The organism is Martinezella sp. CNPSo 3957 (genome assembly GCF_057784395.1).
In genome coordinates this window covers 1-56,709 of sequence record NZ_JBXSOU010000021.1, presented here as the reverse complement: position 1 = coordinate 56,709, position 56,709 = coordinate 1, and the positions used below count along the sequence as shown (strand labels likewise).

Genomic DNA, 56,709 nt, shown 5'->3' with positions numbered 1-56,709 from the left:
TTGCCGGCACGATCTTTCGTGGCATGCTGCGTCATGAATGGTCCAACTGGCCTCGTCCGACATAGCTCGATCACCTTTTGGGCTTCAACTAAGCTGCCATCGGCGCCCTCGCTTCGATTAGGTCCTTCACGCCGTCGAGAAGGAAGTTAAGGACGGCGTTATCAATAAGCTCGCCATCAACAATCTTTTGATGAGCGAATGGTATGACGGCTTGCGGCCGAAGAACAATCCTTGCTTCGATCGCGAGCAATGTTTCGTTCAGTTGTGCATGGGCTCGCGCTCCGCCGACACCACCATGAGACGAAGAGATCGTCAGGACCGGCTTGCCTTTAAGGGCAGACTTACCATGCGGTCTCGACAACCAGTCCAGAGCATTTTTCAAGACGCCAGACAGGCCGTGATTATACTCGGGCGTTGCAATTATTAGACCGTCCGACGAGGCAGCGACCTGGCGCAACTCACGAACGACGGAGGGAGCCTCGCCTGCATCCAAATCTTGGTTGTAGAGAGGCACATCACCCAGTGGATAGATTTCGATGTCAGCAAGTTCCGAGGCTGATTTCCGCAAGGTGGACAATATTATGGAATTGCTCGATTCGCGGCGCAGGCTGCCGGAGATCGCAATAAACTTTGCACGAGACATAGGTTTACCTCACTTGTCATTTCGTCGATTAGGCGGATTTGTCAATCGCGTCAGCAATCGGGCTCGTCAGCAACCCGATGCCTTCGATCTCGATGTCGCAGCGATCACCGGGTTTGAGGAATACGGGCGGCTTTCTAGCGTATCCGACGCCAGCCGGCGTACCGGTGGCGATGATATCGCCCGGCTCGAGGGTCATAGCTTCGGAGAGAATTGCAACGAGTGTCGGAACATCGAAAATCATGTCGGCCGTGTCGCCGTCCTGCATCAGATTGCCATTGACGAACGAACGCACAGAAAGGCCCCTCGCGCCTGCCGGAAGCTCGTCCGGTGTCACAAGCGCAGGTCCCAGGGCGCCCGTCTGATCAAAGTTCTTCCCGACGGTCCATTGAGTCGACTTACGCTGATAGTCGCGGATCGAGCCATCATTGAAGCAGGTGTATCCAGCAACACAATCAAGCGCTACGTCGGCCGATACCCTCGTTGCTCTGCGACCAATGACGACGGCTAGTTCCGCCTCGAAATCGAGGAGTGCGGAAGACGCCGGACGCAGCAATGGTTGTCCGGGAGCTGCAAGCGACGTTGTTGCCCGCAGGAAGACCGCGGGATAATCCGGAATGGGATTGCCGCCTTCTTCAGCATGTTTACGGTAGTTCAAGCCAATGCAGATGACTTTTCCGGGCTTCGGGATTGGAGGCAAAAGTGAAAGCGCAGCGAGATCTCGCACATCGCCGGGTTGATGATCATTTTGCTTTTCGAGAAGATCGAATGCGGAAGACACTGTCGGATAAACCGTCACCTGCTTGTTCTCAAGAAGGCCGTACCGGACCTGACCGTTTTCCTCGAAGCTGACTATTTTCACGTTACACCTCTTTCGATGGTTTCTTACTGATTTGCGGCAAAAGCGGTCGCCTCATCGAACCAGCTTTTTGGCGGAACCTGCCAACCACCGATGCGGAATTCCGGCATGCGCCATTCAAGCGGCTGATCTTCGATATCGATCGTCTGGTAATGGCTTGGGAAGAGCTCGACGCGGTGGCCATCCGGATCGCGGACATACAGGAAACGAGCAAGACCCGGACTAAAGTGCCGCGCCGGCCCAAACTCCACATTGTCACCGAAACCCGCCCGCACGAAGTTGTCGGCGGCGACCATGAGGTAGCTGGTCTCAGGGACCATGTAAGCGACGTGATGAACCCTGCAGTCAAAGGAATCGGCAAAGACGATGTCGTGCGGATTTCCTTTTCTTTGCAAAAACACCATCATCGGCTCGTCCTGATTAGGCTTGAGGACATATTCGGAGAGCCTGAAGCCAATGGCGCAGTAGAAGTCCAAAGCGCTGCGGAGGCTCGGGGTAAGCACCTGAACGTGATCGAGACGTTGAACGGCCGCACCCCGATATTCCTCGACGTGGTGGAAGAGACGTGGTCTGGTTTCCATTGTCGCGCAGAACTCAAGCAGCGTCCCGGCAGGGTCGACTGTGTGCAATGTCTTGCTCTGGTGTTCGACCGTGACCCACTTCGTCGGTAACCCGCTTCTGGCAAAATGTGCCTCGGCAAGCTCAAGATCTTCCTCCGTGAGGACGCGCATCCCGACGCGCTCGCAAGCTGGTTCACCAGCCCTCAGAACGAGACTATGGTGGCAGCTTTCTTCAAGACCACGCAACCAGACGGTCGTGCTATCCTGGTCGCTGACAGTCATGCCAAGAAGATCGACGTAGAAGGTGCGGCTCTTCTCGAGATCTCGCACCCGATGAACGATGTGGCTGCTTCGGGTTATGTTGAAGGCCGGCTTATAGACAGGTCGGGGCAAATCCATCGTTGTTCTCCTCAGGCATTCGGCATCGAAAACAAGGACGCGTGCGTTTGACGAAGCAGCGCCTTTTGGACTTTACCCATGGCGTTTCGCGGCAGGTCGTCGATCACAAGGATCCGTTTAGGTCGCTTGAACGCCGCGAGTTGCTCAGCGACAGTGATCGTCATGGCGGCCGGATCGAGCTGCTGGCCGGGCTCGGCAACAACCACGGCAACGACGCCTTCTCCAAAGTCAGGGTGAGGAACACCAAAAACAGCGCTTTCAGCGACGCCCTCGATTGCATCGAGGATCAACTCAACTTCCTTGGGGTAAACGTTAAAGCCACCGGATATGATGAGATCCTTGGCTCTGCCAACAATGCGGATGTAGCCATCGGCATCTTCAGTCGCCACGTCACCGCTGACGAAGTAGCCATCTACCGTATGTTCCTCCGCGGTTTTTTCAGGATTCCTCCAATATCCCGAAAAGAGGTTCGGACCCTTGATCTGCAAGATGCCCGTTTCACCCACCGCGACCTCTTGCCCGTCCTCGCCGCAGATCCTGATACGGACGCCCGGCAGCGCGAAGCCGACCGTCCCGGCTCTACGTTCGCCCCCGTAAGGATTGGAGGTGACCATGAGAGCTTCGGTCATGCCGTAGCGTTCAAGGATGGTAAACCCTGTTCGGGTCTCAAACTCGCGAAACGTTGTTTCCAAAAGCGGAGCTGAGCCGCTGATGAATAGACGCATTGCGCTGCAAGTCCTCTCATCGAATTCAGGTTGTTCCAAGAGGCGTGTATAGAAGGTTGGGACACCCATGAAGACTGTCGACTTCGGCAGATCTTCCATGACTTTCGCCGCCTCGAACTTCTCATGGAAGAGCACTGTCGAGCCATTCAACAGCGCACCGTGAAGGGCGACGAACAGTCCGTGAGCATGAAAGATCGGAAGTGTATGAAGCAGGACATCGCCATCCCTCCAACCCCAGGCTTCATGGAGAACGAGCGCATTCGACGATAGGTTTCGATGCGTTAGAACCGCACCTTTCGAGCGGCCAGTCGTCCCCGACGTGTAGAGGATTGCTGCCGGATCATTGGGCGAGACAGGGGCGATGGTTGGATCGGGTGACATCGTAACCCACGGCTTTTCTGCCGCACCGGTAAAGAGAAGCTGTCTAAGCCCTGCAAACGCTACGGTTGACGCTGATGTTCCAGGGCTGGCAACAATCAGAGAAGGCTCGGCGTCTTCGATAAAGTAGGACACTTCCGCGCCCTGGTAGGCCGTATTGAGGGGCACGAATACCATCCCGGCCCTGACGCAACCGAGATAGAAGGCGGCGGCGGCGACCGATTTGTGGACCTGGGCGATTACCCGATCGCCAGGCTGCAGACCAAGCTTGCGCAGCCATGCAGCCACTCGGGCGGTTTCTGTCAGGAAGGCTCCGAACGTAAGCATCTCGCCGGATTGGGACACTAAGAACGGCTTCTCAGTTAGATCGTGATTGGCATTGGTCAGAATTGAAAAGAGATTATCCGCGGCTGATCTGGCGGGCGTAGCTGACCCAGCGGCAAGGTTGGATGCCAAGGACTGTTCCTCCGGAGAAATCTGGATTGCAACTCGCTGCGCAACGAGTGGACGCACGTGGTCTGCAATGAAGGCATGATGCAGTGGATGGGCCTGATAGGCCTGCCATCCTTCCTCGTCAGCAAAATCGGCGACCAGGAAATAGTCGCCATTGCCCTCGCGCAATCGGATATCTGCGCCGTGCTTTAGCGACTTGATATCGCCGATTTGGTTCGTCAACGCATCGAGCGCGCGGCTTAGATTTTCAATTGCCTCACTGCTGACACCGGCTTTCCAAGTGAAAATAACTGCATGTCTGATCATGATCTTCCTTCCCTAGCCGCCGAGATAAACTTGACGAACGACGTCATTGCCACCCATCGCCGTCATGTCTTCGCCCGAAAGCACGATTTCGCCGTGGGCGATGACATAAGCGTGGTCAGCGACTTCGGTCGCTTGGTGGAAGCTTTGCTCGGCCATCAAGATCGTGAGATTTCTCTCAGTCTTCAGCTGGCTGATTTGTTGTATGGTTTGCTTGACGATCGCAGGCGACAGGCCGACGGATGGTTCGTCGACAAGAAGTAATTTCGGTTCGCACATGATTGCGCGTGCAATCGCCACCATTTGCTGTTGCCCGCCACTCATCGTACCGACCAATTGGTCGCGGCGCTCTGCCAGAACAGGAAATGTCTCAAGGACGTCTGAGAGGTTTTTCGCCATCCGCGCACGAGCGTAAGGGCGAAAGGCGCCGAGCATCAGGTTTTCTTGTACCGACAGATTTCCAAACAGACGCCGACCTTCTGGAATAACAGCGATACCGAGATCGACGATTCGTTCGGTTGCTAAGCTATGTAGGTCATGACGTTCTCCCTCGGTCTCGAAAACGATCGAGCCGCTCCGTGCCTTGACTAATCCCAAAATCGCTTTGATCAGCGTCGACTTGCCATTGCCGTTGGTTCCGAGCAAAGCGACCATTTGTCCATGGGGAACGGTCAGTGAAACTTCGTGAAGAACCTGTACGGCTCCGTAGCCGGCCACGAGGTTCGAGATTGTCAAACTACTCACCGATATACGCCTTCTGAACCTGTGGATCTTTGACAATCATCTCCGGTGGCCCTTCGGCCACGAGATTGCCAGCCATGATGCATATGACACGCTGCGAGAAATGCATGATCGCACGCATGATGTGCTCGATCATGATGACGGCGATCCCTCGCTCACCGAGCTCAAAAAGCACTTTCAGGATCTCATCGACCTCCGAACTTGAGAGCCCCGCCATCGCTTCGTCTGAAATGAGGAGCTTCGGCCTTCCTGCGAGTGCCCTGGCGAGTTCAAGTTTGCGAAGCTCGATCTGCGAAAGCGCGAGGCAATCGCTATCTGCCCTTGCTTCCATTCCAATATTGGAAAGTATCTCCAACGCTTGGATCCGAAGGTCAGAACGTGTACCAGAACGCTCGGAGGCACCGAAGCTGAGCGGAACCAGCAGATTTTCGAGAACCGTCATCCCTTTAAACGGTTGCGGTATCTGGAATGTTCGGGCAATCCCTCTTTGAGCGCGACGATAAGCTTCAAAAGCAGTCACATCGCTCCCGTCGAAATGGATGTCTCCCGCATCGGGCTTCAAGCGGCCGGATATGCAGTTGATAAAGGTCGTTTTCCCCGATCCGTTCGGACCAATAATGCCAAGCCTTTCGCCCGCGTTAAGTTCGAGTGAGACAGCATTGACCGCGGTGAAGGCTCCGAAACGCTTGGTGATATTTTCCGCCTTGAGGAGTGCTTGTTTCATGCTGGCCTCCACTTTCGCAGGAGCGGATAGGCTCCGTTCGGCATCAGCACGACACTGAAGACGAGGATGAGGCCGAGGGCCAGCAGGTTGATGTGAGATGACGTCATGACGGTCAGCGCTTGTTGAACCAGCGACAAGACCACAGCTCCAAGGACTGGGCCGATCCAGGTCGACGTTCCGCCAAGCAGTGGCATCGCGAGTGCTGCAAGGCTGTAGTTCATATTGAACGCGGACGTCGGCTCGACATAGGACGAATAGAGGGCATAGGGAGCGCCAGCGACCGACATCAGTCCACCAGAGATCGATATTGCGATGAGCTTTGTCTTCAACGTTGGAACACCACAAGCTTCAGCGGCGATTTCACTGTCGCGAATTGCTGAGAGACCCCTGCCGAGCCAGGACGTTTCGATGCCGCGGGCGACCGCGACGCTACCGACGGCAAGCATGGCCATCACAAAAAAGAGGAAAGCCGTGTAGTCGCTAAATCCTGCGGGCGCTGCCGGCCGGATCACAGAAAGGCCACGAGCTCCACCGACATAGGACCAATTCAAGACAAGCGCTTCGATGATGACCGCGAGCGCCATTGTTGCAATCGAATAGTAGACCCCGCGAAGTCTCACTGAGAGGTAGGCGACAAAAAGCCCGAGCGCAGCGCCGACTATCGCGGCTGCCAAGATCTGAATGATGATCGGAGCATTGAAGGCCTGGGATGTGGCAACTGCGACATACGCACCAAGCCCGAAGAATCCTGACGTCCCGAAGTTGACATATCCGGCATAGCCGCCTGCAATGTTCCAGGCTGTTGCGAGAACGACAAACTGCAGGATGATGTACCCCGCGAACAGGAAATATTGATTGGGTGCCATGACCGTTGCACCATAAGCTGCGACGACGAACAAAAGACATCCAATAGGAAACATACGACGTATCATTGTGCCCTCCCGAAAAGGCCAGAGGGACGGAAAGCGAGCATGACGAGGACCAGCGAGAACGAGACTGCGGTAGCCCACGACGCTCCAAGCATGGTGAGGACCAACGATTCAGCTAGTCCGAGCAACAAACCCGCAATGTAGGTGCCGGAAATCGAACCCATCCCGGCGAGAACGACAACGGCAAAAGCCCGGCCGATATAAATTCGATCAACCGAGGGGGCGACCGGCCCGACGATGATCAGGAGCGCGCCCACGACTGCGGCCGATGCCAGAGAAATTCCAAACACGAGCTGGCGAACCCTGACCGGATTGATCGACAGCATCCGCAGTGCATCCTGATCCACGCCTGCTGCGCGCATCGCGCGCCCGCTCATCGTCCGTGTCTGAAAGATGTGCAGGCACAAAAGAAGGATAGATCCTCCGGCAAATGCCACGAGCATGCGATAAGGCAACCTGACTGGTCCCAGCGATATGGCTTTGCCGATATAGGCTGCTTTCACGCTTTGAAGATCGACCCCATAGGTCAACAACAAGGCGACTTCGATTAGGAAGGCCAAACCGAAAAACAGCGAGAAACTGCGCAATGGATCGGGAGTGCCCTTGAGTTCAAAAAAGCGCCGGTAAAGGCTGTAGAATCCGAAGCCAGCGGCGAAGAAAGGCGGTGCAAGAAGGAGGCCGGCGATGATCGGATCAAGGCCGAACGAATAATTCAAGCTGTGTACAATCAGGGCGGCCGCAACAACCAGAGCTGGATGGGCGAGGTTTGGGATTTCAAGTATTCCGAAGACCAGCGCCAGACCGCTTGCAATAGCGGCGTAAAACGCTCCAAGAAGCAATCCTGATGTTACGGCTATGAGTAGAAGATTTATAGACATGGCGATCTCGATCCAAAGAGGCGGAAGGCGGCACGCTTGAAGGGCGTGCCGGCGTCTCAGTTCTGCGCGTCTGCAAACGGCGTGACCACTTCGCCTGTCTTGAATGCCGGCGGGGCGACAACGACGGCTTTGCCAGGGCTTCGAAATTGCTCGATGCCGGATCCATCAACGCCCCGGTACTGGACCATGAGCATTCGGCTCTCGGTCCACTCTCCATTTGCTCCGTAACGGATCGGTCCAAGTATGGTGTTGACCTCGTTGCTGTGGAGCCAGTCGGACATGGCCTTCGGATCAACTCCTCGCGTGGCTTCGACAGCTGCCTGGATGACCTGCCCTGCCACATACCAATAAGGGGGCGTATAATGTCCAAGGGGATCAGTCTTGGCATCCGACCAACGCTTGGCGTAGGCATCTAGAAAGGCCTTGGCTTCAGGACGCAAGAGCTTTGGCTCAATCGAGAAGATATCGAAATTGACGATCCCGTTGAGCTGGCTTTGCAGGTTCTCCAGGACGCTTGCATTCTGGATGCCGACGAGTCCGCCGCCAAAGAGTTGAACACTGGAGGGCAAACCGATCTCGCCGATCCCTTGAACAATCGCGACGGATTCAGCCGGATAGGAACACACATACACAGCATCCGGCTCAAACCCTCGAAGCGACTGCAACAGTCCGCTGAAATCGGTCGTATTCGCGGGGTATCGTTGATCGAAGACGACCTCGATTCCATATTCCTTGGCCAGCAGACGGCCGCCTTCTGCAGCCGTCTGCTGGAACTCCGCATCCGTTGCCAAGATCGCAAGTTTCTTCAGACCTTTTTCGTGCACAAGGTCAAAGAATGCCTTATGGACGAAATGAGGCTCTGGCCCCCATGGACCAATCGCGAAATAGCGATCGTATTTTGCCTTGACGTTCAGACCAGTTGACACCATGCCAAAGAGAATCCGGCCTCTTTCCTGCGCAATAGGTACCGCTGGCAAGGCGACGTTGGCTCCGTAGGGAGACAGAAGAATGTCCACCTTGTCGATATCGATCAACTTGGCGTAGAGCGAGGGCACCTGGGCTGCGTTCGACTGGTCGTCGTATCCAACCAGCTCAACCTTGCGTCCAAGAATGCCCCCCTTCTGGTTGACCTCGTCGCGCCATATCTGAAGTGCCACAAGGCCCGGCCGGCCGCCGGCTGCAAGACCACCGGACTGGGCAACGCTAAAGCCGATCCGCAATGGCGGCGTGTCGGCCTTTGCGAAGGGGATCGGCGACAAGGCTGTCGCTGCCAAACTGGCCAAAGCCGTGGTATTGAATTCGCGTCTTGTAATCATGTTCAATCCTCCCGTGATTGTTCTCACTAATCGAGCCCCGCCATGTGCGCGACAACCTTGCCGCAGGCGACGTAGTCCTCTTCCGCGTAGCCTGCGTTTTCCGCTGCGATCATGATTTGGTCGACAGCACCTGCAAGAAGCAGTGGCACACCTGTGTGGCGGGCATGTTCATTGATGATTTTGAGATCCTTGCGCGTCTGGCTGACGGTGAACGTAGGGGCAAACTGGCCGTCAACTAGGCAGTTTGCCTTGAAAGCCAGATGGGGCGAGCCGATTGCGCTTTCCGCAATCGCCCGAGCGGCGGTGGATGCGTCGATCCCGCTCTTTCGCGCGAGAGCAATTGCTTCCGAGAGACTAAGGATGAGTGTGTCCACCATCAGGTTGACGGCCATTTTCATCACCCGTGCTTGTTCAGCCTCGCCAACCGTAACGATCTTCGAGGCGTAACAACTGATGAACGGGCGCGCTCGCTGAAGCACATCGTTAGCGCCCGAAACAAATGAGGTGAGGCTGCCATTGCTGGCTGCAGCAACGGTCCCGGATACGGGACCTCGAACGTAAGCAAGCCCCCCTCGCTCGGCATCTGCAGCGATCCGTTCCGAGGCTGAAACCGAAATCGTGCTCGTTTCGACAAGCAGCGTGCCCGGTTTTGCGACCGCTGACGCGGAACTGAGCGCCGAGATGGCCGCTTCGTCGTTCGGAAGCGACGATATGACAACGTCACAAGGCCGCGGCCGGTCCGTGGTCTTGAGCCCATTGATGCGTGCTAGCTCTAGCCGCTCGTCGGAAGTCTCGAGAACGACGACATTATGGCCTGAAAATGCAACGCGATCGCACATTGGGGCGCCGAGCTTGCCGTATCCAATCCAGAGAACGTCCATTACACACCTGTTTAAGATAAGCGGAGTTCAAAGCACCACGACGGCGCCACCGGCGGCGGATGAGGCGACAATTGCTTCGAAGATGGCAATGTTCGCCACGAGTTCGTCGCGTGTGAAGCGATAGCTGGCCTTGCCCGCGACAGCATCGGCCCAGGCATCGAGATTGGCCCGTGCTGCGTTTGCGGGTTTGAAGCTCTCGGTCTTTTCCTGACCGTCTTCCGTCTTGTAGTGAACGGTTGTCGGCAATCCGCTATCGACGTTGCCGGCTTCGGTAACCTCTACCCAGCCCTTGTCGCCAAACACGGTGAAGCGACCATAGAACGGCGTTGACGATATGCCTGTGAGTGTTGCGAATGCACCGGATTGAAACTCGATCTGTGCGGTCATGAAATCTTGGGCGGGAGGAATAAAAGCAAGGCTCTCGGAGCGCGCGTGCACCTGTTTTGCGGGTCCGGCGATCGTCACGAAGAGATCGGTCATGTGGATGCCCGGGCCGGTCATCAGGCCAGCCGGTGCGTTCTTCTTGCTAAAGCGCCAGTTGTCTTCCTGCAGCTTTTTGAACTGATTGTGGCTGATATTTGCATCAAGAGAGATTATACGTCCAAGAGCTCCAGACTTCGCAAGCTCCTGCGCCTTTTCATAGGCGGCCTCGAAGCGCCTTTCATGGCCGACACCGAGGATCATTCCAGCGCTTTCACAGGCCTCGATCATCCGCTCGGCACTTGCTTTCGTCATTGCTAGCGGCTTTTCGCAATAGACCTGTTTACCAGCAGCAATCGCCTGAAGAACCTGAGCCTCGTGGAGTGAATGGGGAGTAACGATCGCAATTGCGTCGACGTCTGGCGCGTTGATGACGCTATCGATGCCAGAGGCGATCCGAATCCCGAACTGTGCTGCGAAATCTGCCGCGCCCGGATCCGGGTCAACTCCATGAGTCACCTTGATCCGCGTACTCGTCTGCATCTCCTTGACGAGTTCGCGTCCCCACCAACCCAATCCGACTATAGCCAATCTCAGCACGATTGCCTCCCATAAAATCGCTAATCCAACTATCCTTTCAAGAAAAACGATATTTTTATTCATGTCAATAAATAAAATTATGATATGCCTTCGAGAGACAAATATCGACAATGGAGAGCGTTGATGCGTGTGGGCTTTATCGGACTTGGAGTCATGGGTCGCGGAATGGCTGAGAACCTCTTGCGTGCCGGGCATTTGCTAACGGTATTCAACCGCTCTCGCGAAAAATCACTCGCTCTCGAAGCGCTCGGAGCGAAGGTGGCCGATGATCCGAGACAGTGCGGCGAAGGCGACGCCCTATTCACGATGTTGATCAATGATGAAGCGGAAGAGGATATCGCCTTCCGGCAGGACCTCATCAACAGTGTGCCGGCGTCGACAACGCATGTTTGCTGCAGCACAATTGGCCACCGGACGGCACAGCGTTTAGCTGAGGAGCACCGGAAGAGAAATCGACATTTCATCAGCGCCCCAGTCTCTGGCCGCGGCGATATGGCGGCCTCCGGTACGCTTAATGTCTTGCTGGCTGGCCCGAGAAACGAAATAAACCGACTGCAACCGCTTTTTGACGCGATTGGAAAGCAGACCTTTTACTTCGGCGAGGAGCCGGCATTGGCCAACATAGCGAAGCTCGCGACGAACGCCCTGTTGGCCGCTAGCATCAAAGCCCTGGGCGAGAGCTTCGAGCTGGCGCAAGCCCACGGTGTAAGTAGCAGCGCCTTACTCGATTTTTTGACGACTACGCTCTTTGCCGCGCCTGTGTTCGAAATCTACGGACGGGTCCTTCTCGAAGAGAATTTCCGACCAGCCAATACATCGATGGCAACTGGTCTGAAGGATATGGAGCTCATTCTGGCAGCCGGAAAGGATGCTGATCTTACCTTACCGGTCTCAGTGCTTATACGCGACACATTGATGGATGCAGTGAACCACGGGCATGGCGCGATCGACTGGGCGGCGATGACAAGGATCCCATCCGGTTAATGCGGCCGTTTTTTCGCTACTCGAACGCGCTCCGGCTGAGATTCATTGTCCGGCTGTAATGGGACGTCAGAAGTTCGACTGCCTTGTCAGACTCTCCTTTCAAGGCGGCATCCAGTATCTCCTTATGCTCCTCCTGACCATCACGCAAAGACACTGCGTGAGCGATCTGGCGATAGCGAAACGCGTGATCGGCAAGCTGAGAAGCAAATCCAATCAAGGAGCGCGAGCGACATCCGGCAATAAGAGCGACGTGAAACTTCCTGTGCAAATCCTCCCATTCGGGATTGCCACTGCCATTGTCGAGCGTGCGTTGCACTCTTGACATACGATGATGCGCAAGCAGCAAGGATTCTTCCCAGTCGGCGGTTCGATGCAATATGGATTCGCGAAGCGCTAGGGCCTCTATCCAACATCGCGTCCTCGTCAGTTCCTCCAAATCTTCAAGGCTGATTGGAGCGACGAAGAAACCACGTTGATCCATTCGCTCGAGCAGGCCTTCTGCGGCAAGCCTCGTCAGTGCCTCCCTCACTGGCGAAGCGCCTACTTTGTAGTGTTCACAGACCCACTCTATGCGAACTTTGCTTCCCGGCTTGATCACGCCATGAAGAAGGTCGTTCCGAAGATCGTCGTAGACTGAGCTCGAAAGTGTGTTGCGTGAGGTAGAGGGCATCAGAGAGCACCGCTTTAAATCGATTTTTACGAGTCTCTACCATGAAAATCGAGAGAAGCAAATTATTACATAATCCTCCTGCCATAATCCAAAAATATCGATATTATGATTGACAGCAGAGTAAATAGCGATAAAAAAGGGCAAGTTCAGGAGGACGGAATGTCAGAAATACTTTGGAAAAATGCGATCATTCTCAGCCTCGACGAACGTGTCGGCGCATTCCGATCGGGAGATATCCTCGTCAGAGGCGACCGCATCGAGGCTTTAGGTGCGAGCATTGAGCCATCTGCGACTGCGACTGTTATCGACGCGCGTGGCAAGATCATCATCCCTGGTCTTGTCAATTGTCATATGCATACGTGGCAGACTGGCCTGAGGGGCCTGACGTCGAATTGGACGCTATTCGAGTATTTCAAGTGGGTCCATCGCGGGCTTGCCACGGCGTTCGAACCTGATGACATATATATCGCTACCCTGGCCGGCGCACTCGGTCAGATCAATGCCGGCGCGACAACGCTTGGGGACTGGTGTCACAACAATCCAAGCCCGGATCACACGGATGCCGCGATCAGGGGCTTGGTTGAAAGCGGAATCAGAGCGGTTTTTCTTCACGGCTCGCCGAAGCCTGATCCGAAACCGGGTCAACCCCACTTCTCCGAGATCCCGCATCCTCGCTCCGAAATCGAAAGGCTGCTCAGGGGATCACTGTCCGATCGCGATGGCTTAGTGACGCTTGGCATGGCGATCCTTGGCCCGCATTACTCGACGCTCGATGTCTCAATAGCCGATTTCGAATTGGCACGTGAGCACGATCTTGTCATTTCCATGCATTCAGGCGGCGGCGAGCCAAAAGCTCCCGGCGGGTGGGAGATACTAGACGCCAAAGGGCTCATCGGACCGAAAACAAATGTCGTTCATGGCAACGACCTGACAGACGCGCAGATAGTGCGTTTTGTCAAAGCGGGAGTGACCTTCACCGTCGCCCCCGAAAACGAGATGACGCAAGGACATGGCTGGCCAATTACGGGCCGAGTGTTGACGGCCGGAGGTCTTCCCTCGTTCGGTGTCGACATAGAATCATTGGTGTCGTCCGACATGTTCACGGTCGCGCGTATGGCTATTGCATGCCAGCGCGCAATCGACAATGACGCGTACCGGCAAGAGACTGGCGGAATTCCGGAATTTGCTTCTGTAACGACAAAGCAGGCTCTGGAATGGATTACGATTGGGGGAGCCAAGGCACTCGGGCTTGACGATCAGATTGGCACTTTGACGCCTGGCAAGCGGGCTGACCTCGTCGTCATCGACACCGGCGACTGGAACATGCATCCGGTCCATGACCCCTACTCCAGCGTGATAATGCAGGCAAATCCCAGCAACGTAGAGGCGGTAGTTGTTGGCGGAGAATTCCGCAAGCGGGATGGTAAGATGCTTCGGAGCGATACCGACCGCGTGCGATCGCATCTTGCAGCATCTGGAAGCCGCATCGTCTCTAGTCTCGGCATCCCCACGCAGATTGGCGATCAAGGCTAGGCCGTTCACCCAGTTTCATTTTAGGCGAAGAGGTCCAGATGACTGAAAGCACCAAATCCCCATCCCTCGTTTCGACTGCGGTTTCCGCCCCGCCACCATCGCGTCCCGAACCGCGTCTTCCGGGCTTCGAACACCGCTTCGCCAATGTCGGCGGCATTCGCCTTCATTATGTCATCGGAGGACGTGCGGAAGGTCCGGTAGTGGTCTTCATCGCCGGGTTTCCGGAGAGCTGGTATGCGTGGCGGAAAATTATGCCGTCGCTAGCAGATCAATATAGATTGATTGCCCTCGACTTGCCTGGCCAAGGCGATTCCGATCGACCAGCCGATGGCTATGATACGCAAGAGATCGCCACCAAGGTCCATGACTTCCTGCATCTCCTCGGTATCGAATCGTATTTCCTGGTCGGGCACGATGTAGGAGCGTGGGTCGCCTTTCCGTATGCAGCGCTATTCGGCGATGAAGTGAAGCGCCTTGTTCTGATGGATGCGGGCATTCCCGGCATTACACTTCCTGATTTCGCTCCGACGGGCGCAGAGCGCGGCTGGAGAACTTGGCATTTTTCTTTCCATCTTATCCCGGATCTACCGGAGGCGCTGATTGGCGGCCGTGAAAAGACCTACCTCGACTGGTTCTTGCGCCGCAAAGCAGCCAATCCGGAGAGCTTTTCCGATGAGGATCTCGCGGAATACGTGCGAATTTTCGCCAAGGACGGTGGCTTGCGCTCGGGCTTGGCATTTTACCGTGCGGCAGCGAAGTCGGCGGTACAAAACAAAACTTTGATGGCTGGCCGCAAACTGGCGATGCCTACGCTTGCCATCAGTGCTGATCAGGGCTCTATTCCAGACATGGCGACCGCTTTGGAACCCTTTTTCGAGACAATCGAGGGGCGGCGGATCGAAAACTGCGGGCATTTCATTCCGGAAGAACAACCTTCGGCGACTATTGGCGAGCTGCTCCGGTTTTTCCAGACTGAGTAGGTGGCTTACCTCACCGGCCGGTTCAAAAATCCTCAAGAAAGAACATTGTGATGAACCTCGTTTTCCCGAGCGTCGTCTTTCTCGTCGCTGGCTCTCTCGGTGGCATGCTGTTAGGTCTTATCGGCGTTGGTACGGCACTGATCGCTGTGCCCTTGATGATCATTTTTTTACCTATGTTCAACATCGATCCCACATCTGCGCCGCTGACCGCACTCGCCACATCGATGGCGATCGTATCCGTGGGGTCAGTGTCTTCGATCATTTCCCACCATCGGATGGGGAATGTCGACTGGTCGACCGTCAAGACGACCGTTCCCTTCAGCATTGCAGGTGTCATTGCTGGAGGCCTGGTCGCCAGCAGATTGTCCGGCGACGTGCTGAGATGGATACTTTTTGCTTTCATGGTCTTCATAGCCGTTAGAATGCTTTGGCCATCAAAGCCACAGACCGACGGTCACAGTGTCAACAAGCTTCAGTTCAGGATTGCCGGGTTTCTGATCGGATGTGCGGGAAGCCTCATTGGTGCGGGAGGAGGCATTTTTATGGTTCCCTTCCTCAATCATCGAGGTTTCCTGATGAAGGTCGCGGTTGCAACGTCCACGACGATCGGCCTGCCTGTTACCGTCGTCGGAGCCCTTTTCTACGCTCTGCAATCACCACCCGAGGCGGGCGGCTATATGCTCGGCTATATTTTCCTTCCGGCATTCGTCGGCATCAGCCTTGGAACGATTTTAGGGGCACCATTAGGAGCACGACTTGCATCTCGTGTTCCGGCAACGGCCCTGAAACGCGTTTTCGGAGTGTTCCTGATTTTGCTGGCCGTAAAGCTGGTTTGGAATGGGTAGCGCAGATGGCAACTTACAAGTTGGATGATTGGTCGGCTCTGGCCGAGAAGGAACTGAAAGCCTCGTCAGACACGCTTCTTTGGCGCACGCCTGAAGGCATCGACGTCAAGCCGCTCTATACGACCGAGGATCTTTCCACCACTACGCATCTTGATAGCCTGCCGGGCTTTGCACCATTCACCCGCGGGCCACGGGCAACGATGTATGCCGGCCGCCCCTGGACGATCCGGCAATATGCCGGTTTTTCGACCGCCGAAGCCTCTAATGCCTTCTACCGCAAGGCGCTTGCTGCCGGTCAGCAGGGCGTCTCCGTCGCCTTCGATCTCGCCACCCATCGCGGCTACGATTCCGATCATCCGCGCGTCGAAGGTGATGTCGGCAAGGCGGGCGTGGCAATCGACAGTGTCGAGGACATGAAGATCCTGTTCGATGGCATTCCGCTCGAGAAGATCTCGGTGTCGATGACGATGAACGGTGCGGTGATCCCGATCCTTGCCTCCTTTATCGTCGCCGGGGAGGAGCAGGGCGTTTCGCGGGCGGCCCTGTCCGGGACCATCCAGAACGACGTCCTCAAGGAGTTCATGGTCCGCAACACCTATATCTATCCGCCTGAACCCTCGATGCGCATCGTTGCCGATATCATCGAATATACGTCAAAGGAGATGCCGAAATTCAATTCGATATCGATCTCCGGCTATCACATGCAGGAGGCCGGCGCGACGCTGGTGCAGGAGCTCGCCTTCACGCTGGCCGATGGCCGCGAATATGTGCGCGCCGCCCTCGCCAAGGGTCTCGATGTCGACGAATTCGCCGGGCGTCTGTCGTTCTTCTTTGCCATCGGCATGAACTTCTTCATGGAGGCGGCCAAGCTGCGCGCCGCCCGCCTGCTGTGGACGACGATCATGGAGGAATTCCAGCCGAAGAAGGCCTCGTCGCTGATGCTACGCACCCACTGCCAGACGTCAGGCGTGTCGTTGCAAGAGCAGGATCCTTATAACAACATCATCCGCACCGCCTTCGAGGCGATGTCGGCGGTGCTTGGCGGCACGCAGTCGCTGCACACCAATTCCTTCGACGAGGCGATCGCGTTGCCGACGGAATTCTCGGCGCGCATTGCCCGCAACACGCAGCTGATCCTGCAGCACGAGACGGGCGTCACCAAGGTCGTCGATCCCCTGGCGGGCTCCTATTACGTCGAGAGCCTCACCAAGGAGTTGGCCGACAAGGCCTGGGCGCTGATCGAGGAGGTCGAAGCGCTTGGCGGCATGACCAACGCCGTCAACGAAGGCCTGCCGAAGCGGCTGATCGAGCAGGCGGCAACGCGCCGTCAGGCGGCCGTCGATAAGGGCGACGAGGTGATCGTCGGCGTCAACAGGTACCGGCTGGAAACCGAGGAAGAGATCGACATCCTGGCGATCGACAATGCCGCCGTTCGTACCGCGCAGGTCAAACGCATCGAGGCTACGCGGCGGCGCCGCGACAGCGCCAGGGTGGCCGAGACGCTGAAATCCCTTGCAGACATCGCCCGCAGCGGAAAGGGAAACCTGCTTGCCGCCGCTGTCGAGGCAGCGCGGGCACGCGCCACCGTCGGTGAAATCTCCGATGCGATGCGCGCGTCCTTTGGCGATCATGCGGCGGTACCCGAGGTCATCAGGGACGTCTACGGCGAGGCGTACCGCGATCAGCCGGAGCTTGCCGTGCTGAAGGGTCGCATTGCGGATGTAACGCAGAGCCTCGGGCGCAAGCCGAAGATCATGGTTGCCAAGCTCGGCCAAGACGGCCACGACCGCGGTGCGAAAGTCATCTCTTCGGCCTTCGGCGATGTCGGCTTCGACGTGCTGGCCGGCCCGCTATTCCAGACGCCTGACGAGGCGGCCGGCATGGCGGTTGGCGAGAAGGTCAACGTTATCGGTGTCTCGTCGCTGGCGGCAGGTCACAAGACGCTGCTGCCGCAGCTGGTGGAGGCGCTGAAGGCAAAGGGCGGTGGCGACGTCATCGTCGTCTGCGGCGGGGTCATTCCGCGCCAGGACTACCAGTTCCTGACCGACCACGGTGTGGCCGCCGTCTTCGGCCCCGGGACCAACGTGCTGGATGCCGCCTCTGTCATCATCGACCTCCTGGAAGGAAAACGTCGTAACGCCGTGAACTGATCTCGATGACACGATGGGCGCAGCCGGAGGAGATCTCTCGCGCTCCGGTTTTTTGGCATCTGATGGGGCTGTGTTCATCACAGGTGCATGATTGCAGTCGACGCCAGATTGCCCCACGCTAACGTGATCGTCTGAAGAGCACGGTTCCTCCTAGAGGTGTTCTCGTCGCAAACAAGAAGAGGGGGCCTGAGTAGCAACGGAACAGAAAACCTACATGAAGTCGTGCTAGCACTTCGTCAGATAGGCCCTCGAATCAAGCTGTGTGCTGCCGTGGTGCCTCACCAAAGGTTCGACGAAAAGCGTGGCCAAACGCACTCTGAGATGTGTAGCCGACGCTCGCCGCCACCTCTCCGACGTTAGAATGACGTTCAGTCAACGCGACGCGCGCGCGTGTCATCCGCCATTTGCTCATATACGCGAATGGTGCTTGTCCCAAGCGGCGGGTAAAGGCGGAAGAGAAGGCCGCCCGTGACATGCCCGCCTCAGTGGCCAGATCGGCAACTGTCCAGGGCCGTGCGATATCGCTATGAAAGCATTGGATTGCCCGCCCGATACGTGGGTCCGCCAGCGCGCCAAGCCAGCCGCTGGTCGTGTCGAAAGCCGACGCGAAAGTCCGGATAGCATGGATCATAAGAACCTCCGCTAACCTGGCTGTCACAATCTCCCGTCCCATAGAATTCTGCTCTGCCTCCGCGTCCAACAAACCCAGAAGCGCTGTGATCGTTGCCGCTCCCGTCGACATGGCAGAGACGTGCATGAACGCCGGCAGCATATCGAGAAGGAAAGCAGCGCTGCCGGGCGCAAAGGATATTCCGCCGCCGAGCGTCACCGTGTCATCACCCCGCAAGCGAACAAGATCATTCCCTTCGGCGAACAAGGGCGAACCGTCGATCGGCGCCAGCGCGGGATTACTCGCGATCACGTAGGTCGTACGGCCGATCAAGCAGCAGTCGCCCGCTTCGATGCGCTGGGGAGCGGTATCGGGCAGCAGGAGCCAGCCTGCTCCACGCAGCACTGCGACGAATTTCAGGCGCTCGAGCGCTGGAAATGCCAACGCCCAATCACCCGAGCCTTCGAAGCGAGTCCTTCGCGTTGCTCGTGCATCGAGTACAGTGAGCACATCTGATAGAGGATCGAGAATTCCAGACGATTGCGATAAATTCATAGCGTATCAAGCATAGTACGTCTTGCCCTCTTTTTCTATAGTCACGTGGAAGGAGACCAAAATGACCATAGCAGGCAAAGTAATAGTGATCACAGGCGCCAGCAGCGGCATCGGCCGCGCGACCGCAGTTCTTCTGGCTGAGGCGGGCGCGAACGTGGTGCTTGGTGCGCGGCGCGAAGATGTCCTCGCGGAAGTTGCCCGTGACATCTCTGCTGTCGGCGGCAATGTCGCCTACAATGTGACCGACGTGCGCGTTCGTGCCGATCTCGAGGCGCTCGTGGCACTCGCGGTTAAGCGCTGGGGCAGGCTGGATGTCATCGTCAATAATGCCGGCATCAGCCCGCTTTCGCGTTTTGATGCCCTGCAGGTCGAAGACTGGGACGCGATGATCGACGTAAATCTGCGCGGTACGCTCTACGGTATCGCTGCTGCGCTGCCGGTCTTCACACGCCAGCGCAGCGGGCACGTCATCAATGTGGTATCAACAGCCGGCATCAAGATTGTGCCGACGATGGGCGTCTATGCCGCGACCAAGAATGCAGTACGAACGATCACCGAGACCCTACGGCAGGAAGCGGGACCGCATCTACGAGTGACCGAGGTGTCGCCAGGGATGATTGCGACCAATCTTACCGACTCGTTTACCGACACGGCCGTCAGAGACGCAGTCGCTGCTCGGATTGGCGAGATCGCCATCCCGCCTGCCGCGATCGCCCGCGGCATCGCCTACGCGATCGATCAGCCCGACGACGTGGACGTGGGTAGCATTGTCATCCGGCCTACGGCGCAGGATTGAGCTGCCCCGCCCTGGGACTCGCTTCCTATCTTTGAACTAAGGCTTCGGTGCGACGCTGGCAAGTCGAGCTTTCGCGCGGATCGTTCCAACAAACCCCGTTCCCTCAAGCTCGGCGTCGTCCAGGCCGCAGGCCTCACCCGGACCCTGCAGACCAATGACCGGCCAACCCGTCTCGCTCGCGCCCTGCAGGAACTCGGCCGCCTTATCAAGACGCTCTACCTCCTGCGCTTCATCGATGATGAAAGCTATAGACGCCGTATCCTCGTCCAGCTCAATCGCGGTGAAGATCGCCACCAGCTCGCCCGCGTCATTTTCCATGGAAAGCGCGGCGAACTACGCCAGCGCTATCGCGAGGGACAGGAAGATCAGCCTGGCGCACTCGGCCTGGTCGTCAATCTCGTCGTACTCTGGAATACGATCTACATGGATGCCGCCATCGACCAGCTTGTGGCTGAGGGCTATGAGATCAGGCCGGAGGATGTCGCGCGCCTGTCGCCTCTCAACTTCCGCCACATCAACATGCTTGGTCGGTATGGCTTCACCCTCCCTGAATTCGTGGCCCGCGGCGAGCTCAGGCCGCTCCGCTATCCGAAAACTGCCGATCCAGACGACGAGCCGTGGATTCCTTATGTAGGTTTTCTGTTCCGTTGCTACTCAGACCCCAAGAGCGCCTAGGAGGAACCGATAATTGCGTCTACTTCCCCTGCCAGAAATCAGTTACGGCCTTAGCATATTCGTCACCACATTCCTCTGGGACATAATGGCCACATCCTTCCAGGACGACACCATGTACGCTCTTTCCGAGTAGACTTATGTTTTTTTCCATGGCGGCCCCAAGGCTGCCGGAGCCTGAAATCGTCAGGATCGGCATTTCGAGTTTCGCAGACATGCGTATCTTCGCCTGAGAGAGCCCATTATCGCTGAATGCCTGGCGATAGTATTCGAAGCCGGCGCGTGCAGCGCCCGGCGCAGAGAACACCCTTACATATTCATCCAGAGCCGCCGTGCCCATCGTCCATGGCCGGACAGACTTGTTGGCGAAGAGCCAGGTAAGATAGGCGCGCTCATGACCTGCGACCAGCATCTCGGGAAGGTCGTTGAGGCGGTTGAAGCCGAAATGCCACGATTTAACGTTTTGAGCATCGCTGGGAATCGTGGCAGCCGGTGGGGTGCCGGGGATCAGTGCTTCGCTCAAAACAAGACGACGAACATCCTTCGGATAAGCAGTCGCATGGGCATAAGCAATCCAAGTTCCGACGTCATGCGAGACAATGTCGACGCCACCGTTTTGAGCAAGACCAGCTTCTTTAATGAAAGCATGAATGTCGTCCGAGGCGGTCGTAAGGTCGTAGCCGGTCGAAGGCTTATCACTATCGCCGAAACCACGTGGATCGAGCGCGTAGACTTTTCGACCGGAAGCCACCAGGTCTTTCATAACATAACGCCACGCATACCAGCTTTCGGGCCAGCCGGGGATAAGAATGACCGGATCCCCCTGTCCCGCCGTAACATAGTGAAGACGCGTTCCGTTCGCGACAACAGATTGGTCCGAAAATCCGAAGGTCGAGGCAATCGAAAGCGCGTTTAATGCCTCGGAGGCAGAAGCTGGCATTAGCCCGGACGCTAGGATCGCCCCCGTTGCGGCCATGCTGATGCCTGCTTGTCGGAGGCTGTTGTACATCGAGTTCATCATCGATCTATCCTTTCGATTTGATGATAAAGAGATAAATAGCGAATGATCGCTCCCTATTTAGGCATGCCGAACAGGACGCCGCTGCATTTGGCGATCAAAGGAAAGACATGACCTGCGTGACGGATGCTCTCATCTCGGCCCGTGTTCTGCCGACTTTACCAACCACACGAAAGCCTTGTGTAAGACAAAGTAAGGTATTGGCCGTAGTGACCGGATCAAGCAATTTTACCAGCGACCCATCCGCTTGTCCGAGTTTGACCAAGTCTCGGAAAAGCCTTTCCATGCGGAGGCCTGCTTGAGTCACCCTGGACGCGATTTCAGGATCGAGCGTCGTCACGTCCATCGTGCTGCCTACCACCAAACACCCGACTTTGCCTTCCGCCCCGTGAGATGTCTCTGCCAGAAAGAGCAGCGCTGTTTGGAGCTTGCTTCTTCCTGTCCCTTGTTCCTGCAATGCTTTTTCAAGCGCTTCGTGACGGACTTGGGTATAACGATCGAATACCGCTAGAAAGATCTCTCGCTTGTCTTTGAACGCCTTGTAGATACTTCCGGGAGTCAATCGCATCGCGGATCCAAGATCTGTCAACGACGTGGCGTGATACCCGCGTTCTCGAAACACCAGCATGGCTGCGTCGAGAGCACTTTCCATGTCGAATTCGCGAGGACGCCCCCTCGGACGGTCAGCGGGTTTTGAAATGTTCTTCATGATTCATAATTAGGGGATGATTGCTCCCTAATCAAGCCCCCCTTCGCCATATACGGCGAGCGACTCCATCCGAGTGATTGATAACTCGATGTTTTGCTGAAAAAGAAAGATGCGAAGTCAAACCCCGCCGTTGTCAATCAAAGACCGGTCCGGCAGACATGCTCGGATACCGCTGTGACGTTGGAGCATTTTCGCGCGCGAGGGCACGGGAAGCTCTTTGCAACTTTAGCGGGGAAATATATCTTCCCGACGGGTGTCGCCTTCTGAGAATGACCGCATCATAGATCTTGGCAAACGCTGCGCCATGATGGAGAGAACCTGCCATATCAAGCAAAAATGTTTTTTTGCCGCAGAGCCCGCTTCGTTACATTCCGTTTGCATAAAGCCGCTTCTCGACCACCCGGGCCAGAAGGCTCGCGCCGATCGGCAGGATGCCGTCATCGAGATGGAAGGCAGGATTGTGTAACTGTACCGTGCCACCATGGCTGAGGGTGCAATAGACGCCCGGAATCTGCTGCAGCATATCAGCGAAATCCTCGCTGCCCATAACAGGCTCGTCTTTGATATAGACGTTTGAATCGCCGACGACATCGCGCGCGGCGTCAGCGAAACTATCCACCAGATCCTCGGTATTGGTCAGGACGTCGAAGACATTGCGAATATTAGTTTTGACTTCGACGTCGAAAGTCGAGGCAATGCCTGTGGCGATCGCGCGCATTCGCTTGCGGATCTGCTCGTTCACGGACCTGTCGAGATATCGGACCGTGCCCGAGATCGTCGCTTCCTCCGGCACGACATTATAGGCTGATCCGGCATGGATTTGGGTTACCGAGAGGACCGCGGCGCGCAACGGAGAGATATTTCGCGACACGATCGATTGTAGTGCCGAAACGAGTTGCGTTGCGGCGATGATCGGATCCTTCGCTAATTCTGGACGCGCGCCGTGGCTGCCTCGTCCGGTGATACGGATGTCGAAGAAATCTGCGCCCGCCATGGCGGCTCCCGGTTTGATCCCCACGCGGTAGGGCTCCTCGTCCGGAGAATTGTGAAGTGCGTAAATCTCGTCGCAAGGGAAACGCTCGAAAAGTCCGTCCGCGAGCATGGCGCGGGCGCCTCCACATCCTTCCTCGCCAGGCTGGAAAATGAAGATGACGGTGCCGTCGAAATCACGCGTCTCCGCCAGATAGCGAGCGGCACCGAGCAGCATGGTCGTGTGTCCGTCGTGGCCGCATCCGTGGAAGCGGTTGGCGATCTTCGATGCGTAAGGCAGGTTGGTGCGCTCTTCCATCGGCAGGGCGTCCATGTCGGCGCGCAGCCCGATCGTGCGCCCTTCGCCCTTGCCGCGCAAAACACCTACGACGCCTGTCGTGCCGATTCCCGTATGGACTTCGATCCCCCAACTCTCCAGTTTTACAGCGACGATGCCGGAGGTGCGGATCTCTTCGAAACCGATTTCGGGATGCTGATGGAAATCGCGCCGCATCGTGGTCAGTTCGTCGCTCCACGAGGCAATTCTTTCGATGGTCGGCATGACTTCAAATCCGTGGATGAATGGTGATTGGATAGCTCGCCCCGCCGTGCGGGCCGATAAGATGGTGGCGGCAGATGATCTTGCCGCCTCGATGCTTGCCGTTGGCTGGCCTTAAGCTGTGCACTGATCCAGCGCCTGACGTTTGCAAAATCCCAGTGCTGCCGCGAGGCCGGCATCGTTCACGTCTCGCGTATATGCATACGTCAGGCTGGTCAGGACTTCGTAGCCCGTCGCATGCAATAATCAATCACAACGCCTCGTCGGGCCTTGAACATTGCGATATAAATCACGATTAAGGTTATCAGCGCGCTTTCCGTATTAGCTTTTTTGCAGCCCTCTCTACTTCAGTAAAGCGCGCCAGCCGATCTGAATCCACCATCGATCGTGAGCGTCTCGCCGGTTATGAACCTGGCCTCGTTCGAAAGCAGAAATGCTGCGCCACCAGCAATTTCCTCGACAGTGCCGTAACGCGCCATTGGTATTGCCGCTTCATAGGCTGCGCGAAAGGCAGGGGAATGTTGCTCCTTCGCCAGAATTGTGTCTATAGGACCAGGTGCGATCGTATTCGCGGTGATGTTTTCTGTGGCCATATCGACTGCAATACCTTCGACGAGCGCTGCGAGACCTGCCTTTGAAGCGCCATAGATCGATGTACCTCGACCATGCCGCGTGGCTGCGATGGAGCCGATCGACAAAATAGAGCCGCCCCTAGCATTCTTGCGAAGGTAGCCAATCGCTTCGTGAAAGCAGTGATAGGCACCAGAAAAATTCACAGCCATGACGTTTGACCACTCGTCAGGGCGTGAATCAGGAAACAGCTTGTGCCGGGCGATGCCGGAACAATAGATGATCGCTCCCATGCCTTTAAGGACGTCCGCAGCCTTCGCGAAAGATGTTTTGATCGAAGCGACATCGACAACATCCAGCTTCAGGGCGCTGGCTGCTGAGAGCTGGCCACTGATATGCGCCGCTCTTTGTTCGTCCAAGTCGGCAATAACAAGGTGGGCTCCCATTCTGTCGAGGCGACGCGCAATTGCTTCTCCGATTGCCCCGGCTCCGCCAACGACCATGATCCGTTTGTCGAACAGTTCCAATCACAATCCTCCCTTGTGCAGTGCCTCCCCAATTCGGATCAATCGGATCCGGTTTACGTTTAGGAAGACATCGAGTTATGGGCTCTGCCCCAACCAGTTCTCATGCGGATGACAGTACGCATTTCTGACCATCTTTTCAATAATGAAAGGTATCTCATTTTTAAACCGCGTTGACTATTTGCGGCCAAATATGAGAGACCTGTCGGAAATATGCGAGGCGGGATAAAACATGCTGAGGAAACACATCATTTCGGGTAAGCGTGCACCACGCAAGCGCGATCGGACCCGGATAAAAATCACCGAGGCAGCCGTCGAAATCATGGCGGAAAAGGGCATTGCCGCGACATCGGTTAGCGAAATCACGGAGAGAGCCGACATAGCGAATGGAACTTTCTATCTTCATTTCGACAACAAAGCCGACATAATTTCAAAGCTCTGCAGCGACATCACGCGTGCTATGAATGAGGAGATGGACAGCGAGAGGATTTCGATTACGAACGGCGCTCAACGCGTGGCGTTCGGCACGGAACAGTTTATTGAAATCGCGGCCAGCGATCATCAATGGGGCCGTGTTCTGCTTTTTGCGCTTACTGAAATCGAGACGTTCAAGGATGATATCTCTCGATACATGAAAATGGACATCCAGATCGCAATTGATCAGGGATATTTTCACGATACGCTTGACATGTTCATGATCGACTCGCTCGTATCCCTGTTGATTGCCGGCGTGCGTGCACGGCTCGATGGTGCCGATCCAGCGGTAAGTGGCCGTGCCGCGGAATATTTTCTGAGATTATTGGGATTGAAGCCGGAGGAAGCACGCAAAATCCGCGCTGAAAACATATCCAAGATCAACTATGCCGGAGCGGCTGCTTAGTGGCCGCAATATATGAGGGCCGGACCTCATCATCCCTGACCAGATGCCTCGACTTATGAGTTTGTGAGGCCTTGAAAAGGCCGGAGTAAGTGCTTTTGAAAGTGCGTTGGGTAGTTGAATAGTGCGCTACGCCAATGATAGCTCTGGCGGATCAGCCTGCGCCGACAAAGCGGCAAGCAGCGTCCAGATCCCGCAGTTGCGGTGATAGACGGCCAGGATTCGGGAATCTACGATTTTCGGTATGCCGTGTACCACGATGTCGATATTGACCCGACAAAAAACCGTCGCCGTATCGCCAGTCACCGTGATGTGCTGTTCGAACCGATCGATCCTGCGATAGTCCCAAACGCCGCCCTTCAGCCCCTCGATGTAGCTCTTCTTTGTGTCGGCAACGCCGGACGAGTGCACGTAATTGAGCTTTTCGTCCAGAATCCTCCCGAGGGTGCCCCCGTCCTTCGCAAGCATCGCCCCATAGCGGGTATCTTCGATTCTTTCAATTTCTGCCAGATCAGACATCCGAGCCTTTCCTAATTAGGATTGTTCGACAAATCGCAAACGGTCTTATTGATAACGAAATACTCTCCTTTTAAGCCCAAGCACCAACCGGCTCTTGCTGCCGTCACTTAACCCTAATTGACACGAGCGACCGCAAAGGCGGTGGCTGCAAATATCCTGGGATGCACTCAAACAACCTTGCAGGCGCGTTCAAAGGCCAGTCTTGGCAATCGCGGCATCAGCGTCGAGCGGTCACCGTAACCAAGGTTTACCAGCATCGTAACCTCGACTTTGCCTTCGGGGAAAAATCCTTCTTGAACGGCTTTAGCATTGAACCCAGTCATTGGTCCGCAGTCGAGCCCTAGGCCGCGAGCCGCCATGATGAGATATGCCGCCTGAAGCGTTCCGCTCTGGTATGCTGACGACCTGTTGACGTCCGGATCAGCGAACCACGGCCGGGCATCGACGTGCGGAAATAACTCCGGCAGCAAGGAGGCGAACTCGAGATCAATACCGACGATCGCGGTAGCAGGCGCCGTCATAGTCTTGGCAAGGTTGCCTTTCGAGAGAGCCGGGGCAAGCTGTTCCTTTCCCTGCTGGCTGGTTACAAAAACAAAACGCGCCGGCGTCGAATTGCACGCTGTCGGTCCAAGCTTCACCATATCGTAAAGCTCGACGAGCATCTCTTCTGGAACCGACCTATCCTGCCACCCAGAGAAGCTCCGGGCATTGTAGAAAGCGCGATCCGCCCATCCGTCCTTAACGACAGTTTTTGTCTGAGCAATAGCCATGCATAAATCTTCCCTGTTGGCCGGCCGCCATAGACCGTCGGGTCTCGGCCACAAAAAACGGTGTCAGTTAGCGTGGGCTTGAATCCGGGTGAATACGCTCTCGTGGAAAATCAGAGGTCGCTTTTCCGCCGAGCGTGAGGTGGCATTAACCTTCATCAAAACGATTGCATGGTCCCCGGCAGTCACCTCTGTCTCGATGGTGCATTCGAAAAATGACACGACATCGTCGAGCACGATTGCGCCGCGCTCAGTGGCGTGCCATGCCACGTCCTGAAACCTGTCTCCGGTTTTTGCCGATAGCTTCCGGCACAGCTCGCCCTGTTCTTCGGAGAGAATGTTGACCCCCACCGTTCGCAAGCTACGCAGACGAGGCCATGTGCTGGAGGTCAGTTGGATGCACACCGAAACCAGCGCGGGTGCAAGTGAAACCGTTGTAAACGAGCTTGCAGCAATCCCGACGGGTCCTTCCTGCGACAGCGCGCACAGCGCGACCACGCCTGAGGGAAAGGTCGAGTAGAGCTTACGAAGGCCCACCGCATCGTCCTCCTCTACCGGATTGAGGACAACGACATGGGAAGATTTGAGATGCGCTACATTTTCCATTTTGTTCACCCGTTATAGCCGTCACGCCAAGCCAGCATTCTTGTTTCTAGGAAGCGGACGAAAGAGTCTGACAGTTTGCCGACTGCAGCGAAGACAAAGACGCCGACCAGCACAGTGGAGGTGTCAAGAATCGAGCGCGCATTCTGGATCAGATAACCGATGCCTGTTTGCGCGCCCATCAACTCAGCGACAACGAGACAGACCCAGGCCATGCCCATTGAAAGACGCAAGCCTAAGAGAATGTTTGGTGCGGCTGCCGGAAGGACGAGCTTTCGCATCATCTGCCCCGGAGAGAACTCAAGTACTTGTGCCACTTGAAAGAGCTTGGCGTCGACGCTGCGAACACCGAGAAAAGCATTGACGTACATCGGGAAAAACGCACCCGTCGCGACTAGGATGATCTTTGACTTATCACCGAACCCAAACCACAGGATGAAGAGCGGCGTCACGGCAATCAGAGGTACCGTCCGCAGCATCTGCAGAAACGGGTCCATCAGATGTTCCATGGTCCTTGAATAGCCCACGAGGACACCTGACATCAGCCCGAGGCTTGCGCCGATGGCAAATCCCGCTCCTGCTCTGCCAAGACTGACGAGCAGGTTCTGCAAAAGGACGCCGGAGGTGATGAGGTCGCCGAGAGTCACGAGCACTTCGCTCGGCGCAGGGAACAGCCGTACGTCGATAAAGCCGAATACGGCAAGAACCTGCCATAAGACAACGAAACCAATCGGAACCAATGCTCCGATCGCAACACGACGCATCGGTTTGCTGATCGCAAGAGCGGTCCGACGGTCGGATTCTCTTTTCATGGGTTCGATAGACATCGCCGCAGGCGTGAAGTTGGGATCATTCATTGCGCTATCCCTTTGCCAAACTGCGTGTGAGCCTCGGCCTCTTCGAGCGTCTCGAAAAGCTCGACCAGATGGCTTCGTACCGCTTGGAACGCCGGCGACTTCCGCTGACGTGGATGTTCGAGCGTGACGGGGACGATTTCATGAATGCGGCCCGGCCTTGGACTCATAACAACGACCCTGTCAGCTAGAAATACGGCCTCGTCGATGTCATGGGTCACGAAGACCATGGTCGTTCCGTTAGCGCCCCAGATATCCTGGAGCGCGTTTTGCATGTGTGAGCGCGTGAAGGAGTCGAGCGCACCAAACGGTTCATCGAGCAGCAGAACTCTCGGCTGGCGCATCAGCGCTCGGGCAATTGCCACGCGCTGCGACATTCCACCCGAAAGTTGCTTGGGATAGGCTTTCTCGAAGCCTTCAATGCGAACGAGAGCGATGAGTTCGTCAACACGGCGCCTTATCTTCGCGTCCCTAAGACTAAGATTAGCCGCGATGTTCTCTTCAACCGTCAGCCAGGGAAACAGCCGGTGCTCCTGGAAGACGACGCCCCTGTCCGCACCTGGTTTGCTGATCCGATGATCGTCGAGCACGATGGAACCACTGGTAACTCGTTCCAATCCCGCAACGGCCTTGAGAAGCGTGCTTTTGCCGCAACCGCTCGGTCCGATGATCGTGACGAACTCACCCTCCTGAATTTCAAGGCTGACGTCCTTCAGAGCAATGGTGCCTCCGCGGGTGTCGCCATAAATCTTATGAATCGAGAGGATCGACAGGTGCGGCGAAGTCGATTTAGATGCGAGGGACTTGACCGCGCCTGTCATGAAGTCACCTCTGCCAGTTTGGCCTCGGAACCGTATCGGTTAGGCGTCCAGTCAAGTCCCATGTTTTCACGGAGCGTCTTGCCACGATAACCGTTGTCGTAAAGACCTCTACGTCGCAGTTCAGGGATTACGAGATCGACGAAGTCACGCAGCCCGTCAGGCTGGACCCAGTTGCTGATCAAGAAACCATCCGCCGCACCTTCGCGGAACCAGGCTTCCATGGCGTCGGCTACCTGCGACGGCGTGCCGAAGAAATCTTCCTTTAGTGTTGCAACGCGTCGAGCAACTTCACGTAGTGTCAATCCGTGGCGGCGGGCATCGGCTTCGAATTTCGTCGTAAGTCCCTTGAAGAAATTGGCACCGACGTGTTCCATCGCCGGGAATGGTGCGTCGAGATCGTGTTTTGTAAAATCATACTGGTTGTAGTAATAGCCCAGATTGCGCAACGCATCCGTATCGCTGGTATATTCGAGAAGCATTTGGTACTTCTCTTCCGCTTCCTGCGTCGAGCGACCGACCACGACCTGGGCGCCCGTCATGATGGAAAGCATAGACGGGTCCCGGCCTTCAGCGGCCGTGCGTGCCTTCATATCGGAATAATACGACTTCGCCGTGGCGATCTCGAATTCGCGGGCAAAGATTGCCTCGGCATGTTTTGCCGCGAAGGCTCTACCTGCCTCGGACGTCCCGGCTTGGAACGTCACCGGATGACCCTGGGGCGACCGAATGATGTTTAGAGGGCCTTTGACCCTATAATATTTGCCGACGTGATCGAGAAAATGCATCTTCGATCTGTCGAGGAAGGTTCGTGACGCGCGGTCACGAGGAAACGCATCGTCCTCGTAAGTATCCCACAAACCGCGTACGACTTCCACGAACTCTTCAGCCATCGCGTAACGCTCGTTATGCGGTATAAGGTCATCTCCGCCATAATTCTCGGCTGCTGCCTGCTGTGCAGAAGTTACCACGTTCCACCCGGCTCGGCCTCCGCTGAGGACGTCGAGCGTGCCGACCTGACGCGCAACAGTGTAGGGAGCGCTGTATGACGTAGAGATCGTGGCAACAAGCCCAATATTACTGGTGACGGAGGCCAGTGCCGAAAGAAGGGAGATCGGTTCGAAACGTGCAAGATAGTGGGGGCGCGCGTTGGGATCGACCGCCGGGTTGTCGGCAACGAAAGCAAACGCAAAGTTTGCCTGTTCTGCCATTTGCACGAGCCGCTTTGCGGCTTCGAAGTTGACGCTTGCATCGGGGGGCGTCGTGGGGTGAAGCCAGGAGTTGAAGCTGGATCCTGGGGTTTCAACAATCAGTCCGAGCTTGATTTTCTTGCTGTCAGTCATCTTGAGCCATCGAATCTCTTGAGTCAGCGGGAAGGGTTGGAAGCCAGCGCTTTTTTCATGAAGCTGTTATCGATCATGGACTTGATATCACCAGTCCTCTTCAGTTCGCCCAGTTTCACAAGCAGTTCGGAAGTCTTCTCCAGCCCGGCAATTTCCTCATCCGAATAAGGCCGGTTCTCGGGTGCCGAAACCTTAATGAACGCCGCAATCTTGTCCGGCGTCGTGGTTCGCGCCTTTGCGATCTGCTCATAGGGTGGATTGGCGCCTGTAAGAGCCTTCATTGCCTCCTGGCGGGCGGCAAGGTAGCGGACAACCATGTCAGGATTCTCGTCAATGAATCCCTTGCGTACTGCGATTGCCCCCGGGATGAGACCAACCGTTTCTGCGGAAGCCAAAAGCCTGCTGTTGGCGTCATTGACAGCTGAGCTTTTCACCCCACTCCAGACAGCCCATGCATCTACCTGACCACTAAGGAAAGCGTTCTGTCCCTCGAAAGGCTCGAGGTTGATCATCGAGATGTCGGACGCAGACATTCCCTCCTTGTCGAGAAGGCGGAGAAGCATAGTCCAAGCGCTGCTCCCCGTGTTGACGGCAACCGTCTTGCCTTTGAGTTCCGCAAGCGACTTGATGGCGCTTTGAATAGGCAGCAAGAGCACGTCGCCACCACCATTGCTGGCCGCGCCGACGACCACAAAAGGCGAGCTGGCAGCTGCGCCAATAACCACTCCGACATAACCAAGCTCCGCGATATCGAGAGTACCTGACGCAATGGCTTGCAGCATCTGGTTAGTGGTGTCGAGTTTCGTATATTCAACCGTGACCCCGGATTTCTCGAAGACTTCGTCGAAGATTTTAAGAACGCGTCCGGCCATCACTGGGCTCGTCATTGTTGTCGTGTCAGTCACGATTTTTCTGGTCGCCGCCAAGGCGAAACGCGGCGCAAGCGCGATCATACCGCCAACATGCAACGACCCGAGAACAGCGGCTCGTCGTGTAATTTCAAACTTTTTCATGTCAGTTCCCCTTTTTGGTTTCTCACTCGGTATCCGGAAATTTTCAGATGAGAGGTTTACAGGCCTCCACAATTCGTCCCAGAATATCCTCCAGGATCTCGGGCGAAGTCGCGAAATTTAACCGCGCGAACCGGGTGCAACCCGGACTGAATTCTTCGCCGGGGCTAGCTGCCACCTTGGCCTTCGTGATCAAGTACTCCTGCGCCGACAGTGGCAAGCGGAGGGCTGAAAAGTCCAGCCATGAAAGATATGTTGCATCGGGCAAAGTAACCTGGACACCGGGCAATTCCGCAGTGATGACTTGGTGAACACGGTCGCGCGCGAACTGTAGGTGATTTTTTACAGCTTTCAGCCAAGGATCGCCGTCGTTCCAAGCCGCCAGTGTCGCGGCCATTCCCAGAGCATTGACCGCGCCCAAAGCCTGAATTGGAATTCTCGCCGAAAACCTCTGCTTGAGTGCCGCAGAGCCGAAGTGCATCACTCCAGCCCGCAAGCCCGGTATGTTGAAGGATTTTGTTGCAGACGAAATGGTGATTGTTCTTTTTGCGATATCTTCGCCCAGCGACGCGAACGGCACATGCGTCCGACCTTCATGCACTAGGTCGGCATGAATTTCGTCCGAAACGACTATGAGATCCCTCGCCACGCAAAAGTCGGCGATCAACTTCAACTCTTCGCGACTTGCGGCATGACCGGTCGGGTTGTGAGGATGGCAAAGGAAAAACAAACTTGCGTCGGACGGCAGCGACTTAGCCAGTTCCGCCCAGTCTACGGCTGTACCTTGCCCGTCATGACGCATCGCAATCGGAAATTGCTGCCGGTCCAATGTCTTGATGCTCGTGCGCATCGGTCCATAGATCGGATCCTGCACCAGGACTGGATCTCCCACTTCCGTGAAAGCCGCCACACAAGCATACATAGTTTGTACGAGGTCGGAGACTGGCACCGCCAAACCCGGGTCTGCCTCCCAACCATGAGCAGTTTTCATTCGCGCAGAGAAAGCCTTGGAAAGGGCTGGAGCGTCTCCTGCCGCCGGAAGGCGAGGATAGCCGTAATCCTGACGGTTAACGATGTCCGCGACGGCGTCCTGCACGGCCTGAGGCGGCAGGAAGTCCATCTCCGCCACGAACGCTGGAAGAATATCGCTCTCGTATCGAGACCATTTCGTGGTCCGTCGCGTCCTGAGAACGTCTAGCGGAAGAAAAAACCGCTCCGCCTCTGGTGCCAATCGATTTAGCAAAATCTGCCTCCAATTCCTCTGGTGAATAGACTATAAACGAGATAGCTCTCATTTTTAGATGGGGTAGGCAGAATTCATTATTTCACATGTGGCATAATCGGCATCGTTTTTGCCAATGGATCTGCAGTGAAATGGAAGGATGAGCGGGACATGATCAAAAATGTTCAGCTCATACGGATTATTCTGGCACGGGCAAGGAGACGGGATGGCAGGCAATCCTGCAATTTATGCTCCCCCCAAAGCCTGTTGCCCGTCAGCTAAATCAACCCATCAAGGAAATTATTGGCAATTTGGAAGGAACAGAGATTGAGTACCGCGCCATCTCTTCGCCATGGTCAGATCGATCTTGAACGTCTCAGCGCCATCTCATGCTTCGTGGCTGTTGCCGAGGAGAGGAGCTTCATCAAGGCATCGGAGTCCGTAAGCACGTCACCGTCGACCGTGAGCCGAAAAATTTCGAGTCTGGAGGACGCCATGGGTGTCCGGCTGTTCGACAGGACCACGCGTCGAGTGGAACTTACCGAGGCTGGGCGTGTCTACTATGACCAGTGCGTCGATATCCTTAATCATCTGGCGGACGCGGATGCCTTGGTTGAATCGATGAACAGCGAACCGCGCGGGCTGTTGAGGGTTAGCTTTCCGGTCGCACTTGGTCATCTCGTCTTGCCCCGGCTGATAAAGGACTTCCTCAACCAGTATCCAAAGGTACAGATAGAATTGAACTGTACCGATCGTTATGTCGATCTCGTGAAGGAATCATATGACGCAGCAGTTCGTATCGGTATTCTCCAGGACTCCGGTCTGTTCGCGCGGCGCATTGCGACCAATCGGCGACTCGTCGTTGCCTCCCCCGACTATATCGAAAAATACGGGACCCCACGGTCTCCACGAGAACTTGCACATCACCGGTGCCTGTCCTTTAGCAACTATCCCGGTAGAGGCGTCGTGTGGCGTTTCCAGTCCGGCGAAGTCACGGAAGAGGTCAAGGTTTCGGATGTCATGCGGTCAGACAGTTCCGAGACGATACATGCCGCGGCGGTCGAAGGATTGGGCATTGCAGTTGTAGCACGCTATCTCGGCTTCGAAAGCATTTCGACCGGCCGTCTTGTTCCGCTTCTCAACGACTGGGTTTGCGCCCCGGAGGCTGGAGTCTACATCGTCCACAATAGCGGCAAATTCGCCACCAGAAAGCTTTCTGTCTTCCTCGACTACTTTACGAGTAGACTGAAGAATCTGAATTGGTAGCACGGCGAACACATAGAAAACCTTCGCCGACCAAGGGCCTTCCCGTCCCTTAAGGATTAATGCTCTCCTGCAACAGTCTACTGCAGGTACGCGCCTTAATAACCCAACACCGGACTGATAAGTAACTTGCGGGCAACGAATGATTTGCCAATGGTCCCGCCAAGACGCGGCCAATCGCGTGCCGCAGGGGCGAGATCCGAGGACGGCAATGTATTCCCACCAGGGATCGAAAGAGGAACCGCGCATGACCATGTCCAACGGTACATTAGATTCGATGGCGGACATCGCGACCCGTCGAGCGGCAGCAGTTGGGAAGGTGGTTCAGCTAGGAAAGAAACTGGCTGACGAAGTCAGTGGGCCAATCGAGCGCGAAACATTGGCCCCAGTCGCCCGCGCACTTGAAGATCTCGGCGGAAGAGCTGAACTTTTTCCGGCTGAACATTTTCCCAGAGGCGCTTCTGGGCACAACGAGATGTACCGCCTTGCGGAAGACCCGGACGGCAAGTTCGCAATGTATCTTTCGATCTCCGAGCCCGGTGGCAGATTCCCGCCCCACAACCACACGACCTGGGCCATCATCTCAGGGGTTGCTGGCAACGAGCTGAACATCCTTTTTCGCAGGGAACCCACAAGCGATCCTTCGCAAGACCGCCTTGTGGAGATGGGCCGATACGAGGTGACGCCTGGAAGCTCGGTGACTTTGCTCCCTGAAGACGTCCACACCATCGAAGTCATCGAAGGCCGTCCCGCCATACACCTGCACTTTTACGGTCTGGCCCTGGATCACATCGAGGATCGTGTGATCTTCGAAGGGATCGAAGGCGGCAGCTTTAGCTCTCCGCCTTTGCGTCGGGATTTCAAACACGCCGTCATCGATGCGCATACTTTGAAAGCGGCTTTCTCGGACCGCAACGAAATTGCCGTGCTCGATGTTCGGGAAACCGGCGTGTACTCTCTCGGCCATCTGCTGCTTGCGACCTCCGCTCCTCTTTGGCGCATCGAGTTGCTTATAGCGCGCCTTGTTCCGCGCCGCAGTACGCGGATTGTCGTTATGGACGGCGGGACCGAGGATAATAGGCTGGCAAATGCGGCCGCGGCCAAGTTGACCAAACTCGGTTGGGGCAACGTATCCGTTCTTCGTGGCGGTACACAGGCTTGGGTCGATGCAGGCTATGAACTCTTCAGTGGCCTCAATTCACCCAGCAAGGCTTTTGCCGAAAAAGTCGAGGCAGAAAAGCGCACGCCTTTTATAGAAGCAAGCGATCTGAAGCGCCGTATCGAACGCGGCGACGACATCATTGTTGTTGACAGCCGCTCGCCCGAGGAATTTGCCGAATCCGCACTGCCCTTTTCGCATAATGTACCAGCGGGAGAACTGCCGCTTCGGGTTCCCGAACTGATTCGGAGTGCTGAAACCATTGTTGTTGTAAACTGTGCCGGACGCGCGCGTGGAATTGTCGGTGCTCAATCATTGATTGAAAGCGGTATACGTAACCCCGTCGCTTCTTTGAAGGACGGGATGATCGGCTGGCTTCAATCTGGCAATCAACTGGCGAAAGGCCGCTCTACCGCCCTCCCCGAACCCGGTGAGCACACTTATCGCGAAGCACGTCAACTGGCCAACAAACTCGAACAGCGCATAGGTGTGCGTCGGATCGGATGCGCAGAACTCGCGGCCTTCGAAGACGAGGCCGATGTAAGGACTTTGTATCGGTTTGACGTGAGAGCAACCGCGGAATACGAGGCAGGGCATTTGCCTGGCTGGCGATGTGCGCCTGGAGGACAACTGATCCATGCCGCTGAAGATTATGCCGCGACGAGGAATGCGCGCGTCGTTCTGGCCGACTGGGACGGCGTCCGTGCAATCAACGCCGCTGCCTGGCTGATGCAACTAGGCGGGAGGGAGATCTATCTCCATAGGCCGCCACTGATCACCGACCTCGAAATCGGACCAGAGCCGATACGTGTTTTGGCCACGCAGCCGGCAGTGCCCGGCATGACGTCACTTGAGCTCAATACATTGCTGGATCGAGGGGCCGCCGTGGTAGTCGATGTGGATCGCAGGTATGCCTTCGAGAAGCATCACGTCCGCGGAGCATGGTCGACCGTGCCTGACCGCCTTCCCGAGTTTGTCGCACGCCATCCAACGGACTTAATGATTGTTGTTACCTCCTCCGATGGGGTACTCGCGCGTACGGTCGCCGCCGAACTCGCAGCCACGTCTGAGCGCGAAGTCCGCTTCCTTTCGGGAGGTACCCGCGCATGGATGGCAGAAGGCTTAGAAGTGGAAGCGGGCGTAAAAAACGTGCTGACTGGTTACGACGATTTTTGGCGCAGCCCATACGAATATGACAACGACGCCGACCTCGCGGAAAGCTTCCGGCGCTACCTGCTGTGGGAAGCCGGCTTGACCGCTCAGTTGGACAAGGAAGGAGATGTCGGGATGCGCCTATTGTAGCGTTGCCGCGCAGCGAAGGGATTAAGGAGTGCGGTGGGAACGTCGAGATCGAACGCAGGTACAAGGGGTAAAATGCGCGGGAGCCGCTTCTGATCTGAAAGCCAATGCCCGATGAGGCCCCATCCTAGGGTCGTCCTTCCACTCTAAGCGCCGGGCATCCTGGTCTTCGTTAATGCTTGGGATTATATGTTAGTTCCTGCTTGCCCTGCCATTCTACTCTAACCCGTCATTTCGAACCCTACTCGGTATCCGACTCTATCAGTGAATCTGCCTCATCCTTGGCCGGAGATCTCGTCGGCATTGTCCCCGTGACAATCCCGATTTTTATCTTCCAAGAGTCTAGTGTCCGGTTTGACCTCGGGAGAGATAAAGGGATGGGCCATGCCGCAGCGATGTAGCGTGATAGCCATTTGACGATAAAACGCTGCAGCGCACGGCGTGGAAGCGCGCAGGTCGTTGAGCTGCCAAGCTTTTATCGCGCCGAAGCATCGTTTGCCGCGGCCTTTGCAGCGAGAACCGAACTTCAAGCCGGCGCTAGGTCTTTTTTACGCGGCACATCTCAATCAGCGTCGAGGCAGCCTTGCTGTTGTGCCGTTCCTTGTGCTTGAGGAGGCGGAATTCACGGACCAGCCGGCAGAAATCGACCTCGATCAGCTTGCCGGCCTCTATATGCTGCTGAGCGGCGAGACGGGAAACGGCGGCGGCGCACAGGCTTTCATCGAGCGCTGCCAAGATCGCCTCGTTGGAAGGGAGCACCATCGCGATCGTCAAATCCTCCGCGTTCACACCCATCTCGACCAGCGCATCCTCGAACACGGAACGCGTCCCCGAGCCGATCTCGCGCATCACCCATGGCGCTGCGACAAGATCGTCCCTAACTGGTTTGCTGGCACGCGCCCAAGGATGCGATGCACTGACGACCACCACAAGCTCGTCTTGCGCAACAATCGAAGCGGCAAGTGCTGGCTCGTCGATGTCCCCTTCCACGAACCCGACATCAGCCTCGCCGGAAATGACCGCATCGGCGACCGTGCGGGTGTTGCCAATTGTCAGAGTAAGATCAATTCCCGGGTGCAACGCATGAAACCGCATGAGGCGAGAAGGTAGCCAATAACTAGCGATTGTCTGACTGGCGAACACATTCAACGCTCCACGCTGCATTCCTCCGAGCTCACTGAGCACAAGCTCGGCTGCGCGAGCTCTGGCAAGCAGCGACTTCGCTTCGCCGAGGAAAATTCGTCCCGATTCCGTCAACTCGATACGGCGGCCGATGCGGTGAAAAAGCTCTACGCCATAGTGGTGCTCGAGGTTCTTGATTGTAGTGCTGACAGCCGAGGGCGTGAGGTTGATCGAGGCCGCCGCCTTGGTCAGATGTTCGCGTTCCGCAACCGCGATGAAAATTGCTAACTGCTCGAAGGTCATGGGAGATTATTCTATTTCTTCGAATGAAATGTAGAAGAATATTCGATGGAAGTCGACACGATTAGCTGAAAAATCCTCTTGGCAGTCATTAGATTTCCAGGTGTTCGGTGACCTTCCAGAATTGTTATAGATGTAGTCGCCAGATTGTTCCTGGCTTGCTCGTCTGCATCGCTGTAGCTGCTGCTGCCTATCTGTTCGAAAGACTGGAGCACGCCCTGTTCGGCGTTGGGCTTCTTGAGGCACTGGTCTTTGCCATCGTGATCGGGATGATCACAAGGACAGTTTTACCTGGGAAGACATCCTGGCAGCCAGGCATCAGCTTCATCTCCAAGACACTGCTCGAGATCGCGATCGTCCTTCTTGGTGCGTCCCTGAGTTTGGGAACGATGCGAAGCGCCGGCGCGATGCTGGTCGTCTGCGTCGTGGCGGTTGTCGCCATCTCAATCTGCACCAGCTTTGTAGTTGCCCGATTTTGCGGGTTATCGCGCCGGCTCGCTTTATTAATCGCCTGTGGGAACTCGATCTGTGGCAATTCCGCGATCGTCGCGCTTGCTCCTGTCATCGAAGCGGATTCCGACGAGGTCGCGTCAGCGCTGGCTTTTACAGCGGTTCTAGGTGTCGCATCGGTTCTTATCCTTCCGCTCGTTTACTTCTATGCGGGTATGACGGTAATGCAATATGGCGCGTTGACCGGCTTGACAGTCTATGCCGTGCCGCAGGTGCTTGCAGCCGCAGCGCCTGCTGGCGTGATAGCCGTGCAAACCGGGACGTTGATCAAGCTGCTACGCGTCTTGATGTTGGGTCCCGTTATTTTCGTGCTCGGGATCCTTCAGAAGGACCGCAGTGATTACGCACATGCGCAACGCGGGCTGGTTCCGTGGTTCATCGTCGGCTTTATCATTGTGGTGATCGCTCGTTCGATTGGGATAATTCCAGATACCATCATCCCGTTTTTGCTAACGCTATCAAGCGCGTTTACCGTCCTTGCGATGGCCGCGCTGGGTCTTTCGGTGAATATTCGCACCGTTGCCAGTGCAGGCGGACGCGTTATATTAGCAGCGTCAGCCTCACTTTTGCTTCTGGCGGCAATGAGCTATTGCGTCGCCGTGACTACAATTGCGAGATGAGCGACCCGGTTTCGGCTCTACGCAATCGAGAGCCCTGTGAGCGGGTTGATGCCATCGTCACCCTTGAACCAAATAAGATTGCTCGCTTCGAGGATCCAACGCTACGGCTTCGCCTTTATCGAACATCTTGATTAGAACGTGTTGCTGAACAGATTTGTCTTCACCTAGGCCGCGTTACTCTTCCTTGATGGTACCACGCTCGGACACGCTGCGCCTGCGCCAACCGAGCGAAGGGGCGAGGTGTGTCATAATGGTTGAAAGAAGATGGACATTGTATTCGACACCGAGTTGGTTGGGGATGGTGATTATGAGTGTGTCGGCAGCGCTGACAGCGGTATCACCCTTGAGGTCAGCGACGAGCTGGTCAGGTTCTCCCGCGTAAACTCTTCCAAATCGGGACAAAGAACCGTTGAGAACTCCTATTTCGTCGCGTGACGCCCGCTCGCGATCAAAATATTGCCGGTCTCTGTCGGTTGTGATGGGCAGAATACTGCGAGCGACCGCGACTCTCGGCGTACGGGAGTGACCGGCGGATTTCCATGTTCTGCGGAAGACTTCTATCTGTTCCGCCTGCAACTCTTGGAAAGGCACTCCAGTGTTCTCAGACAGCAACGTGCTGCTCATAAGGTTCATGCCTTGTTGCGCTGTCCACACGGCGGAAGCTCTTGTAGCTGAACCCCACCAAATGCGGCTGGAAAGGTCTTCTGACTGGGGCTGAATTTTGAGGTCGGGAGCGGCGCTCTCGGCTACATATTGGGAACGAGCGACGGGTTGACCGCCAATCGCCTCTCGAAATCGCATCGTGTGAGACTGCGCCATCAGTGCATCATTGCTCCCATTTTCAGGGGTGAAACCAAATGTTTCATAACCACGGCGGGCGATTTCCTGGGATCCCCGGCTGATGCCGAGTTGAAGTCGCCCGGAACTGATAAGGTCGGTCGAGGCCGCCTGCTCTGCCAGTGACAGCGGGTTTTCGTATCGCATATCGATCACGCCTGTTCCGAGCTCGATGCGTTTCGTGCGTGCTGCCATGGCCGCCAACAGGGGCATTGGCGTGGCAAACTGTGGCGCGTAGTGATGGACGCGGATTGCGGCCCCATCTAGTCCAAGGTCTTCCGCAGCGACAGCGAGATCGATGGTCTGAAGAAGTGAATCTTTTGCTGTCGTTGTCCTTGATCCAGGTGCATCCAGGTAATGACCGAACGACAGAAACCATATCTTCTTTGGCGTCATGACACCCTCTAAGAATTATGAAATTTTGGGAAGGTTGGTCGCCGCGCAAATAGACATTGGCGCAGTTAGGACTTGCGGAAGCAACCTAGAGACTTGATTGGGGTGTGGTAGCGCTGAGTGAGCGCGTGGATCGGTAGAGTACGTTGATCAGGATAGCGAGCAGGAAAGTTAGTATCGCCATCCCAACAACTAGAATGTGGAACGATTCAGCATAAGCAGCCGGGTCGCCGTTCCACCCCGCTGCAACGCGGTGCGCGATTTCCGGGTCGCCAATAGCGATTACCAGAAGGGTGCCCATAGCGGCACCGTACGCCGCAACACTGAGTGCCTCGCTGCCCAAGCGAAGGAAGTTGAGCACACCAGCTGCCTCTCCGCTCATCTCTTCGGGCACGGCAGCCAGAGCATCGCCGTCGATCAACCCCAACGGCAAACCCCATCCGAAGCCTAGCGTTGCCATTGCTACGCTCAGGAAAACAACAGGAATGTCCCGACCTAACAGGAGGAGTCCCAGATCACCGACAATCAGAAGAGATAACGAAGCATTGATGACAAAGAGTGAGGAAATCCACCGGACCTTTTGGGTAAGAAGGTTCGCGATGAAAGGGGCGACGAGCACCGGTAGGGTCAACGGCAACATAAAAAGACCGGCCTGCGCAGCTTCCATCTTCATGACTGCGCTAAGCGCGACAGGGAGATAGGTGAGAATTGAAACGTAGGCGACGGACCCTGCCACGGGCACCAGCACGATCGCCAGGAACAGACGATTGCGGAGCGGCGAAAAATCGATGAGCTTCGCGTTTGAGTGCGGTGCCGCACTATGGTTGACCTGCAGCCTGATACTGGCAAGGTAGGCAACGGCGGCAATGATGCCAACGAGAGCAAAGACTCCTCGCCAGCCGACGACCTCGGCGACTGTGCCGGATATCGTTGGGCCCGCCGCGAGACCAAGTCCAACAGTCATCCCAAGCAATGCAAACGCTCGAGCTCGCTGGGGACCAGAAAAGGAGCTTGAAAGAAGCGCTGTGCCGCCGGTCGCGATGGCTGCGGCGCCAATGCCGGAGAGGATGCGCCCGAAGTCAAGCACGAGCAAGCCAGTTGCGAGCGCGCTAAGGAGCGAACCAGCCAGCATGATCAGGGTGCCTACGCTGAAAGTTCGCTTGTATCCCAGTCTCGCAGCCGCTGCGCCCCAGATAAGAGTGAACACAGCGAACGCTGCGTTGAAACCGTTCGCCACCCACTGGAGGGGGACTGGGTCATGTCCAAGGTCGCTTGAGATCGCCGGAAGAGCGATAGTGGCTCCGGAAATACTGATTGGAAGAACAAAAAGAGCGAGAAAAACAGTGGGGAGGAGCAGCGGCGAGGGAGTGATTTTTTCAATCGACATCGTGTCGCAAGTTAACATTGAGTTTGGTCCTATATGTATCGTACCTTTAGCTAGCACGCTTAAAGGTACGATACAAGTAGGACCTCGCGAGCTCTGGGTTGAGGTCAGACGCCCGAGCACCGTGACACCGACATGTTCTCAGTTGAGGTCCAAGGTCAAACAAGGTATGACGCGCGTGGGACATGAAAGGACAGCTGATGCACGAAGTGCTGGCTACTCAACCTGAAGAGATGGAAATCGGGCAGGTATTGAAGGCTCTGGCCGATGAGCACCGGCGTCGTATAATTGTCGAGCTGGCAGCAGATCCGTCAGACGGTGAACGGACCTGCAACTCTTTCGAGCTGCCATTGTCAAAGCAAACGGTGTCTCATCATTTCAAGACTTTACTCTCAGCGGGGCTTATCAACCAGATCAACTACGGCAACCGGCAGGGAATATCTTTGCGCCGCGAAGCGATAGAGGCAAAATTCCCCGGTCTTCTGAATTTGCTCCAGGCAATCTGACTTGAGCCATCATTCAGATGACCGAGGAATCTCAAATATCTCGCGGAACTGATCCAGCTTCGACCGATTGTGGAGTTTCTAAGCTGCTCGCAGCGCTCAACAAGGCTCGCTCGCTCAAGTTCTCGGTCGGATACACGCCGATGAATTATCCCGGTTTGACGTCACGGAGTCGATATCCTCGAACATCGTTAGATTGGTTTGGTCAAGATTTGGGGGGAACCTTGGTCTCAACACGATAAAGGCTCTTGTCCGTAGTGATATAGAGGTATGTACGGTTACCCTCCATGGCGATCGCGACGTTTGTGACAGCTTTCTCGAACGGCATCGGTATATATGCAATCTCCTCCCCCAATGGAGAGTAGACTCGCACCCCGCGCCGGCTTGCCGCAGAAACGGCCGCATAGATATTGCCCGCTGCGTCGACGGTAAGGCCGTCGGGACCAATCTCATTTCCGTAGTCGACCAAGATCCTTTGATTTGTGGCCGTTCCATCGTCAGCCAGGTCATAAGCCAGCAATCGCATGGCGCCATTTTTTTGCGGCAGTTTTTCAATGCGCCAATCAGCCATCAGTGGATCAAGATCCGCAACATAAAGCGTCTTCTGATCAGGCGACAATGCGACGCCATTCGGCCGTGCAACATCAGAAATAATGAGATGGACGGCCCCATCTTGATCGATGCGATAGACGCCCGCGACAGGCTGTTCGATGGTTTCGTGACCGAAATAGCGAGGATCAGAAAAGTATATGCGCCCCTTGTGGTCGATATCAAGGTCATTAGGGGAGTTGAAAGGGCGTCCCTTATACAGGCCCGCGACGATCATGGAGCGCCCGGTCTTCATGTCGGTTCGAACGACAGATCGCCCCCCGAAATCGGCTCCCTCGGTGACGACCATGCGCCCTTCACGATCAAATTTGACCCCGGCCGCCATTCCACTTGGAGATCGGAAAAGCGAGGTTTTTTTGCTCGCCGGATCGAAGACCCAGATGTTCCCGGCTTCCATTCCAGTCGCAAAGGTCATTGTCAGATCGCAAAAGTAGATTTTACCGTCCGGGCCGACTGCCGGCCCCTCTAACCAGAACCCGCCATCAAACAACGTCTCAACCTTCGCGTCATTGGCCACGATCGGCCCGCGAACAATGTGAGCCGTCTCTGCCCGGGCGGTGGCCGACTGAATTACGAAAACTGCGGTTAACACGGCTGCAGCAATCAGGCGACCTGCCGTGCCCTTTCCTTGGTTTTTTAGCTGAACTGCCATCTCAATTCTCCATCAACGTGAACGGTTCAAGTGAAAGTCACATAGCCGCGAAAGGAGACTTGAAAAATCGGGCGTATTGCCAGATAAAAATGCACTGGATGCATCAATCGATCAAAAAGGTAAGCCAATTGAGGCGCAGGTGCCCACAATAGACTTAGATCAGGCACGTACCGACGAACACGTCGCGTTAATCGCGATTGCGAGAGAAGGCTCATTTGTTGCCGCGGCTGCTGCTCTCAAACGCGACGCGAGCGTTATCTCGAAGAGAATCAGTTCGCTCGAACAGCGACTGGGAGTACGTCTTATCGAGCGCTCGACCCGGAGGGTTCGACTGACGGAAGCAGGCAGACAGCTATCGGAGCGGCTGCAATCAGCAGCGAATACAATTGTTGAAGCGGAACAAGAAGCCGCCGCAGGAGGCCTTGAGCTGCGGGGGCGATTGCGCTTGGCTCTTCCCGCAACGATGGGCCGACACTGGCTTGCCCCAGCTTTGCCGGAATTCACCAAAATGTATCCCGGCCTCGAGTTGGAGGTGGACTATTCGGAACGTTACGTTGATCTGATCGGCGAAGGCTTCGACGTGGCCTTACGCATAGGAACTCTGGGAGACAGTCGGCTCATTGCGCGTAAACTAGGTAACCACAGGATCGTGCTTGGCGCGTCACCCGAATATCTGGACCGTCGCGGCCACCCGAGTTGTCCGGCGGATCTGAACACGCACAACCTTCTTCGTTACATGGGGCCGGTCTCAACACGTGAATGGCGTATGAAAAAAGGCGCATTGCACGAAACAGTGCTGCCCTCCGGAAACTATCGCTCAAACGACATCGACGCCCTTCTCGAGGCTGCGCGGCAAGGCGTTGGTATCATAGGATTTGGCGACTGGTCGATGCACCGCGACTTCTCGGCTGGGCGGCTAGTCCAGGTCTTGCCAGACTGGCACTTTCCCCAAGGTGAGGGAATATTTATCGTACGTCCTTCACGGGAATTCGCACCTGCTCGGACGGAGGCTTTCATTCTGTGGATGACGTCTCTGTATAAGGACGGGCTTCCGTGGCAGGCCAAGTTGTAGTCAATTAGAGGCCCCCGCCAACTTGCCTCAAAGACGAGTACAGCCAAGGCACGCAATAGCTTCGTCGACGATCCATTGAATTCGGTTTGAAATATTCCCGTTCCCCGTAACACTAGCGCGCCCTGCGCTCAACGCGAACTTCACCGCATCCCTGAGCCGGGAGAATTTTACGAGCGCGAGAGCGGAACCTGATCAACAGTAGGCTGCCAGTTCATCTGGCGTTCCATTGGGGAAGGTCTCCTTCAAAAAGTCCATGAACGCCGATACGCGGGCGCTCAGCAGCCGCCGCGACGGATAGAGCGCCCAGAGCGCGATGTCTGATCCTTCGACATCCCCCCAATGCTGCAAAGTTCCGCCTGCAAGATCGCGAGTGACGAGCGATATAGGTAAACGGGCAGCGCCGACGCCCGCGCGCACCGCATCGCGAACCATGATGAGCGACGACAGGGCAAGAATGGGCTCGATCCGGACAGCCGTCGGTCCGTCTGGCGCTATGACGTTCCAACTCTGCATGGTCGCAGGCCCGCGCACGACACCGGGCACCGGACGATCCGCTGCCGGTCTGGCCAGACCGGGACTTGCTACAACGACAAGGCGATCGCGCAAAAATGCCTTTCCGACCAGCGTTTCGTCAGGATCCGGATTGACTCGAATGACAAGATCGTACCCTTCCTCGATCATATCAACAGCGCGATCTTCGGTGGAGATCTCCAGCCGCACGTCGGGGTATTTCAGGGCAAAGGTTGCGGCAATTCTTCCCATCGCTGTCTGAGAAAGCAGAAGCGGAGCACTGATCCTGAGACGTCCGCGCGGCCTTTCTGCGCCGGATGCGATAGCGACAGCCGTCTCGTCAAGCTCTGTCAGCAGTGCGGCTGTCCGCTCGTGAAGCGCCCGCCCTTCGTCAGTCAGTTTAAGCTTGCGGCTGCCACGTTCGAACAGTCGGATTTGAAGCGCTGCCTCCAGTTCGGCGACACGCCGGGATAAGGTCGCCTTTGGACGGCCGGTGGCACGCGCCGCCCTTCCAAAACCTCCATGACGAGCAACGAGATTGAAATCTGCAAGCGCGACGAGATCCATGAATGTTCCATAGGTGAGACGATGCGTCTAAATTGATTGTCTATCGGATCGATAGTGAGCCAGCCATATTCCGGGTGTCAAGCAAATCCAACCCGGAGACAATATCATGACCATTCTCGTTACCGGCGCGACCGGCAATATCGGCAGCCAAGTCGTCCAGCATCTTGTAAACCGCGGCGCCGATGTGCGCGCACTTGTCCGCGATCCGTCGAAAGCCAATTTTCCAGCGGGCGTTTCCGTCGTGAAAGGTGATTTTCTCGACGTCGACTCGATCCGCAGCGCCTTCGATGGCGTTTCTACCCTTTTCCTACTCAACGCCGTCACTCCTGACGAATTCACCCAGGCCCTGATCGCACTCAATCTTGCCCGCGCATCGGGGATCGAGCGGATCGTCTATCTGTCGGTCATCCACGCGGATGTTTATATCAACGTACCGCATTTTGCCGGCAAGTTCGGGGTCGAGCGGATGATCGAGCAGATGGGCTTCAATGCAACGATCCTGCGCCCGGCCTACTTTATTCAGAATGATCTGATGATCAGGGACACCATCAAGGGCTATGGCGTCTACCCGATGCCGGTCGGCGACAAGGGACTTGCGATGATCGACACGCGCGACATCGCCGAGATCGCGGCCCTTGAGCTCTTGCGCCGAGAACAGGCGGCACAGCCGCTTGCGCCGAACCGCATCAACTTGGTCGGTCCCGACATCCTCGCTGGCATGGACATTGCGGCCATCTGGTCACAGGTGCTGGGCCGTCCGATCCAATATGTCGGTGGCGACACGCAGGCGTTCGAACAGAACCTCAAGCAGTTCATGCCACCATGGATGGCTTACGACATGCGCATGATGGGCGAGCGGTTCCTGACCGATGGGATGTTGCCTGATGACGGCGACGTTGAGCGGCTGACAGCCATGCTTGGCCGCTCGCTGCGTTCCTACCGTAACTTTGCCGCGGAAATCGCCGCCTCGGCCTAAGGCGGTCGCCAAGAGATCTCAAATCCAATCGCACCTAAAACAAGGACTATTGTCATGATCTATTCGACCGCAACTGTTCCGGTGAACTCGGCAGGCGAAACCAGACTCACACTGGAACAGGCCTGGAAAGGTCTCGAACTGAAGGCGCGTGATGCGCGCCTGTTTCTGCCGCAGGGACTTTGCACGCGCTGCGAGGTGGTGGAGGAGAGCGCCACCCATTTCGTGCGAGAAGCCGTCATCGCCGGCGCTGGTATTCGGGAAATCATCACCCTCGAGCCACACAAAAAAGTGACCTTCTTCCAGGCCACCGGGCCGCGCGAGGGCGCCATTATCAACGAGTTGTTCGCGGATGAAGCCGGTGAGCTCCAGCTTCGGTTCTATTGCTATCTCGGGTTGCGGGACAGGGAGCCCAACGGTCCCGAAGAGCAGGCGGAACAGACACAGTTCGATAGCGACAAGGGCTACAAATCAGCCTTGCTCTCGACGCTGAAGCGGACCCGAGAGCTGCTCGCCGAAGGGCGGCTCTGATCATCACCGGCAGTACCCCAACAAGGCGCCCTCTCGAAGGGTCGCCCCTCAAAAAGGATCAAAACCATGTATCCCTCAGTAACAGCACCCGATCTCGCCGCTCGCCCTAAACTCCTCATTCTCGGGGCAACCGGCGTAACTGGTCGCCACATCGTCAGCCAGGCCGTGCAAGGCGGCTACGATGTCACTGCGCTGGTGCGCTCACGCGAAAAGGCAGCCGGTTTGACCGGTGCCAGGCTCATGATCGGGGATGCCCGAGACGAGGCGACGCTGCGTCAGGCCCTGGAAGACCGTGACGCGGTCGTCAGCGCTCTCGGCACGCCCGCGAGCCCGTTTCGCGAAGTCACTTTTCTTTCGGACGCAACCGGCGCACTGATCAATGCCATGAAGGCAGAGAGGGTCTCTCGCCTTGTCGCCATCACCGGCATTGGTGCGGGCAACAGCGTCGGCCACGGTGGTTTCGTCTTCGACCGACTGATTTTCCCGCTGCTTTTGCGAAAGGTATACGCGGACAAAAACCGCCAGGAGACGATCATCAGGAGCAGCGAGCTCGACTGGACAATCGTCCGGCCCTCCATCCTCAACAACAAGCCCGGACGCAAAACAATCAGGGCGCTCACTGATCTGAGCCACTTTAACGGCGGCTCGATCGCGCGAGAGGACGTGGCACGCTTCATGCTCAATGAGGTCAACACGGAAGAATGGCTGCGCAAATCACCCTTGATTACGTGGTAGTCTTCGTTCAGCGATGATGTTCACCTCTGCTTCGGGATGGTTCTATGCGCAGCTTTCAAACTTCGATCCCCGACGCTTTCATGCGTTATCTCGAATTCGAAGGACAAGGCATACCTATGTTGATGATACATGGTCTCGGCTGCGCGTCGTACTTCGAATATCCTCATGTCGCGAGGTCCCCTGCTCTCAGTGGCCGTCACACAATCCTTCTTGATCTGCTGGGCTTCGGGTACAGCGACCGTCCCGAAGCATTCGGATATCGGGTTGAAGACCATGCGCTCGAAATTAGCAGGTTTGTTGAGGAATTGGACCTGGAGCAGGTCGATCTATATGGACACAGCATGGGCGGTTCCATCGCGATCGAAACGGCGGATCTTCTCGCAGACAAGGTTCGGCATCTGATCCTATCGGAAGCCAACCTCGACTGCGGAGGGGGAGAGTTCAGTCGACCAATCGCGGTTTCCACAGAGGTCGATTATATCGAAAGCGGACATCTTAGAATATGCGAAGGCGCAAAGGCGGCCGGTGACGCAGAATGGGCAGCAACGATGCGCTCAGCATCCGCTCGTGCCGTGCACCGAGGAGCAAAGTCACTGGTCGACGGCAGCAACCCGGACTGGCGCTCTCGCTTTCTGCATCATTCAGCGCGGAAAAACTTCGTATTCGGTGAGCGCAGTCTTCCGAATCCCGACGTGGAATTTCTTTCATCTAAAGGCATTGGTGTGATCGTTGTACCGAACGCTGGCAACTCAATGGCATTAGAAAACCCGGATGGCCTAGCAAGAGTGATTGCTGACGCCTTATCTTAGTGACTGCAAGTCATTTTGATTTTGAATGGTTTTGCGCGCCGGGGCATGACGAACCTGCGTGCCGAGCCGGAAACGACCGAGCGCGGTCTGGTAAAATCGACCGCCATACTGAGGCAGCGAAATTTTCGGTCGTCAAACGCGGTTTGCACCCCGCCGGTCTGGTGACATGGTAATCGCATGCGCCTCATGACACTCACGCTAAACGAGCGATATCCGGCTTGGCTGGATCACAAGGAAGAGACCCGGGCTGACGGACCTCATCACGCTCGGCAAGTCGCGTGGCGGCAAGAACAACTGGATTGTGCACTGGGATGATGTCGTTGCCGATGTCGACGGCATGACCGGAATCCTGGTGCTGGATTTGCCGGATGACTTCTGTGTGATTCAACTGCGCAAAATGGCTGGGGTGTTTTGTGATCGCGGCTATGTGCGACCGTCCTTGTTGGACGACTCACGGTGCCAAGCATGGCGTAACATGCGCGAGTCTGTCAGCTAGTCCCACATGTCCCGCCATTGATCGTCGGGATTCGCCTTACTCCACTGATACAGTCTACGCTGAACGCCGAGTACCCAAGCTGCGTCAGCTCGATGATCCATGTCCACAGATCACTCCTCCGTCATGCCGACCGATCGTCTTCCTGCCCCCCTTCGCCATGTGCCCGGCTTTCCCGGGCTCAGACTACTACGGAGGCTCCGCCCCTGAGCACGCCCGTCTCCGGTCGTCGCGGCTAGCCCGGTTCCTGCCGGGCAGACGGCTCAGGTTCCCGTGTTCCGATTTTCAACCTTCGTGCCTGTAGGTGGTGCGCTATACCCCTGGCGATTCGGAGAGTGGGTTGGAGGAGCCTGCCCACTCCGGGTGCGTATTTCTCGCCCCCTTCAGCAGAGAACATTGAGCCCCGCCATGTCTGATCGCTTTCTGTGTCGCCCCCGCCATCACGGTTGGGAGACTTCTCGGATATATAGAGAGGCTTCAGCCACGCACTTCGTTGTCTCACCATTAGCACTGCGGTAGCCGGGTCCGGTAGTGATGGTTCCCGTCCGGTACAGTTCAGACCGATCTGCTTATGACACCGGACCGGCGACACCCGGTCCAGCTTTTCGGTCCCCTTCCTCTCGTTGCTCCCACGAGCGGGACGGCATTGCAGCCGTCGGTCGAAAATCAGCAAAGCTGGGAGGTTCGACTATGTCATATTACCCTCCCGCGCCGTCACGGCGCACCGACATCCTCGGAGAACCGTCGGATGATCCGATAGGCTTTCGAAAGCGAAGTGCCACGATGAAGACGAGATATTCGTTGAGCGCCGAGCCGTACAGCGTCGCCAGCGCCCACACCACCCATGCGTCCTTCTCCAGGAGGTGCGCCGGTCGCCCGACGGGTCGGCGGCGACGCTCAAGGCTTCCCGGCGATCCGACCGACAGCCGCATTGCGCAAATCAGGCATGCTATCACGTATCTGCGCGCAAACTTCGCCCTCTCTGTCCGAATTGAAGAATTAGTCGAGATTGCCGGGATGAGCACGGCGACATTCCACCGCCTCTTCCGAGCCGCAACTGCGATGAGCCCACTGCAATACCAGAAGGCGCTCCGACTACAAGAGGCGCGGCGACGGTTGATCGTTGACGCCGATGCGGCCGGTGCGGCTTACGCCGTGGGATACGAAAGCGCGTCGCAATTCAGCCGCGAGTATACCCGCATGTTCGGCACGTCGCCCGGTCGCGATGCCGCTAGACTGCGAGCAAGCACAAGCTGAAGCAACGCTATCCGATAAAAAGGTGGGGCTGTTAAGAAAAGGCCGGGCAGCCAATTCCGCGAGGTTAGCACAGCGAGCCGCGACAGGCGATGACGTCCAATATCCCGCGGCAGCAAGCAGGCCTCGGCCTAAATGCAATAGAGCTCCGTATCGCCATGAGCAGAAGAAGGGTCACCGGAGCCGGCGATCCTTCTTCTGCTGGCACACTTCACTTGGCAGCGTCGCCGAATATATCCTGCGCCGCATAGACCGGTGATGGAGCTGGGCGGTTTTCGCGGCGGAACGATCGCGCGCAGCGGCGTTACCGACTTCGTCGTCGATCAGGTGGAGAGCGACGCATTGGCTCGCAAAACGCCGCTCACCACCAGGTAAAGATCTAGCTCCGATCCGGCACGACCCGCCGCATTGGGGTGCAGTGCGTGGGACTTGCACGTGCCAAAAAAACCTGGCCGCGCCTAGATCGTGCGTGCCACTATCGGATCATGCACGGACTTCAACCAATCACCCAACTTCGACAGGTCACCTTCCACGCGCATATCGCCGAAGTGTACGAAATGCTCGGCGGCAGAGGCGTACGTAGGATCGGCGGTAAGCAGCAGGTTCAACGACCTTGCTGCCGCTGTCGTGATCTCGATGGTGATGTCGCCCCGCTCATCGGGCTGGGCTCCTGCGCGGAACGAGGGGACGCCATCGACAATGTCGAAACGAAGTCCCTGTATCAGGCCATCGGAAAGTGCCGCTCCGTCGATGTATCGCTCCACCAGAGAGACACTCAGGCCGGGGGAAAGCCCGGCGCGCAAAGCGGCCTCGCACATCACGGTTCCCACCATCTCGAACCATGAAGTAGTTCCGTGACGCAGTTTCTTGCTCGCTGTCATCATTGTTACTCCCAACTGGGGTGGGCGCACGCTGAGCGAATGGCGCAGGCCCGACCGTGATCTGGCGCAGACCAGCTCACCCGACGGTGAGCACAATCTTTCCTTGGATATGCCCTTGGAGCGCACGCTCATGCGCCCTGCTGGCATCGGCCAGCGGATAGGTGCTGTCGATGACCACCCGGATCGTCCCGTCATTCAATAGGGGAGCGAATTCCAGAAGCTGCGCGCCGCTGGAGCGCACCTGCGTTGTAGAAACTGTAACGCCCAGCGACGTAGCCTCCTCAGCTCCCGCAAAGCCCAGGGGATAGACCGGGAAGAGCGCTCCGCCTCGCTTCAGTGTCCGCAGGAAGCGCGCGGTGGCAGCTCCACCGACGTTATCGAGAACGAGATCGAGGTCGCGTGCCACGTCTTCAGGGGCCGACTTTGTGTAGTCGATGAACTCATCGGCGCCGAGGTCGCGCAGTAGCCCCTCGTGCTTGCCTGATGCCACCGCGATGACCCGTGCGCCCTTCCACTTCGCGACTTGAACCGCGAAATGGCCTACGCCACCCGCGGCGCCATTGACGAGCACCGTCCTGCCTTCGAGCGGCACAAGCCGATGCCTGTCGGGCTGAAGGGGATTGGGTTCGTTGTGGCCGAGCTCGACCAGAAACTGCCAGGCCGTCAGCAGTGACATCGGCGCTCCTGCCGCATGTATATGGTCGATGCCGGCCGGCTTCAGCGCGAGTTCCGATGCCGAAACGCTGACATATTCCGCATAGGCCTTGCTGCCTGTGAGATCGCCTGGAAAGCGGACCATCGAGTAGACTTCGTCGCCGACACTGAAGCCTTCGACATTGTCGGCGACTGCCTCGACGACGCCCGAAATATCGGTGCCAAGGATGAGCGGGAACGAAACCTGCGGCCGCCACTCGGGCGGCAGCGACTTGTACCCGTCACGTAGATACCAGTCGGGGGGATTGATGCCGACAGCGCGGACGCGGACGAGCACTTCGCCTGCCTTCAGTTCGGGCTTGGGTGCATCCTCGTAGATCAGCACGTCGGGGTCGCCAAAAACGTGCTGGCGGATCGCCTTCATAATGTCACTCAATCTAACCTCCTAAAATTTGCTGGAATTATCGCTCGGTCAGAGATGTAGTTGGCTGCATCAAGGTTGATAATGAGCGCGAATGTTGCTTCACTAATGTCATGAAGGAACAAATTGCATTTGAACGACTGACTGGCCTGATCGCATTCGCGCGTGCTGGCTCCCTGGGGAGCTATACCGCCGCCGCGCGCTCTCTTTCGATCTCACCGTCAGCGGTCAGCAGGAGCGTTCAGCGCCTCGAGCGGCATCTCGGCGTTTCACTGTTCACGCGAACGACGCGTGCGCTGACGCTGACTGCGGAGGGTCGCGATCTACACGAACGCGCGCTCAAGTTGTTGCGCGACGCTGAGGATATCGAGCAGGCGGCAATGACGGCGCGTGCCGAACCTTTCGGCACCTTGCGGATTGCGGCGTCACTGCCGATCGGTGTTCACCTGATCGCACCTGCGTTACCAGCATTTCGCAAGCTCTACCCCGCGGTGACTGTCGATCTGCGACTGAATGATCAAATGGTCGACATCGTAGAACAGGGAATCGACGTCGCTATCCGTATTGGCGATCTTCCGGACTCGGGGCTCTTGTCACGCAAATTAGCGCCCCATCGGCTCTGCGCCTATGCGTCGCCAGCCTATCTGGCAACGCGAGGGACGCCGATGCACCCGGACGAGCTGGAGGGGCATGACACGGTCAGCCTGCGCTATCAAAGCACGGGTCAAGCGTTCCGATGGCCTTTTCGGATCGGTGGCCGTGAGGTCGAGATCGTGCCGCCGTCCGGCCTAATCGCCGACGTGAGCGATGCGGTTATGGCGATGCTCGCGGCTGGCGGCGGCATCGGGATCAGCGCGAGCTTCGTTGCGGCACCTTATGTCGAGCAAGGTGAACTGGTGCCGATCCTGGCGGAGTTTGCTGTCGACCGGAACAATATCACTGCGCTCTGGCCAGAAAGCCGCCGCACCAATCCGGCCGTGCGCGCTTTCCTCGCGCAGTTGCAGGAAATCGTTCAGGAGCGGATGACGGCGGCCGCCGACATGTTGACCTGAGCCCAGGCACTGGAGCCAGACGAACCGCCGATTTCTGCGCTAAAAGCCGCTTTGGGGACCGCCGCGCGACAGCGGCCGTAGCCCGCCTTCATGAGCAAACCCTCGTCGACCATGCGAGCAAGGTGGCAACGATGAACGCCGATATTGGTCAGATCCTTCGTCCGGACTTCCCCTCTTCCAGGGCAAGTGCAACGGCGCGTTTTCTAAGAGGCGGTTTCGAGCCGCCGGCCTGCCGATCTCTTCCGCGCGGTCACGGTCGCGCTTATCGGGGCGTAAGGGCTGACTTTGCCGATGGTCCGCGGCACTTCATGAACCGCGAGGTGAAGGGGTTCGTCGTGACGTGCCTCCCGTTACCCTGATGCGGCGGCGCTGATGAAGTCGAAGGGTGGCGCCATTGTCGCGACCGCTTCGCTGCGGCTGGTCGGCTCTGATACGGCGGTTGCGGCGAACAGCGGAAGCGGCTTATCGCGAAGCGCCTTGATCGCCCAGAGCGCGTCCCGCCATTCGAGCTTCAATGACGGCAGAAAAGCATCGGCCTGATCAAGCTGAACGAGCGCATCAGCGGGCACGCCGGACCGAAGCCGATATGATCGACGGAAGAGAATGTGTCGTTCGAGCGGGCTGCGACGATCCGGGCGGCATCGGCGACGGCCAGACCTTTTGACACTCCGGATCCCAAGCCGAACCGCATGCCCTTCGCTATTGCCAATCCGCTCCCGAGTGCAGTCCCAGCGCGACTGCTTGGTCATATGATGCGCGAGAACAGAGCTCGCTTCGGCAGCGCGATCGTCAGTCGCAGACATTTTCGTGGCTACACTTAAATTGAGATTCTGGGTCCACACAATCTCAAATGAGCCACCAGTCAAGAAAAAATCGGCCGCATTCTCACGTTTAAGGTGCACTGTTCATCAGCCCTTTGTTAAACGGCGATCCGGCGCGGCGAAGCGAGGGTTGCGTGCTACAATCCAGTATGATAATTCATTGTTAGCGCTAACGCTAGCGTTATCGGAGGAGACGAGTTGGCGGCACGCGGTGTTCCTCTCTGATCCTATTTGGAGGATACCTATGACAGTACAACAAACATCTTCATCGATGCCGCGCGTCCTTGCGGCCTCGTTGGTCGGGTCGGCTCTGGAGTGGTTCGATTATTTCCTCTACGGCACAGCCGCAGCCCTGGTATTCAACCACATAATGTTCCCGAAAACCGATCCGTTTGTCGCAACGCTCCTCGCTTATTCGACGCTAGCGCTTGGATTTTTGGTACGGCCAATCGGCGCGATCTACTTCGGTGCCCTTGGCGATCGTATCGGCCGCAAGAAAGTCCTGATTATTACTCTACTGTTGATGGGCGTATCGACGACCCTTATCGGCTGCGTGCCGTCCTATGAATCCATCGGTGTCTGGGCGCCAATCTCGCTGGTCGTTCTCAGACTGATCCAAGGCTTTGGAGCAGGCGCGGAGTTCGGCGGGGCTGTGATCATTACGGTCGAGAATTCGGCCAAACGGCGTGGTCTATTCGGCGCGTTCCCTGGAATTGGCGTTTATCTTGGCCTGCTTATGGGTGCAGGCGTGTTCTCGTTGCTTGCGATGCTTCCGCATGAAAGCTTCATGTCCTGGGGCTGGCGTCTTCCGTTTCTGTCCAGCATCCTCCTGATCGGCAGTGAGCTAGTGTACCAGACGTTCGCAATTGGATACATTGCGACCGCACTGGCGATGGCTCCCTCGGTTGGTACGACCGGCGTTGCAGTCGCGGCAGCGGTTGCCGTATTTACGACACCGTTGTTTGGGGCGATCTCGGATGTTGTCGGGCGGCGCCTGGTCTATCTTTTCGGCGCACTCTTTTCTGCGGCGTTCGCCTTCCCGTTCTTCCCGCTGGTAAAATCCGGGTCAGAGCTTAACGTCATTCTAGCAATGAGCCTCGGCACCGGCGTCGGGATTACTAGCATGCTCGGCGTTCAGGGAGCCTTTTTCTCCGAGATATTTTCGGCAAAGATCGGCTTCAGCGGCCTCGCGTTGGGACGCGAAATCAGCGCGTCGCTTGCCGGTGGCTTTGCTCCTATGGCACCGGTGGCTCTCAGTGGGCATTTCAATAACGAGACCTGGCCGGTCGCATTGCTTGCAGTGGCACTCAGCCTCACCGCAGTGGTCGCCGTCGCTCTCGCTCCGGAAACTCAACATCGCAACATATCCGAAGACGTCTCCGACGGCTGGTCCGGGCGAAATTCCACCACCGATGATGTTCGGCGGCCGGCGGCAACACCGGGCGCGCTGACCTCGCCCCATCATTGACGACAGATCAACTCACACCAAGGATTGCCAAAATGACAGATGATATTCTGTTTTCGATTGAGAACTATGTCGCCACAATCACGCTCAACAGGCCAGCCAAGCTCAACGCAGTTACGCCGGAGATGTCAGCCGCTCTGATCGAAATCACGGAGCAATGCAACAAGAATGACAAGGTGCGATGCATCATCGTGACAGGCGCTGGTAAGCGCGCGTTTTGCGCTGGATCCGACATCCGAGAACTGGATAGCTACGACACACCGTGGAACTTCAGAAACCGCCCAGATTATTGCGACGCGATCCGCAAGGTTTTGAAGCCGACGATCGCAGCTGTGAACGGATATGCTTTTGGCGGCGGACTCGAGACAGCAATGAGCTGTGATATTCGTATCGCTTCAAACACTGCCAGCTTTGCATCTCCGGAGATCAAACTCGGCTGGATCGGCGGCGGCGGCATGGCAGTTTTCCTTGCCAACTCCATCGGCCCGTCCAATGCAGCAAAGATGATCATGACCGGCGACCCGATCCCAGCGACCAAAGCACTTGAATGGAATTTGGTTAGCGAAATCCATGACCCTGCCGATCTTCTTCCCGCTGCACGCCAACTCGCCGAAACAATCGCAAGCCGCGCTCCGATCGCTGCAGAAACTGCGAAGCTCAACCTGCGTGCCGCCTATTCGATGCCTATCGAAAAGGCCATCGAATACGAACGAGACCTGCAGACCGTCTGCTTTGCGACCAATGACGCTGAAGAGGGTCGGAGGGCGTTCAAAGAGAAGCGCCCGCCGGTATTCACTCGTAAATAAGGGTGGAGAGCTGCACAGAGACCAAAAGAAAAAGGCGCGGTTATTTCCGCG

Annotated in this window: 53 protein-coding genes and 4 pseudogenes (1 of these 57 only partly in view); 22 read left to right on the top strand and 35 right to left on the bottom strand. The window is 56.6% G+C overall.

Translation table 11 applies throughout. The features are described 5' to 3' along the window. The 12 genes in view from AC13QE_RS29925 to AC13QE_RS29870 are tightly spaced (at most 56 nt apart) and all read right to left on the bottom strand, a layout consistent with a single transcriptional unit that may run on beyond the window. Positions 1-35, bottom strand: partial view of a TetR/AcrR family transcriptional regulator gene (locus AC13QE_RS29925; RefSeq protein ID WP_488486461.1) — the 5' end (the start) only. Its footprint begins 610 nt before the window's first position; 35 of the gene's 645 nt are visible here — the first part of the coding sequence; its start codon is at positions 33-35; its stop codon lies beyond the left edge, outside the window. A gap of 53 nt (positions 36-88) precedes the next feature. Next, positions 89-643: an NADPH-dependent FMN reductase gene (locus AC13QE_RS29920; RefSeq protein ID WP_488486460.1), complete on the bottom strand. Its 555-nt coding sequence runs from the start codon at positions 641-643 to the stop codon at positions 89-91. A 28-nt stretch (positions 644-671) separates the two neighbouring features. Further along, positions 672-1,502, bottom strand: a complete 831-nt coding sequence (locus AC13QE_RS29915) for a fumarylacetoacetate hydrolase family protein (protein WP_488486459.1) — start codon at positions 1,500-1,502, stop codon at positions 672-674. Positions 1,503-1,525: 23 nt separating this feature from the next. Continuing rightward, positions 1,526-2,458: a VOC family protein gene (locus tag AC13QE_RS29910; protein WP_488486458.1), complete on the bottom strand. Its 933-nt coding sequence runs from the start codon at positions 2,456-2,458 to the stop codon at positions 1,526-1,528. A gap of 11 nt (positions 2,459-2,469) precedes the next feature. After that, positions 2,470-4,320, bottom strand: coding sequence for an AMP-binding protein (locus AC13QE_RS29905; protein ID WP_488486457.1), 1,851 nt, complete (start codon positions 4,318-4,320; stop codon positions 2,470-2,472). A gap of 12 nt (positions 4,321-4,332) precedes the next feature. Then, the gene (locus AC13QE_RS29900; protein ID WP_488486456.1) at positions 4,333-5,061 is read right to left on the bottom strand and encodes an ABC transporter ATP-binding protein; all 729 of its coding nucleotides are present in this window, start codon (positions 5,059-5,061) and stop codon (positions 4,333-4,335) included. Continuing rightward, entirely contained in the window at positions 5,054-5,782 is a 729-nt protein-coding gene (locus tag AC13QE_RS29895) for an ABC transporter ATP-binding protein (RefSeq protein WP_488486455.1), read from the bottom strand. Before AC13QE_RS29895 ends, AC13QE_RS29900 begins: the two co-directional genes overlap by 8 nt. Continuing rightward, positions 5,779-6,714, bottom strand: a complete 936-nt coding sequence (locus tag AC13QE_RS29890; protein ID WP_488486454.1) for a branched-chain amino acid ABC transporter permease — start codon at positions 6,712-6,714, stop codon at positions 5,779-5,781. The genes AC13QE_RS29895 and AC13QE_RS29890 overlap by 4 nt, the downstream gene beginning before the upstream one ends. Beyond that, positions 6,711-7,589, bottom strand: coding sequence for a branched-chain amino acid ABC transporter permease (locus AC13QE_RS29885; RefSeq protein WP_488486453.1), 879 nt, complete (start codon positions 7,587-7,589; stop codon positions 6,711-6,713). The genes AC13QE_RS29890 and AC13QE_RS29885 overlap by 4 nt, the downstream gene beginning before the upstream one ends. Before the next feature lie 56 nt (positions 7,590-7,645). Further along, positions 7,646-8,905: an amino acid ABC transporter substrate-binding protein gene (locus AC13QE_RS29880; protein WP_488486491.1), complete on the bottom strand. Its 1,260-nt coding sequence runs from the start codon at positions 8,903-8,905 to the stop codon at positions 7,646-7,648. 26 nt (positions 8,906-8,931) lie between these two features. Then, complete coding sequence (locus tag AC13QE_RS29875; protein ID WP_488486452.1) at positions 8,932-9,786, bottom strand: NAD(P)-dependent oxidoreductase; 855 nt, start codon at positions 9,784-9,786, stop codon at positions 8,932-8,934. Between the two features lie 27 nt (positions 9,787-9,813). Beyond that, positions 9,814-11,001 carry a Gfo/Idh/MocA family protein gene (locus tag AC13QE_RS29870; RefSeq protein WP_488486451.1) on the bottom strand — a complete coding sequence of 396 codons (1,188 nt, stop codon included), beginning with the start codon at positions 10,999-11,001 and terminating at the stop codon, positions 9,814-9,816. On the opposite strand from AC13QE_RS29870, the gene AC13QE_RS29865 reads away from it, so the two are divergent. Then, entirely contained in the window at positions 10,972-11,790 is an 819-nt protein-coding gene (locus AC13QE_RS29865) for an NAD(P)-dependent oxidoreductase (RefSeq protein ID WP_488486450.1), read from the top strand. The two genes, AC13QE_RS29870 and AC13QE_RS29865, sit on opposite strands and share 30 nt — an antisense overlap. A 16-nt stretch (positions 11,791-11,806) precedes the next feature. Here AC13QE_RS29865 and AC13QE_RS29860 read toward each other — a convergent pair whose 3' ends face one another. Next, the gene (locus AC13QE_RS29860) at positions 11,807-12,460 is read right to left on the bottom strand and encodes a GntR family transcriptional regulator (RefSeq protein ID WP_488486449.1); all 654 of its coding nucleotides are present in this window, start codon (positions 12,458-12,460) and stop codon (positions 11,807-11,809) included. A gap of 159 nt (positions 12,461-12,619) precedes the next feature. Here AC13QE_RS29860 and AC13QE_RS29855 point away from each other — a divergent pair, with 159 nt between their 5' ends. The 4 genes from AC13QE_RS29855 to scpA are packed head-to-tail and all read left to right on the top strand — an operon-like array spanning position 12,620 to position 17,968. Continuing rightward, positions 12,620-13,993 (top strand): amidohydrolase family protein, encoded by a 1,374-nt coding sequence (locus AC13QE_RS29855; RefSeq protein WP_488486490.1) that lies wholly within the window; start codon positions 12,620-12,622, stop codon positions 13,991-13,993. A 38-nt stretch (positions 13,994-14,031) separates the two neighbouring features. Next, on the top strand, positions 14,032-14,973 hold the full coding sequence (locus AC13QE_RS29850; RefSeq protein WP_488486448.1) for an alpha/beta fold hydrolase: 942 nt from the start codon (positions 14,032-14,034) through the stop codon (positions 14,971-14,973). A 50-nt stretch (positions 14,974-15,023) separates the two neighbouring features. Continuing rightward, positions 15,024-15,818, top strand: a complete 795-nt coding sequence (locus AC13QE_RS29845; RefSeq protein WP_488486447.1) for a sulfite exporter TauE/SafE family protein — start codon at positions 15,024-15,026, stop codon at positions 15,816-15,818. Positions 15,819-15,823: 5 nt separating this feature from the next. Continuing rightward, positions 15,824-17,968 carry a methylmalonyl-CoA mutase gene (gene scpA, locus AC13QE_RS29840; protein WP_488486446.1) on the top strand — a complete coding sequence of 715 codons (2,145 nt, stop codon included), beginning with the start codon at positions 15,824-15,826 and terminating at the stop codon, positions 17,966-17,968. A 253-nt stretch (positions 17,969-18,221) separates the two neighbouring features. Here scpA and AC13QE_RS29835 read toward each other — a convergent pair whose 3' ends face one another. Next, positions 18,222-19,133, bottom strand: a complete 912-nt coding sequence (locus AC13QE_RS29835) for an AraC family transcriptional regulator (RefSeq protein ID WP_488486445.1) — start codon at positions 19,131-19,133, stop codon at positions 18,222-18,224. 61 nt (positions 19,134-19,194) lie between these two features. Between AC13QE_RS29835 and AC13QE_RS29830 the strand changes: the two genes are divergently transcribed. Both AC13QE_RS29830 and AC13QE_RS29825 read left to right on the top strand, forming a co-directional pair. Next, positions 19,195-19,929, top strand: coding sequence for an SDR family oxidoreductase (locus tag AC13QE_RS29830; protein WP_488486444.1), 735 nt, complete (start codon positions 19,195-19,197; stop codon positions 19,927-19,929). Between the two features lie 99 nt (positions 19,930-20,028). Next, positions 20,029-20,511 (top strand): annotated as a pseudogene (locus AC13QE_RS29825) (Tn3 family transposase); the annotation flags it as partial. A gap of 112 nt (positions 20,512-20,623) precedes the next feature. Here AC13QE_RS29825 and AC13QE_RS29820 read toward each other — a convergent pair. The 4 genes from AC13QE_RS29820 to AC13QE_RS29805 form a co-directional block, all read right to left on the bottom strand. Then, positions 20,624-21,622, bottom strand: a complete 999-nt coding sequence (locus tag AC13QE_RS29820; protein ID WP_488486443.1) for an alpha/beta fold hydrolase — start codon at positions 21,620-21,622, stop codon at positions 20,624-20,626. Between the two features lie 94 nt (positions 21,623-21,716). Next, positions 21,717-22,271, bottom strand: coding sequence for a TetR/AcrR family transcriptional regulator (locus AC13QE_RS29815; RefSeq protein ID WP_488486442.1), 555 nt, complete (start codon positions 22,269-22,271; stop codon positions 21,717-21,719). A 421-nt stretch (positions 22,272-22,692) separates the two neighbouring features. After that, entirely contained in the window at positions 22,693-23,859 is a 1,167-nt protein-coding gene (locus AC13QE_RS29810) for a M20 aminoacylase family protein (RefSeq protein ID WP_488486441.1), read from the bottom strand. A 344-nt stretch (positions 23,860-24,203) separates the two neighbouring features. Next, positions 24,204-24,953, bottom strand: a complete 750-nt coding sequence (locus tag AC13QE_RS29805; RefSeq protein WP_488486440.1) for an SDR family NAD(P)-dependent oxidoreductase — start codon at positions 24,951-24,953, stop codon at positions 24,204-24,206. Positions 24,954-25,182: 229 nt separating this feature from the next. Between AC13QE_RS29805 and AC13QE_RS29800 the strand changes: the two genes are divergently transcribed. Next, positions 25,183-25,830, top strand: a complete 648-nt coding sequence (locus AC13QE_RS29800; RefSeq protein ID WP_488486439.1) for a TetR/AcrR family transcriptional regulator — start codon at positions 25,183-25,185, stop codon at positions 25,828-25,830. A 126-nt stretch (positions 25,831-25,956) separates the two neighbouring features. Here AC13QE_RS29800 and AC13QE_RS29795 read toward each other — a convergent pair whose 3' ends face one another. From AC13QE_RS29795 to AC13QE_RS29760, 8 genes are all read right to left on the bottom strand, one after another. Continuing rightward, positions 25,957-26,346, bottom strand: a complete 390-nt coding sequence (locus AC13QE_RS29795; RefSeq protein ID WP_488486438.1) for a nuclear transport factor 2 family protein — start codon at positions 26,344-26,346, stop codon at positions 25,957-25,959. 167 nt (positions 26,347-26,513) lie between these two features. Next, on the bottom strand, positions 26,514-27,116 hold the full coding sequence (locus AC13QE_RS29790; protein WP_488486437.1) for a malonic semialdehyde reductase: 603 nt from the start codon (positions 27,114-27,116) through the stop codon (positions 26,514-26,516). Between the two features lie 63 nt (positions 27,117-27,179). Beyond that, positions 27,180-27,719 carry a flavin reductase family protein gene (locus tag AC13QE_RS29785; protein WP_488486436.1) on the bottom strand — a complete coding sequence of 180 codons (540 nt, stop codon included), beginning with the start codon at positions 27,717-27,719 and terminating at the stop codon, positions 27,180-27,182. Between the two features lie 5 nt (positions 27,720-27,724). Then, positions 27,725-28,573, bottom strand: a complete 849-nt coding sequence (locus AC13QE_RS29780) for an ABC transporter permease (protein ID WP_488486435.1) — start codon at positions 28,571-28,573, stop codon at positions 27,725-27,727. Continuing rightward, entirely contained in the window at positions 28,570-29,391 is an 822-nt protein-coding gene (locus tag AC13QE_RS29775) for an ABC transporter ATP-binding protein (RefSeq protein WP_488486434.1), read from the bottom strand. Before AC13QE_RS29775 ends, AC13QE_RS29780 begins: the two co-directional genes overlap by 4 nt. After that, on the bottom strand, positions 29,388-30,731 hold the full coding sequence (locus AC13QE_RS29770; protein ID WP_488486433.1) for an LLM class flavin-dependent oxidoreductase: 1,344 nt from the start codon (positions 30,729-30,731) through the stop codon (positions 29,388-29,390). The genes AC13QE_RS29775 and AC13QE_RS29770 overlap by 4 nt, the downstream gene beginning before the upstream one ends. A 23-nt stretch (positions 30,732-30,754) precedes the next feature. Then, on the bottom strand, positions 30,755-31,744 hold the full coding sequence (locus AC13QE_RS29765) for an aliphatic sulfonate ABC transporter substrate-binding protein (protein WP_488486432.1): 990 nt from the start codon (positions 31,742-31,744) through the stop codon (positions 30,755-30,757). Positions 31,745-31,787: 43 nt separating this feature from the next. After that, positions 31,788-32,861: a MalY/PatB family protein gene (locus AC13QE_RS29760; protein ID WP_488486431.1), complete on the bottom strand. Its 1,074-nt coding sequence runs from the start codon at positions 32,859-32,861 to the stop codon at positions 31,788-31,790. Positions 32,862-33,290: 429 nt separating this feature from the next. On the opposite strand from AC13QE_RS29760, the gene AC13QE_RS29755 reads away from it, so the two are divergent. Both AC13QE_RS29755 and AC13QE_RS29750 read left to right on the top strand, forming a co-directional pair. Further along, positions 33,291-34,229, top strand: a complete 939-nt coding sequence (locus AC13QE_RS29755) for a LysR family transcriptional regulator (protein ID WP_488486430.1) — start codon at positions 33,291-33,293, stop codon at positions 34,227-34,229. Between the two features lie 244 nt (positions 34,230-34,473). After that, positions 34,474-36,687, top strand: a complete 2,214-nt coding sequence (locus AC13QE_RS29750; protein ID WP_488486429.1) for a rhodanese-like domain-containing protein — start codon at positions 34,474-34,476, stop codon at positions 36,685-36,687. Positions 36,688-37,221: 534 nt separating this feature from the next. Here AC13QE_RS29750 and AC13QE_RS29745 read toward each other — a convergent pair. Continuing rightward, on the bottom strand, positions 37,222-38,109 hold the full coding sequence (locus AC13QE_RS29745) for a LysR family transcriptional regulator (RefSeq protein ID WP_488486428.1): 888 nt from the start codon (positions 38,107-38,109) through the stop codon (positions 37,222-37,224). Positions 38,110-38,216: 107 nt separating this feature from the next. Between AC13QE_RS29745 and AC13QE_RS29740 the strand changes: the two genes are divergently transcribed. Then, on the top strand, positions 38,217-39,236 hold the full coding sequence (locus tag AC13QE_RS29740; RefSeq protein ID WP_488486427.1) for a YeiH family protein: 1,020 nt from the start codon (positions 38,217-38,219) through the stop codon (positions 39,234-39,236). 174 nt (positions 39,237-39,410) lie between these two features. Here AC13QE_RS29740 and AC13QE_RS29735 read toward each other — a convergent pair whose 3' ends face one another. Next, on the bottom strand, positions 39,411-40,469 hold the full coding sequence (locus AC13QE_RS29735) for an LLM class flavin-dependent oxidoreductase (protein ID WP_488486426.1): 1,059 nt from the start codon (positions 40,467-40,469) through the stop codon (positions 39,411-39,413). A gap of 85 nt (positions 40,470-40,554) precedes the next feature. Next, complete coding sequence (locus AC13QE_RS29730) at positions 40,555-41,871, bottom strand: MFS transporter (protein ID WP_488486425.1); 1,317 nt, start codon at positions 41,869-41,871, stop codon at positions 40,555-40,557. Positions 41,872-42,050: 179 nt separating this feature from the next. On the opposite strand from AC13QE_RS29730, the gene AC13QE_RS29725 reads away from it, so the two are divergent. Next, the gene (locus tag AC13QE_RS29725) at positions 42,051-42,356 is read left to right on the top strand and encodes an ArsR/SmtB family transcription factor (protein ID WP_488486424.1); all 306 of its coding nucleotides are present in this window, start codon (positions 42,051-42,053) and stop codon (positions 42,354-42,356) included. A gap of 202 nt (positions 42,357-42,558) precedes the next feature. Here the strand turns inward: AC13QE_RS29725 and AC13QE_RS29720 are convergent, their stop codons facing one another. Beyond that, entirely contained in the window at positions 42,559-43,614 is a 1,056-nt protein-coding gene (locus AC13QE_RS29720) for an SMP-30/gluconolactonase/LRE family protein (RefSeq protein ID WP_488486423.1), read from the bottom strand. 76 nt (positions 43,615-43,690) lie between these two features. Between AC13QE_RS29720 and AC13QE_RS29715 the strand changes: the two genes are divergently transcribed. Next, entirely contained in the window at positions 43,691-44,686 is a 996-nt protein-coding gene (locus AC13QE_RS29715) for a LysR family transcriptional regulator (RefSeq protein WP_488486422.1), read from the top strand. A gap of 192 nt (positions 44,687-44,878) precedes the next feature. Here AC13QE_RS29715 and AC13QE_RS29710 read toward each other — a convergent pair whose 3' ends face one another. Further along, on the bottom strand, positions 44,879-45,763 hold the full coding sequence (locus AC13QE_RS29710; RefSeq protein WP_488486421.1) for a LysR family transcriptional regulator: 885 nt from the start codon (positions 45,761-45,763) through the stop codon (positions 44,879-44,881). A 106-nt stretch (positions 45,764-45,869) separates the two neighbouring features. Here AC13QE_RS29710 and AC13QE_RS29705 point away from each other — a divergent pair, with 106 nt between their 5' ends. From AC13QE_RS29705 to AC13QE_RS29685, 5 genes and pseudogenes are all read left to right on the top strand, one after another. Further along, positions 45,870-46,739: an NmrA/HSCARG family protein gene (locus AC13QE_RS29705; protein WP_488486420.1), complete on the top strand. Its 870-nt coding sequence runs from the start codon at positions 45,870-45,872 to the stop codon at positions 46,737-46,739. Positions 46,740-46,793: 54 nt separating this feature from the next. Beyond that, the gene (locus AC13QE_RS29700) at positions 46,794-47,267 is read left to right on the top strand and encodes an AtaL-like protein (RefSeq protein WP_488486419.1); all 474 of its coding nucleotides are present in this window, start codon (positions 46,794-46,796) and stop codon (positions 47,265-47,267) included. A 66-nt stretch (positions 47,268-47,333) separates the two neighbouring features. Continuing rightward, the gene (locus tag AC13QE_RS29695; RefSeq protein ID WP_488486418.1) at positions 47,334-48,002 is read left to right on the top strand and encodes an NAD(P)-dependent oxidoreductase; all 669 of its coding nucleotides are present in this window, start codon (positions 47,334-47,336) and stop codon (positions 48,000-48,002) included. Positions 48,003-48,046: 44 nt separating this feature from the next. Beyond that, positions 48,047-48,811: an alpha/beta fold hydrolase gene (locus AC13QE_RS29690; protein ID WP_488486417.1), complete on the top strand. Its 765-nt coding sequence runs from the start codon at positions 48,047-48,049 to the stop codon at positions 48,809-48,811. A 247-nt stretch (positions 48,812-49,058) separates the two neighbouring features. Next, positions 49,059-49,241, top strand: a pseudogene (locus AC13QE_RS29685) (PHP domain-containing protein); the annotation flags it as partial. A 789-nt stretch (positions 49,242-50,030) separates the two neighbouring features. Here AC13QE_RS29685 and AC13QE_RS29680 read toward each other — a convergent pair. Then, positions 50,031-50,205: pseudogene (locus AC13QE_RS29680) on the bottom strand (nucleotidyl transferase AbiEii/AbiGii toxin family protein); the annotation flags it as partial. Between the two features lie 29 nt (positions 50,206-50,234). On the opposite strand from AC13QE_RS29680, the gene AC13QE_RS29675 reads away from it, so the two are divergent. Continuing rightward, on the top strand, positions 50,235-50,561 hold the full coding sequence (locus tag AC13QE_RS29675) for a helix-turn-helix domain-containing protein (RefSeq protein WP_488486489.1): 327 nt from the start codon (positions 50,235-50,237) through the stop codon (positions 50,559-50,561). 455 nt (positions 50,562-51,016) lie between these two features. On the opposite strand, the gene AC13QE_RS29670 is transcribed toward AC13QE_RS29675, so the two are convergent. Both AC13QE_RS29670 and AC13QE_RS29665 read right to left on the bottom strand, forming a co-directional pair. Beyond that, positions 51,017-51,442: a hypothetical protein gene (locus AC13QE_RS29670; RefSeq protein ID WP_488486416.1), complete on the bottom strand. Its 426-nt coding sequence runs from the start codon at positions 51,440-51,442 to the stop codon at positions 51,017-51,019. 73 nt (positions 51,443-51,515) lie between these two features. Then, positions 51,516-52,517, bottom strand: coding sequence for an NADP-dependent oxidoreductase (locus tag AC13QE_RS29665; protein ID WP_488486488.1), 1,002 nt, complete (start codon positions 52,515-52,517; stop codon positions 51,516-51,518). Positions 52,518-52,627: 110 nt separating this feature from the next. On the opposite strand from AC13QE_RS29665, the gene AC13QE_RS29660 reads away from it, so the two are divergent. Further along, positions 52,628-53,566, top strand: a complete 939-nt coding sequence (locus AC13QE_RS29660) for a LysR family transcriptional regulator (protein ID WP_488486415.1) — start codon at positions 52,628-52,630, stop codon at positions 53,564-53,566. A gap of 407 nt (positions 53,567-53,973) precedes the next feature. On the opposite strand, the pseudogene AC13QE_RS29655 reads toward AC13QE_RS29660, so the two are convergent. Beyond that, positions 53,974-54,306: pseudogene (locus AC13QE_RS29655) on the bottom strand (helix-hairpin-helix domain-containing protein); the annotation flags it as partial. A gap of 325 nt (positions 54,307-54,631) precedes the next feature. Here AC13QE_RS29655 and AC13QE_RS29650 point away from each other — a divergent pair. Both AC13QE_RS29650 and AC13QE_RS29645 read left to right on the top strand, forming a co-directional pair. Next, entirely contained in the window at positions 54,632-55,855 is a 1,224-nt protein-coding gene (locus AC13QE_RS29650; protein WP_488486414.1) for an MFS transporter, read from the top strand. A gap of 32 nt (positions 55,856-55,887) precedes the next feature. Next, positions 55,888-56,658, top strand: coding sequence for an enoyl-CoA hydratase/isomerase family protein (locus AC13QE_RS29645; protein ID WP_488486413.1), 771 nt, complete (start codon positions 55,888-55,890; stop codon positions 56,656-56,658). Positions 56,659-56,709: the final 51 nt, after the last annotated feature.

What these genes read in the sequence shown, in the direction of transcription:
- AC13QE_RS29920 (WP_488486460.1), bottom strand. Translation starts at nt 643, where the DNA reads ATGTCTCGTGCAAAGTTTATTGCGATCTCCGGCAGCCTGCGCCGCGAA.
- AC13QE_RS29910 (WP_488486458.1), bottom strand. Translation starts at nt 2,458, where the DNA reads ATGGATTTGCCCCGACCTGTCTATAAGCCGGCCTTCAACATAACCCGA.
- AC13QE_RS29905 (WP_488486457.1), bottom strand. Translation starts at nt 4,320, where the DNA reads ATGATCAGACATGCAGTTATTTTCACTTGGAAAGCCGGTGTCAGCAGT.
- AC13QE_RS29895 (WP_488486455.1), bottom strand. Translation starts at nt 5,782, where the DNA reads ATGAAACAAGCACTCCTCAAGGCGGAAAATATCACCAAGCGTTTCGGA.
- AC13QE_RS29890 (WP_488486454.1), bottom strand. Translation starts at nt 6,714, where the DNA reads ATGATACGTCGTATGTTTCCTATTGGATGTCTTTTGTTCGTCGTCGCA.
- AC13QE_RS29885 (WP_488486453.1), bottom strand. Translation starts at nt 7,589, where the DNA reads ATGTCTATAAATCTTCTACTCATAGCCGTAACATCAGGATTGCTTCTT.
- AC13QE_RS29880 (WP_488486491.1), bottom strand. Translation starts at nt 8,905, where the DNA reads ATGATTACAAGACGCGAATTCAATACCACGGCTTTGGCCAGTTTGGCA.
- AC13QE_RS29875 (WP_488486452.1), bottom strand. Translation starts at nt 9,786, where the DNA reads ATGGACGTTCTCTGGATTGGATACGGCAAGCTCGGCGCCCCAATGTGC.
- AC13QE_RS29865 (WP_488486450.1), top strand. Translation starts at nt 10,972, where the DNA reads ATGGCTGAGAACCTCTTGCGTGCCGGGCATTTGCTAACGGTATTCAAC.
- AC13QE_RS29870 (WP_488486451.1), bottom strand. Translation starts at nt 11,001, where the DNA reads ATGCCCGGCACGCAAGAGGTTCTCAGCCATTCCGCGACCCATGACTCC.
- AC13QE_RS29860 (WP_488486449.1), bottom strand. Translation starts at nt 12,460, where the DNA reads ATGCCCTCTACCTCACGCAACACACTTTCGAGCTCAGTCTACGACGAT.
- AC13QE_RS29855 (WP_488486490.1), top strand. Translation starts at nt 12,620, where the DNA reads ATGTCAGAAATACTTTGGAAAAATGCGATCATTCTCAGCCTCGACGAA.
- AC13QE_RS29850 (WP_488486448.1), top strand. Translation starts at nt 14,032, where the DNA reads ATGACTGAAAGCACCAAATCCCCATCCCTCGTTTCGACTGCGGTTTCC.
- AC13QE_RS29845 (WP_488486447.1), top strand. Translation starts at nt 15,024, where the DNA reads ATGAACCTCGTTTTCCCGAGCGTCGTCTTTCTCGTCGCTGGCTCTCTC.
- scpA (WP_488486446.1), top strand. Translation starts at nt 15,824, where the DNA reads ATGGCAACTTACAAGTTGGATGATTGGTCGGCTCTGGCCGAGAAGGAA.
- AC13QE_RS29835 (WP_488486445.1), bottom strand. Translation starts at nt 19,133, where the DNA reads ATGAATTTATCGCAATCGTCTGGAATTCTCGATCCTCTATCAGATGTG.
- AC13QE_RS29830 (WP_488486444.1), top strand. Translation starts at nt 19,195, where the DNA reads ATGACCATAGCAGGCAAAGTAATAGTGATCACAGGCGCCAGCAGCGGC.
- AC13QE_RS29820 (WP_488486443.1), bottom strand. Translation starts at nt 21,622, where the DNA reads ATGATGAACTCGATGTACAACAGCCTCCGACAAGCAGGCATCAGCATG.
- AC13QE_RS29815 (WP_488486442.1), bottom strand. Translation starts at nt 22,271, where the DNA reads ATGGAAAGTGCTCTCGACGCAGCCATGCTGGTGTTTCGAGAACGCGGG.
- AC13QE_RS29810 (WP_488486441.1), bottom strand. Translation starts at nt 23,859, where the DNA reads ATGCCGACCATCGAAAGAATTGCCTCGTGGAGCGACGAACTGACCACG.
- AC13QE_RS29800 (WP_488486439.1), top strand. Translation starts at nt 25,183, where the DNA reads ATGCTGAGGAAACACATCATTTCGGGTAAGCGTGCACCACGCAAGCGC.
- AC13QE_RS29795 (WP_488486438.1), bottom strand. Translation starts at nt 26,346, where the DNA reads ATGTCTGATCTGGCAGAAATTGAAAGAATCGAAGATACCCGCTATGGG.
- AC13QE_RS29790 (WP_488486437.1), bottom strand. Translation starts at nt 27,116, where the DNA reads ATGGCTATTGCTCAGACAAAAACTGTCGTTAAGGACGGATGGGCGGAT.
- AC13QE_RS29785 (WP_488486436.1), bottom strand. Translation starts at nt 27,719, where the DNA reads ATGGAAAATGTAGCGCATCTCAAATCTTCCCATGTCGTTGTCCTCAAT.
- AC13QE_RS29780 (WP_488486435.1), bottom strand. Translation starts at nt 28,573, where the DNA reads ATGAATGATCCCAACTTCACGCCTGCGGCGATGTCTATCGAACCCATG.
- AC13QE_RS29775 (WP_488486434.1), bottom strand. Translation starts at nt 29,391, where the DNA reads ATGACAGGCGCGGTCAAGTCCCTCGCATCTAAATCGACTTCGCCGCAC.
- AC13QE_RS29770 (WP_488486433.1), bottom strand. Translation starts at nt 30,731, where the DNA reads ATGACTGACAGCAAGAAAATCAAGCTCGGACTGATTGTTGAAACCCCA.
- AC13QE_RS29765 (WP_488486432.1), bottom strand. Translation starts at nt 31,744, where the DNA reads ATGAAAAAGTTTGAAATTACACGACGAGCCGCTGTTCTCGGGTCGTTG.
- AC13QE_RS29760 (WP_488486431.1), bottom strand. Translation starts at nt 32,861, where the DNA reads ATGGACTTCCTGCCGCCTCAGGCCGTGCAGGACGCCGTCGCGGACATC.
- AC13QE_RS29750 (WP_488486429.1), top strand. Translation starts at nt 34,474, where the DNA reads ATGACCATGTCCAACGGTACATTAGATTCGATGGCGGACATCGCGACC.
- AC13QE_RS29745 (WP_488486428.1), bottom strand. Translation starts at nt 38,109, where the DNA reads ATGACCTTCGAGCAGTTAGCAATTTTCATCGCGGTTGCGGAACGCGAA.
- AC13QE_RS29735 (WP_488486426.1), bottom strand. Translation starts at nt 40,469, where the DNA reads ATGACGCCAAAGAAGATATGGTTTCTGTCGTTCGGTCATTACCTGGAT.
- AC13QE_RS29730 (WP_488486425.1), bottom strand. Translation starts at nt 41,871, where the DNA reads ATGTTAACTTGCGACACGATGTCGATTGAAAAAATCACTCCCTCGCCG.
- AC13QE_RS29725 (WP_488486424.1), top strand. Translation starts at nt 42,051, where the DNA reads ATGCACGAAGTGCTGGCTACTCAACCTGAAGAGATGGAAATCGGGCAG.
- AC13QE_RS29720 (WP_488486423.1), bottom strand. Translation starts at nt 43,614, where the DNA reads ATGGCAGTTCAGCTAAAAAACCAAGGAAAGGGCACGGCAGGTCGCCTG.
- AC13QE_RS29710 (WP_488486421.1), bottom strand. Translation starts at nt 45,763, where the DNA reads ATGGATCTCGTCGCGCTTGCAGATTTCAATCTCGTTGCTCGTCATGGA.
- AC13QE_RS29705 (WP_488486420.1), top strand. Translation starts at nt 45,870, where the DNA reads ATGACCATTCTCGTTACCGGCGCGACCGGCAATATCGGCAGCCAAGTC.
- AC13QE_RS29700 (WP_488486419.1), top strand. Translation starts at nt 46,794, where the DNA reads ATGATCTATTCGACCGCAACTGTTCCGGTGAACTCGGCAGGCGAAACC.
- AC13QE_RS29695 (WP_488486418.1), top strand. Translation starts at nt 47,334, where the DNA reads ATGTATCCCTCAGTAACAGCACCCGATCTCGCCGCTCGCCCTAAACTC.
- AC13QE_RS29690 (WP_488486417.1), top strand. Translation starts at nt 48,047, where the DNA reads ATGCGCAGCTTTCAAACTTCGATCCCCGACGCTTTCATGCGTTATCTC.
- AC13QE_RS29670 (WP_488486416.1), bottom strand. Translation starts at nt 51,442, where the DNA reads ATGATGACAGCGAGCAAGAAACTGCGTCACGGAACTACTTCATGGTTC.
- AC13QE_RS29665 (WP_488486488.1), bottom strand. Translation starts at nt 52,517, where the DNA reads ATGAAGGCGATCCGCCAGCACGTTTTTGGCGACCCCGACGTGCTGATC.
- AC13QE_RS29660 (WP_488486415.1), top strand. Translation starts at nt 52,628, where the DNA reads ATGAAGGAACAAATTGCATTTGAACGACTGACTGGCCTGATCGCATTC.
- AC13QE_RS29650 (WP_488486414.1), top strand. Translation starts at nt 54,632, where the DNA reads ATGACAGTACAACAAACATCTTCATCGATGCCGCGCGTCCTTGCGGCC.
- AC13QE_RS29645 (WP_488486413.1), top strand. Translation starts at nt 55,888, where the DNA reads ATGACAGATGATATTCTGTTTTCGATTGAGAACTATGTCGCCACAATC.